This is a genomic window from Sphingobium terrigena (assembly GCF_003591655.1).
Taxonomy (GTDB): Bacteria; Pseudomonadota; Alphaproteobacteria; order Sphingomonadales; family Sphingomonadaceae; genus Sphingobium; species Sphingobium terrigena.
In genome coordinates this window covers 1-57,671 of sequence record NZ_QVRA01000007.1, presented here as the reverse complement: position 1 = coordinate 57,671, position 57,671 = coordinate 1, and the positions used below count along the sequence as shown (strand labels likewise).

Sequence of the window (57,671 nt, the reverse complement as noted above, 5' to 3'; positions counted from 1 at the left end):
GTGGGCACGCCCGCTGCGCGTGCCACCTCTGCGCAGGTTTCGCCTGATACCAGCGCATTGAAGCGGCGCGACAATTTGCCTTCGGGTTCGCCAGAAAAGCGCTCGAACACCCATTCGGATACCAGCAGCCCCAGCACCCGGTCGCCCAGAAATTCCAGCCGCTCATAGTTTAACGGATTGGCGCTGCCATGGGTCAGCGCCTGCTGAAACGGCGCAGGGTCGTGCGGCGGGCGACCGATCAGCGCCGTCAGCCAGCCATCGGTGTCCGGCCGGGGTGCCTTATGGTTCAAAAGCCTTCCCCGATCCGGTTCCAGCGCGCGGCCGACACCCAGGTCCAGGGCAGCAGCCAGTTGGCGCTGCCATCGGTCGAAAATACCGAGATCATCGCCTTGCCGACCAGATTTTCTTCGGGGACGAGGCCGATGCCGCCCCCCTCGACCGCCGGGAAACGGCTGTCGGCGCTGCGATCGCGATTGTCGCCCATCATGAACAGATGCCCTTGCGGCACAAGCACGGTGTCGCGGTCATCGGCTGCGCCGTCCGGCACCAGGTCCAGCACATTATAGCTTTTCGCGGGGACGTCCTTGGTCGCGGGCAGGGTTTCGCGATATTGCGGATATCGGCACTGCTTGCCGCCGCCGGGGGCCGCTTCCTCAAAATCGGGGCGATAGCAGGGGGACTCCGCGCCTTCCTTCGCCGCCGCGTCGAGCATGTTCTGCGTCACCGGAATGACGAGATCGGCGACCTTCTGCTTCGGGATGGCCGCGCCGTTGAGGTAAACGGTGCCACCGCGCACGGCGATCATGTCGCCGGGCAGGCCGATCACCCGCTTGATATAGTCGTTCCTCTGGCTCGGCGGTGCCTTGAACACCACCACGTCGCCGCGATGGGGGGTGGACGCGAAAATGCGACCGGGGATCAGTGGCAAACTGAACGGCAGCGAATAGCGCGAATAACCATAGGGCCATTTGGCGACCAGCAGATAATCGCCGATCAGCAGGCGTGGCTGCATCGATTCCGACGGGATGTTGAACGGCGAAATGATGAAACTGCGCAGCACAAAGACGAACAGGCCCAGCCTGGCGAGGAACCAGATAAAGTCCCGCGTTTCCGATTTTGCAGTCATGGGTGGTCGTTCAATCCCTGTGAAATCGCCGATAAGGCGGCCGTCGCGGCTTTTGAGGCTTGCGCCCTGACACGTCAAGCGCGTCCTGACCGATGCAATTGGTCGAAACATTGGCTAAACAGGCCGAGAATCGGCAGGTGCAGCGCCGGTTTCGATTCCATCGAAGAGGATATTTCATGCCCAGTCCTGCACTGGCGGCGCTTTCTGCCCTGCCACAAGCCGACCTCAAGTCGATCTTTACCACCGATCCCGATCGCCTGTCCAAGCTGGTGCTGACCCAGGGACCGATCCGGTTCGACTGGTCCAAGACCCATTTGACCGACGATCTGATGGCAGGCTTTCTGGCGCTGGCCGACGAGCAGGGCTTTGCCCGGCGGCGCGACGCGCTGTTTGCGGGCGAGGCGGTGAACAACACCGAAGGCCGCGCCGCCGAACATCCCGCCGAGCGTGGCGAGGGGAACCCCGACAGCGTTGCCCATGCCAAAATGCTGCACAACCGGATGCGCGGCCTGATCGACGCGATCGAGGCCGGGGCGCTGGGCGAGATTCGCCATATCCTGCATATCGGCATTGGTGGATCGGCGCTTGGTCCCGACCTGATTGTCGATGCGCTGGACGGTGACGGGGTGCGTTATGACGTGGCCATCGTGTCCAATGTCGATGGCACGGCGCTGGAGCGGGCGATCGAGGGGTTCGATCCCCATGCGACGCTGATCGCCATCGCCTCCAAGACCTTCACCACCAGCGAGACCATGCTGAACGCAGCAAGCGCGATCAACTGGATGGTCGAGGGCGGGGTGGACGATCCCTATGGCCGCGTCGTCGCGCTGACCGCCGCGCCTGACCGGGCGATGGAATGGGGTGTCGATGAAACCCGCATCCTGCCCTTTGCCGAGTCCGTGGGCGGGCGTTATTCGCTCTGGTCCTCGATCGGCTTTCCCGCTGCACTGGCGCTGGGCTGGGATGCGTTTGAAAGCCTGCTGGAGGGCGCAGCCGAGATGGACCGCCATTTCCGCCTGTCCGATCCGGCGCAGAATATCCCGCTGATCGCGGCCTTTGCCGACCAATATTATGCGCGTGTGCTGGGCTGCCAGACCCGCGCCGTGTTCGCCTATGACGAGCGGCTGGCGCTGCTGCCATCCTATCTCCAGCAGCTGGAGATGGAGAGCAATGGCAAGGCGGTGAAGCTGGACGGATCGCCGGTCGATGGCCCGACCGCACCGATCACCTGGGGCGGGGTGGGGACCGACGCGCAACATGCCGTGTTCCAGCTGCTGCATCAGGGGACGATCATCACGCCGGTCGAGTTTATCGCCTCGATCGAGCCGGGCCATGCGCTGGACCCGGCGCATCATCGCGCGCTGCTGGTCAACTGCTTTGCGCAGGGGGCCGCGCTGATGCGCGGCAAGGATAATGCCGCCGACCCGGCACGCGCCTATCCCGGCAACCGGCCGTCCACCACCATCCTGATGGACGATGTGACCCCGCACGCGCTGGGCGCGCTGATCGCCTTTTACGAGCATCGCACCTTTGCGAATGCAGTGCTGATGGGGATCAACCCGTTCGACCAGTTCGGCGTGGAGCTGGGCAAAGAGATTGCCAAGTCGATAGAGACCGACGGGGCGGTAGGCTTTGATCCATCGACCATGGCGCTGATCGAGATTGCGCTGGGGGCGGAGTAAGCCGACCGTTCGCCCTGAGCGAAGTCGAAGGGTTCGCCCGACCGAAGGGAGGGCACTTCGCTTCGCTCAGCGGGGGGCTTCGACTTCGCTCAGCCCGAACGGATTGGGTTTGAAAATCCCGTTTGTAACTCCCGCGCCCAACCGCCATATCCCCCGCACCCAATCGGAGGCCAGGCATGAGCGAGTTTGATTTCGACCTTTTCGTCATCGGTGCAGGATCGGGCGGCGTGCGCGCGTCGCGCGTGGCGGCGGCGCATGGGGCGAAGGTTGCGGTGGCCGAGGAATTTCGCGTCGGCGGCACCTGCGTCATTCGCGGTTGTGTGCCAAAAAAGCTGCTCATCTACGGCGCGCATTTCGCCGAGGATCTGAAGGATGCGCGCCGGTTCGGCTGGAATGTCCCCGACTGCGGCTTTGAATGGACCACGCTGCGCGACAATGTGCTGGGCGAGGTCGACCGGCTGGAGGGTCTCTACAGGAATACGCTCGACAGCCATAAAGTCGAGATGATCCCCGAACGGGCGGTGGTGACCGGGCCGCACAGCGTGAAGCTGGCCAGCGGGCGGGAAGTCACCGCCAAATATATCCTGGTCGCGACCGGCGCCTGGCCGATCATGCCGGAGATTGAGGGCGCGGAACATGGCATCACCTCCAACGAGGTGTTCCATCTGGAACAATGCCCCAAGCGCATCGTCATCGTCGGTGGCGGCTATATCGCCAATGAATTTGCCGGCATCTTCCACCAGTTCGGCAGCCATGTGACCATCGTCAACCGGTCCGGCACTTTGCTGCGCGGCTATGACGAGCAGATACGCGACCGGCTGCTCCAGATTTCGATGAGCAAGGGCATCAACTTCCGCTTCAACGCGCAGATGGAGCGGATCGAAAAGACCGACGACGGCACGCTGTGCGTCCACTTCCAGTCGGGCGACCCGGTTGCCGCCGACGTCATCCTGTTTGCGACCGGGCGCAAGCCCAATGTGGACGGGCTGGGGCTGGACAGCGCAGGCGTCGATCTGGACGACAAGGGCGCGATCAAGGTCGATGACTATAACAAGACGAGTTGCGAGAGCATCTATGCCGTGGGTGACGTCACCGACCGGTTGCAACTGACCCCGGTGGCGATCCGTGAGGGTCACGCCTTTGCCGACACGGTGTTCGGCAACAACCCGCGCACGGTCGATTATGACTGCGTGCCATCCGCCGTGTTCAGCCACCCGCCGCTTGCCGGTGTCGGCATGACCGAGGCGCAGGCGAAGAACAAGCTGGGGACGGTGAAGGTCTACACGTCCGACTTCCGCCCGATGAAATATGTGCTGGCGGGGCGCGAGGAGCGGGCGCTCTACAAGATGATTGTGGACGCGACGACCGACCGGGTGGTGGGCCTGCACATGATCGGTCCCGACGCGCCGGAGATATTGCAGGCCGCCGCCATTGCGGTGAAGGCGGGGCTGACCAAGCAGGATTTCGACGACACGGTGGCGTTGCATCCGAGCATGGCGGAGGAATTAGTGCTGTTGAAATAGGAATAAACCCCTCCCCTTGCAGGGGAGGGGGATTGCATATGACTTTTCGTTATCCCTCCAACGTCATGCTGAACTCGTTTCAGCATCCATCATGCCCCAAAAGCCGCGGTTTGAGACGAGAAATGGATCCTGAAATAAATTCAGGATGACGATGAGGGAGGGGACAGTTTCATATGCGATAGCCCTGCCTTCAGGGGAGGGGTGATTATGGTGGGGCCACAAACGTGACAACCAGCGCATCGCGCCAGGCTGGTTGGGCGGCGTCCACCGCGTGGATTTCCGTCACGCCGTGCAATATCCGCCGATCGTCGATCAGCATCGCGTCGCCCGCTTCCGCCAGCATGAATTCGCCCAGCGCCGTGCCGTTGGGTGCGCCGATGCGGGTTACGCCCTCGCGCACATTGCGTCGTTCGATCAGCATCACGAACACATGGTCGACTCCGTCGCGGTGCAACCCCTCCGGCGTCGGGCGACCGACTTCGCCGGGTTTGGCTTCGATACGGAATTGATGCATTTCGACATGGGCCGGACCAGTCATCGGAAAATGCGCCGCGCAAAAGGCGAAGATGGCGCGGCAGACCGGATTGTCGACCGTGGCCTGCTCGACCGGATCGAACCAGCGCTGCACATCGCCATTGAGCCTATTATAGTCGCGGCTCTGATAATGGGGCTGGTGCGGCTGGCGGGTGAAGCCACCATCCTGACAGCGAAAGGTCGCGTGGCGGCGGCGGCGATAGCGTCCGCCGTCGGCCATATAGAGGTCCGGCCCCAGATCGTTCCAGCTATCGGCAAAATTGCGCCAGTCAGCCGCATCGACGCCGAGTTGCGCAAAGGTCTGACTGCCCGACAGGCGTGCATAGCCAATCGTCGCGAGGGCGTCAGTTACGGGGTCGATCAGCGCGCTATCGGTCATCATACCTCCCTAATCCCCATCCGAAACGAGCGACAGGGCCGCTTTCCGCAGGCTGGCTTCACCCGATCCAGTAGGGGACGATCTGGCGATTGTCCGGGTCGACATGGATCGGCCGGTCGGCGGGCGGGAAGGCGCGCTGGTCGCAGCTTTGGCGCGAACAGAGGCGGCAGGTGATGCCGATGGGCGTTGCCGCGCCCTCGTCCTCCAGCCGCAGCCCGTCGGCATAGACGAAGTTGGCGGCATGGGCGGTCTCGCACCCCAGCACCACGGCAAAGCGGCGCGGCGTGCGGATGTAGCTGCCCGATGGTTTCACCAGCCCCTTGGCCATCGACACATAGCGCACGCCATCGGGCGTTTCGCCCAGTTGCACGTTGATCCGGTCGGGGATGGCGACGGCTTCGTGGACATTCCACAGCGGGCAGGCGCCGCCGAAACGCGCGAATTGCAGGCGCGTGGCGCTGTGGCGCTTGGTGATGTTGCCCGCCATATCGACGCGACAGAAGAAGAAGGGGATGCCGCGCAGGCCTGGCCGTTGCAGCGTAGAGAGGCGATGGCAGGCTTGCTCGAAACTGACGCCGAATGTGCGCGCCAGCCGGTCGATATCATGGCGCATGACCCGCGCTGCTTCCCGAAACGGGGCATAGGGCATCAGCAGCGCGCCAGCGGCATAATTGCCAAGGCCGATCGCCAGCAGCCGGTCCGCGCCGGGGACGGGCAGGGCGGCTTTGGTCACCACGTCGGCAATCACCGCCTGCCCCTCCAGCATCATCAGTTGGTGGGCGAGCATGAATTTGCGGCTTTCGACGGGGAGCGCCGCGTTGACGAACAGCTTGCGCGTGACACTGCTATAGGATCGCAGCGCGCTGTCGGGCGTGTCGGCGATCAGCGTTTCGATACCGTGCCGCCGCGCCAGCGCCTCGACCAGCATCCCTTCGTCCAGCGCCTGACCGGCAGTGAAGCTGGCCGCCATATCCTCCGCTAGGCAGTCGATCGAATGGACATAATTGCCCGCCTCATGAAACCAGTCGCGCGCGGCCTCCCACGGCAGGCGGGCCTGCACCGTGCTGTCGTTGGCGATCGCTTCCTCGATCATGTTGATGCGTTCGTTCGCCCGGATATGGGCGTTGTATAGGTCGAGATAGCGGGCCGCGAACTCAGGGAATTGCAGGTGCAATTTCTCAATCCGCTCCGGCTCCAGCGCGACGCCGGGCAGTTCGGGATGGCTGAGCGCAAAGGTGAAGGCACCCAGCATCTGCTCATCCTCGCGCGCGTCGAAACTGGCCCAGTCGGTCGGGAAGGCATTGGCGAGCGCCGCCTTGACCTTGGCGGTCAGGGGACGATCGTCATTTTCCATCTGGGACAGGTAGGACACGGATATGCTCAGCGCCTGCGCCATCGTCGCCTGGTCCATGCGATGGTCGAGGCGCAACTGGCGCAGCCTTGGTCCTGCAAAGATGCGATTGCCGCGTGCCATGATGGTTGCCTGTCCTTTGTCTAACCCAACCGCCGTTCGTTTCGAGCGAAGTCGAGAAACCGGTGCGCGACGTTTCTCGACTTCGCTCGAAACGAACGGAGGGAAGCGTGGGCGACCCTAATTTGCGAAGTGGTGATTTGCAAATTAGCAAATTTACATTTGCGAAAAATCGCAAAGACGGGAACAGGGCGTCATAACAGGTCCGCGTCCTGACCGGAGAGATATGCCTATGTCGAAGCTCGCCATTATCGAACAGCTGGAAGCCAAGCGCGAAGGTGCGCGTATGGGGGGGGGGCAACGCCGCATCGACGCGCAGCATGGCAAGGGCAAGCTGACCGCGCGCGAGCGGATCGAGGTGTTGCTGGATGAGGGCAGCTTTGAAGAGCTGGACATGTATGTCGAGCATAATTGCACTGATTTCGGCATGGATGAGGCGCATATTCCCGGCGATGGCGTCGTCACCGGTTCCGGCACGATCAACGGTCGGCTGGTGTTCCTGTTCAGCCAGGATTTCACGGTGTATGGCGGCGCAGTGTCGGAACGGCACGCGATGAAAATCTGCAAGATCATGGACATGGCGCTGAAAGTCGGCGCGCCCGTGATCGGCCTGAATGACAGCGGCGGCGCGCGGATTCAGGAGGGTGTGGCGTCGCTTGCGGGCTATGCCGAGATTTTCCAGCGCAATGTGCTGGCGTCGGGCGTCGTGCCGCAGATCAGCGTGATCATGGGGCCATGCGCGGGCGGCGCGGTCTATTCGCCCGCGATGACCGACTTCATCTTCATGGTGAAGGATAGCAGCTTCATGTTCGTGACCGGCCCCGACGTGGTCAAGACGGTGACGAACGAGGTCGTGACGCAGGAAGAACTGGGTGGTGCGGTGACGCACACGACCAAGTCGGGCGTGGCGGACGTGGCGTTCGAAAATGATATCGAGGCGCTGCTGGCGGTGCGCGATTTCGTCGACTTCCTGCCCGCGTCGAACAAGGAACCGGTGCCGGAACGGCCGAGCGCGGACCCTTGGGATCGTATCGAACCCAGCCTCGACACGCTAATCCCCGCCAATGCGAACCAGCCCTACGACATGCACGAGCTGATCAGGAAGATCGTGGATGAGGGCGATTTCTTTGAGGTGCAGCCCGCGCACGCCGGCAACATCATCTGCGGCTTTGGCCGGGTCGAAGGGCGGACTGTCGGCATCGTCGCCAACCAGCCTTTCGTGCTGGCGGGCGTGCTGGACATCAACTCGTCCAAGAAAGCGGGGCGTTTCGTGCGCTTCTGCGATGCCTTCGAAATTCCGATCGTGACGTTGGTGGACGTGCCGGGCTTCCTGCCGGGCACCGCGCAGGAACATAATGGCATCATCAAGCATGGCGCCAAACTGCTGTTTGCCTATGCCGAAGCGACCGTGCCCAAGATCACCATCATCACCCGCAAAGCCTATGGCGGCGCCTATGACGTGATGGCGTCCAAGCATCTGCGCGGTGATTTGAACTATGCCTGGCCGACCGCCGAAATCGCGGTGATGGGAGCCAAGGGCGCGGTCGAGATCATCTTCCGCGGCAAGACGGCGGACGAGATTGCCGAACGCACCGCAGAATATGAAGCGCGCTTCGCCAACCCGTTCGTGGCCGCGTCAAAAGGCTTTATCGACGAGGTGATCCAGCCCCACTCGACCCGGCGGCGGATTGCGCTGGGGCTGCGGAAGCTGCGCAACAAGGCGCTGGAGAATCCGTGGAAGAAGCATGACAATATTCCGCTTTAACTAAGGCCCGTCATCCCCGCGAAGGCGGGGATCCATCTCCGGGCCTCGCGCCTTGGGATGGGGTGGGAGATGGATTCCCGCCTGCGCGGGAATGACGAAGTTTAGGAACGCTAGATGAAACTCGGCCGTCTCAACCATATCGGCGTTGCAACGCCCTCACTCGAAAAGAGCATCGCTTATTATCGCGATGTCATGGGCGCGACGAAGATCCACGAACCCTTCGACCTGCCTGCGCAGGGGGTGAAGGTGTGTTTTGTCGATACGCCGGGCGAAAACGGCACGGCGGGGACGCAGATCGAATTGATCGAGCCGTTCGATGAAAGCTCGCCGATCACCGCCTTCATCGCCAAGAACCCGGCCGGTGGGCAGCATCATATGTGCTACGAAGTGCCGGACATTCTTGAGGCCAAGGCCTGGTTCGAGGCGAAGGGTGCGCGGGTGCTGGGCGAGCCGCGGATCGGGGCGCATGGCACGCCGATCTTCTTCGTGCATCCCAAGGATATGAACGGGGTGCTGACCGAGATCATGGAGACGCCCAAGGAGGCGCATTGACGGTTTAACCCTCCCCCCGCCGGGGGGAGGCGCGAGACTTGGGGGCTGCGTAGCAGACCCTTAGTCGCAGCGGAGAGGGGGCGGGACGCCCGATGGGTCGGTCACCCTCTCCAACTTCGGCTAGGCAGGCAAGCTGCCAAGCCTGCGTATCCTCTCCCCACCGGGGAGAGGGAGTAAGGGTAGAATATGACCGAGAAGCCGACGCTGGACCAATGGGCTGCCGCTGCCGCCAAGGAAGTGAAGGGCAAGGATTTGACCTGGGCGACCCCGGAAGGGATCGCGGTCAAGCCGCTCTACACGGCCGACGACGTGACCGTCGATCCCGGCCTGCCCGGTTTCGCGCCGTTCACGCGCGGCGTGCGCGCGTCTATGTATGCCGGGCGGCCCTGGACCATCCGCCAATATGCAGGCTTTTCGACCGCGGAGGAATCCAACGCCTTCTATCGCCGCAACCTCGCGGCCGGGCAGAAAGGCCTCAGCGTCGCGTTCGACCTCGCGACCCATCGCGGCTATGACAGCGACCATCCCCGCGTCACCGGCGACGTCGGCAAGGCGGGCGTGGCGATCGACACGATCGAGGATATGAAGATCCTGTTCGACGGGATTCCGCTCGACCAGATGTCGGTCAGCATGACGATGAACGGCGCGGTGATCCCGATCCTGGCCTTCTTCATCGTCGCGGGCGAGGAACAGGGGGTCGATCGCAAATTGCTCGACGGGACCATCCAGAACGACATCCTCAAGGAGTTCATGGTCCGCAACACCTATATCTACCCGCCCGAACCATCGATGCGGATCATCAGCGACATTTTCGGCTATACCAGCCGCGAGATGCCCAAGTTCAACAGCATCTCCATTTCCGGCTATCATATGCAGGAAGCGGGCGCGACGCAGGTGCAGGAATTGGCCTTCACCATCGCCGACGGCATGGAATATGTGAAATATGGCGTGGCCAGCGGCCTCGACATCGACAAGTTCGCAGGTCGCCTGAGCTTCTTCTTCGCGATCGGCATGAACTTCTTCATGGAGATCGCCAAGCTGCGCGCCGCGCGCGTTTTGTGGCACCGGGCCATGACGCAACTGGGCGCGAAGGACGAGCGCAGCAAGATGCTGCGCACCCATTGCCAGACGTCGGGCGTGTCGCTGACCGAGCAAGACCCCTATAACAACGTCATGCGCACCACGATCGAGGCGATGGCCGCGATGCTGGGCGGCACCCAGTCGCTCCACACCAACGCGCTGGACGAAGCCATTGCGCTGCCCACCGATTTTTCCGCCCGGATCGCGCGCAACACGCAGATCGTGATCCAGGAAGAAACCGGCATGACCAAGGTGGTCGATCCGCTGGGCGGCTCTTACTATGTCGAGGCGCTGACCCAGCAGCTGGTCGATGAAGCCTGGGCGATCATCGAGAAGGTGCAGGCCGATGGCGGCATGGCCAAGGCCGTGGCGGCAGGCTGGCCCAAGGCGATGATCGAGACGGCGGCGGCGGCGCGGCAGGCGCGGGTCGATCGCGGCGATGACGTGATTGTGGGCGTGAACAAATATCGGCTGGCGAGCGAGGACTTCCTCGAAACGCTCGACATCGACAATGCCAAGGTCCGCGAAGGCCAGATTGCCCGCATCAACCGGGTGAAGGCGGAGCGCGACAGCGCCAAGTGCGAAGCGGCGTTGCAGGCGCTGCGCGACGGCGCGGCGCAGCCGTCCAGCCTCGACAACAACCTTCTCGCCCTCGCCGTGGAGGCCGCCCGCGCCCGCGCGACGCTGGGCGAAATCTCTTCGGCGATGGAAGAAAGCTTCGATCGCTACGGAACCCAGCCGACGCCGGTGAAGGGCGTCTATAGCGCGCCCTACGAGGGCGACAGCCGCTGGCAACAGGTACTCGATGGCGTGCAGGCCGTCGAGCGGCGCCTCGGTCGCAAACCCAAACTCCTCATAGCCAAGATGGGGCAGGATGGGCATGACCGGGGCGCCAACGTCATAGCGTCCGCGTTCGGCGACATGGGCTTCGACGTCGTGTCGGGACCGCTGTTCCAGACGCCCGACGAAACCGTGGTGCTGGCGCTGGAAAGCGGCGTCGATGTCGTAGGCGCGTCGTCGCTGGCGGCGGGGCACAAGACGTTGATCCCGGACCTGATCGCCAAGCTGCGCGAAGCAGGCCGCACCGACATAAAGGTGATCGCAGGCGGCGTCATCCCGCCGCAGGATTATGACTTCCTCCGTGACGCGGGCGTCCAGGGCATTTATGGACCAGGCTCCAATGTCGTGGAATGCGCCGCCGACGTGCTGCGCCTCCTCGGCCACAACATGCCCCCCGCCGGGCTGGAGGACGCCGCATAATGATGATCTTAAATCCGTTCGCCCTGAGCCTGTCGAAGGGCCGGCCTGAGCCTGTCGAAGGCTTTGCGCTTCGCTTCGCTCAGCAGACGGCTTCGACTTCGCTCAGCCCGAACGGAGGTGGGGAATGAACGCCATGACCACCGCCCGCACCGACTGGACCCGCGAAGAAATCGCCGCGCTGTTCAACCTGCCCTTTAACGACCTGATGTCCGAGGCGCAGTCGATCCACCGCGCGAATTTCCCGCGTAATGAGGTGCAGCTTTCCACCCTGCTGTCGATCAAGACCGGCGGCTGCCCGGAGGATTGCGGCTATTGCAACCAGTCGGCGTCGGCGGAAAGCGGCCTCAAGGCCGAGAAACTGATGAGCGTGCAAGCGGTGATGCAGGCGGCGGCGCAGGCCAAGGATGCAGGCAGTTCACGCTTCTGCATGGGCGCGGCCTGGCGCAACCCCAAGGAGCGCGACATGCCCGCCATCGTCCAGATGGTGAAGGGCGTACGCCAGATGGGGATGGAAACCTGCATGACGCTGGGGATGCTGAGCGAGGGCCAAGCCAAGGTGCTGGCCGACGCGGGCCTCGATTATTACAACCACAACATCGACACATCGCCGGAACATTATGAGAAGGTGATCACCACCCGGACGTTCGACGACCGGCTGGAAACGCTGGAAAATGTCCGCAATTCCGGGATCAACGTCTGTTCCGGCGGGATCGTGGGCATGGGCGAGACGCGCGAGGATCGCGTCGGCTTCCTGCACGCGCTGGCCGTGCTGCCGACCCATCCGCAGAGTGTGCCGATCAACGCGCTGGTGCCGGTCAAGGGCACCGTGCTGGGCAATATGCTGGCCGACACGCCGCTGGCCAAGATCGACGAGATCGAGTTCGTGCGGACGGTTGCGGTCGCGCGGATCGTGATGCCGGAGAGCATGGTGCGGCTGTCGGCGGGGCGGGAAAGCATGTCTGATGCGTGCCAGGCGCTGTGCTTCATGGCGGGGGCGAACAGCATATTCACTGGCGACAAGCTGCTGACCACCGCCAATGCCGGCGACAACGCGGATGCAGCGCTGTTCGCCAAGCTGGGCGTGGTGCCGATGCAGGCCGAGGTGAAGGTTGCGATGGAGGCGGCGGAGTGAGTTTTACTCTCTCCACACGTCATGCTGAACTTGTTTCAGCATCCATTGTGCAATCGGGAGCGACGGTGCGTGAGGAGGAATGGACCCTGAAACAAGTTCAGGGTGACGCTTCCGACCGGGAGATGATGGCGTGAAGGCCTGGCCAATGGTCGTGCTTTTGCTGCTGATCATGATCGGGTTCGGTTGGATAATGCTGCAGTCGGGCATGTTCATGCACGGCGATTGAAATACTCCCGTTCGGGCTGAGCGAAGTCGAAGGGCTCCACTGAACGGAGTGAAGTGCCTTCGCTCCGCTCAGGAGAAGGCTTCGACTTCGCTCAGCCCGAACGGAATTAGAAATTTGGACTGGGACAGGGAATAACATGGCAATCACCAAGATCCTGATCGCGAACCGTGGCGAAATTGCGTGTCGTGTTATGCGCACGGCCAAGAAGATGGGTATCAAGACCGTCGCGGTCTATTCCGATGCCGATGCGCGCGCGCCGCATGTGTTGATGGCCGACGAAGCCGTGCATATCGGCCCGTCGCCCGCGGCCCAATCCTATCTGATCGCCGACAAGATCATCGCGGCGTGCAAGCAGACCGGCGCGGACGCGGTGCATCCGGGCTATGGTTTCCTGTCCGAGCGCGAGAGCTTCCGCAAGGCGCTGGACGCGGAAGGCATCATCTTCGTCGGCCCGCCTGCCAATGCCATCGCCGCCATGGGCGACAAGATCGAGTCCAAGAAGCTGGCGCTGGAAGCGGGCGTCAATGTCGTGCCCGGTTTCGTCGGCGTCATTGACGACACCGAACATGCCGTCAAAATCTCCAACGAGATTGGCTATCCGGTGATGATGAAGGCGTCGGCCGGCGGCGGCGGCAAGGGGATGCGGCTCGCCTACTCCGAACAGGACGTCCGCGAAGGCTTTGAGGCGACCAAGCGTGAGGGGCTGAACAGCTTTGGCGATGACCGCGTGTTCATCGAGAAGTTCATCGAAAGCCCGCGCCATATCGAAATTCAGGTGCTGGGCGACCAGCATGGCAATATCGTCTACCTGAACGAACGCGAATGTTCGATCCAGCGTCGCCACCAGAAGGTGGTCGAGGAAGCGCCGTCGCCCTTCGTTTCGCCGGAAATGCGCAAGAAGATGGGCGAGCAATGCGTCGCCCTGGCCCGCGCCGTCGGCTATTTCAGCGCAGGGACCGTCGAACTGATCGTGTCGGGCGAGGACAAGACCGGCGACGGCTTCTACTTCCTGGAAATGAACACCCGGCTTCAGGTCGAACATCCCGTCACCGAGGAAATCACCGGCGTCGATCTGGTCGAACAGATGATCCGCGTCGCCAATGGCGAGAGGCTGTCTTTCACGCAGGATGATGTGAAGATCAACGGCTGGTCGATCGAAAACCGCGTCTATGCCGAAGATCCCTATCGCGGCTTCCTGCCCTCGACCGGTCGCCTGATCCGCTACAACCCGCCCGAAACCGGCGCGGATGAGAGCGGCGCGCTGATCCGCGTCGATGACGGCGTGGAGGAGGGCGGCGAAGTCTCCATGTTCTACGACCCGATGATCGCCAAGCTGATCACCTGGGCGCCCACGCGCCTGGAGGCGATCGACAAGCAGATCGAGGCGCTCGACAAGTTCGAGATTGAAGGGCCGGGGCATAATATCGATTTCGTCTCCGCGCTGATGCAGCATGAGCGGTTCCGGTCGGGCAACATCACCACCGGCTTCATTGCCGAGGAGTATCCTGACGGCTTTCAGGGTGCGCCGGCCTCACCCGAACTGCTGGTGCGCCTGTCGGCGATCGGCGCGTTTGCGGCGATGGCGCAGGCCGACCGCGCACGGCGGATCGACGGGCAACTGGGCAAGCGCCTCGCCCCGCCGACCGGCTGGCAGGTCAAGATTGATGACGCTGTTCATGACGTCGAAATCGATGGCGATGATGTGACCGTCGATGGGCAGCCCCTCGACATGGCGTTGGAATATACGCCGGGCGATCGCCTGATCGAGGCGGAATTTGGCGACGAGCAACTCGCCGTCCGCATCGCGCCGGTGCGGTCGGGTTTCGTCCTGACCTGCCACGGGGCCAGCCACAAGCTGCGTATCCTGCCCGCCCATGCTGCACCCTATGCGGCGCACATGATCGAAAAAATCCCGCCAGACCTGTCGCGCTTCCTGATTTGCCCGATGCCCGGCCTGCTGGTCGCGCTGCATGTGGGGGAAGGCGACAAGGTGGAGGCCGGACAGCCGCTTGCCGTGATTGAAGCGATGAAGATGGAGAATATCCTGCGCGCGCAAAAGGCAGGCGTCGTGAAGAGCGTATCAGCGGCGCAGGGCGACAGCCTGGCCGTGGATGCGGTCATCCTCGAAATGGAATAGGCGCGCGCTGCGTTGATCTGATCTGTAGAACCCCTCCCCCTTGAGGGGGAGGTTGGGTGGGGGTGTACCGACGCTAGCGTGGACGCTCGGCTTCGCCTCGCTCCCCCTCCCCTTGATTGGAGGCACGCGACTCCAATCAACCCTCCCCGCCGGGGAGGGGGCAGAAAGGGCGGCCCTTTGTTATTTAATGTTTCGCTCGGCTGTCGCGCCTTGCCCCGGTCCCGGCCTTTCCCCTAGCAGCCGCCGCATGAATAGCTTGCGACAGACGGTCCTTCGCCTTTCCACCCTCTTCACGGCCATGGCCGCGCTGCCGGCGCACGGTGCCGAAGATGAGCAGTTGTGGCTCCAGACCATCGCGCAGGGGCCGATCTCCGGCGACATCGTCTATTTCGCCGAGGTGCAGTCGCGCTTTGGCAGGGACATGGACGGTCTGGACCAGATGCTGCTGAGGCCCGCGATCGGCGTCAAACTGTCCGACCGGCTGACCGTCTTTCAGGGCTATGCCTATGTCCGCACGCCCCGTTCCGGCGGCGGGGATACGCGCGAACATCGCAGCTTCCAGCAGATCAACTGGTCGCTCGGCAAGGTTGCGGGCGGGCCGCTCTCCTCCCGCACGCGGATCGAGCAACGCTGGGTGTCGAGCGGTGATGATATGGGCTGGCGGCTTCGGCAATGGCTGCGGCTGGCGGTACCGCTGACCGGCAAGCCGGGCGGCGTGTCAGCGCTGACCTATGCGGAAGGGCTTGTGGCGCTGAACGATACCGACTGGGGGGCGCGCAAGGGGTTCGACCGGCTGCGCAGCTTTGCGGGATTGGAACTTCCATTCGCGGGCAAATCGACGGTAGAGGTCGGCTATCTCAACCAATATGTCAAAAATCGCGGACGGGCCGATGATGTCGATCATGTCCTGCTGGTGACGTTGCAACTGCGCCGCTGAGGCACTTTTTGGGCCTGTCCTATTACCCCCGCTTCATGCGATATCGGCCCCTTCTTCGCGCGCCGACAGTGGCGGTTGCGCAGGGCGGTGTTGGAAATTTAATTACCCCATGCGGTAACGCAATTTTACAATTACCGGGAAAAGTGCGAAGTTAAGAGGGGCAGGGGATGAGCGGAGCGGTCGGCAGCGACTATGTGATGGACGTCAAGCGCGACCGGCTGGTCATCACCGCCTCGGCGCTCGGCACCGTGTTCGAATGGTATGATTTCTATATCTATGGCGTCCTCGCGCCGATCATCGGGCGGACCTTCTTCCCGACCGATAACCCCACTGTCGAACTGCTCTACACGCTGGCGGGTTTCGCGATCGGCTTTGCCTTCCGCCCGATCGGCGCGGCATTGTTTGGCTATCTGGGCGACCGGCTGGGTCGCAAATATACGTTCCTGGCCACGATCATCCTGATGGGCGTTGCCACGGCAGGGGTGGGGCTTACCCCGTCGGCCGCCAGCATCGGTATAGCCGCGCCCATCATCCTGATCACGCTGCGGATCGCGCAGGGGCTGGCGCTGGGCGGGGAATATGGCGGCGCGGCCATCTATGTCGCCGAACATGCGCCGCCCGGACGACGCGGTTTTTATACCAGCTTCATTCAGGCCGGGGTGATCGGCGGCTTCATCCTCTCGCTGATCGTCGTGGTCGGCACGCAATGGCTGGTCGGGCCGGAAATCTGGGCCGATTGGGGCTGGCGGCTGCCCTTCCTCTTCTCGCTCGCCCTGCTCGGCATATCGCTGTGGATGCGGCTGATGCTGCGCGAAAGCCCGGTATTCACCGCGATGAAGAAGGCAGGCACCCAGTCGAAAAATCCGATCAAGGAAGCCTTCACCTATCCGGGCAACAAAAAGCGGATGCTGGTCGCGATGATCGGCATCGCGGCGGGCTTTACCGTCATCGCCTATACGGTGATGTTCCAGGCGCTCTATTTCCTCCAGAACGGCCTGCATGTGTCGCCCGGTATCGCGCAATTGCTGGTGGGCGGCAGTGCCTTTGCCGGGATGGGGGCGTTCGTCTATTTCGGCCATCTGTCCGACCGGGTCGGGCGCAAAAAGCCGATCGTCATCGGCTATGCACTGGTGCTGATCCTGCTGGTGCCGCTCTACCAGTTTATGGGCGCGACCGCGAACCCGGCGCTGGTCGAGGCGGCAGAGCGCGCGCCGGTCGTGGTGCGCGGACCCGATTGCGTGTTCGATCCCTTCGCCAAGGTCCAGCCGACCGCCTGCGGCAAATTGCTCGACCATTTTTCCAAGCGTGGCATTCCCTATGACAAGCAGGCAGCGGCCACGCCCGCGGTGCAGATCGGCGATCTGCTTGTCACCGACCTGAGCGCCGATGGCCTTGACGCCGCGTTGAAAGCGGGGGGCTATCCGACCGGCAGCGTGACGCCGGACTGGCCGCGCGCGATGATGCTGTTCGGCGCACTCTTGCTGCTATGGACCCTTTCGGGGGCGACCTATGGGCCGGTGGCGGCGCTCTTGTCGGAATATTTCCCGGCGCGCATCCGCTATTCGTCGCTGTCGATTCCCTATCATATTGGCACCGGCTATTTCGGCGGCTTCCTGCCACTGGTCAGTCAATATATCGTCGCGCGAACCGGTGATCCCTATGCCGGGCTTTGGTACACATTGGCCGTCGTGGCGCTGGCGCTTATCACCTGTCTGGTCGCGCTGCCGGAAACCAGGGATCGGCCGCTCGACGCATAGGGGGATGTGACCATATGCCACACGGCGTTGCCAAGCGCGATCTGCCGACCAAGACCTGCCCGGTCTGTCAGCGCCCCTTTGCCTGGCGCAAGAAGTGGGAACGCGACTGGGACACTGTCGTCTATTGTTCCGACCGTTGCCGCAGCGCCCCGCGCCAAGCCTGACATCTAAAAAAGGCCGCCGCTCCATGTGGAGCGACGGCCATTTTCAGACGCTCAGGCAATCAGCGTTCGATGCACATCGCCACGCCCATGCCGCCGCCGATGCACAGGGTCGCCAGACCCTTTTTCGCGTCGCGCTTGGCCATTTCATAGAGCAGGGTGGTCAGCACCCGCGCGCCCGACGCGCCGATCGGATGGCCGATGGCGATCGCGCCGCCATTGACGTTGACCTTGGACGCATCCCAGCCAAGCTCCTGGCCGACCGACAGCGCCTGCGCGGCGAAGGCTTCATTGGCTTCGATCAGGTCGAGGTCAGCGATCGACCAGCCCGCTTTCTCCAGCGCCTTGCGGCTGGCCGGGGCCGGGCCGATGCCCATGATCGAGGGATCGACGCCGCAGGTCGCAAAACCGGCGATCCGGCCCAATATGGTCGCGCCGCGCTTGGCAGCGGCGTCGGCGGTCATCAGCACCAGCGCGGCGGCACCATCGTTCAGGCCGCTGGCATTGGCGGCAGTGACGGTGCCGTCCTTCTTGAAGGCTGGCTTCAGCTTCTCCATCGCTTCGATGGTGGCACCGGCGCGGATATATTCATCCTGATCGACGATGGTATCGCCCTTGCGGCCCCTGATCGTGACCGGCGCGATTTCATCGACGAAGCGGCCCGAAGCGCGTGCGGCTTCGGCCTTGTTCTGGCTGGCGACGGCAAAGATGTCCTGCGCTTCGCGGCTGATCTGATATTTCTCCGCCAGATTTTCGGCGGTGATGCCCATATGATAATTGTTGAAGGCGTCGGTCAGCCCGTCATGAATCATCGTGTCGAGCAGGCTGACATTACCCATCTTGCTGCCGCCGCGCAGATATTGCGCATGGGGGGCAAGCGACATGCTTTCTTGCCCACCAGCCACCATGATGTTCGCGTCCCCGGCGCGGATCGCCTGCGCCGCAAGCGCGACGGCGCGCAGGCCGGAGCCGCACAGCTGGTTGAGGCCGATCGCGGTGCGCTCGACAGGGATGCCCGCATTGACGGCGGCCTGACGCGCCGGGTTCTGGCCCTGACCGGCGCTCAGCACCTGGCCCAAAATCACCTCGTCCACTTCGTCAGGCGCGACGCCGGCCTGCGCCAGCGCGGCGATGATCGCCTGGCGGCCCAGTTCATGCGCCGGAGTCGATCCGAACGCGCCCATGAAGCTGCCGACGGCAGTGCGCTTGGCGGCGGTAATGACGATATCTGACAAAGGCTCGATCCTCTATTATCGGGGTGTCTTTTCGCAGGCGCACATAGCATCATCCTCCATGGCTGGAAAGCCATTGGGACAGAGGAAACCACAGCGTTTCGCGTGCCTGACCGCCCACGACCATGCCGACATGACCCAGTTTGAATTGCCAGTCTGTAGCCAATTGGGTCGACGCGGCGGCAGGGACGATGCGATCCGTCGTCGAGCGGATCGACAGGGTCGGGCAGGCAAGCGCGTGCGGATCGACTGTCCGGCCACCGACGGTCCAGCGTCGCTCTCCACTGGCGTTACCGGCATAGAGGTCATCGAACAGATCGCGTCCCGCGGCATAGGTTAGTGGTGGCCCGCCATTGGCCCAATCCTCCACGGCCATGAAGGCACGCTCCCCGTCCGATCCCGCCGCAATATCGGCAAAAGCGGCGAATTTGCGGATCGTGCGCGCGGGGTCCATCGCCCAGAAACCCGATTGTAGCACCTCCATCGGTACATAGCCCAGCCGATCGCACATGGGCTTGGCCCCGCGCCACAGAGCGCTGATGTCCTGCCGGTCGGCATCGCTGAAACCTTCGAATTGCCAGGGCGAAGCGATGGTCGCCACGGCCTGCATCGGGTGCAGCATAGCCGCGCCCAGCGCCAGCGTGCCGCCCAGGCAATAGCCCACAATGATCGGCGGGCGCGGCAGCGACGCGATGAGGGGTAGGAGCCTGTCGGTGACATGGCCATCCAGCCCGATCGCCGCCGCCTGCACCGACGGACTGCCCCAGTCGATCAGCCAGGCGTCATGTCCTGCTGCAGCCATGTGGCGCAACAAAGAGCGGCGTTCAGACAGGTCCAGCACCTGCGGCGGATTGATGAGCGAGGGCACGAAAACCACCGGTGCGCGGCCATTATCAACACCATAGCGCAGCAGCCGGGCGCTGCCGACCTGCGCCATGGTGGCGGGGGCAGGCGGGGGGGGCGGGCGCTGCGCCTGTTGATAGCGGCGCAGGCCGATGAAGGCGCGTTTGCGCAGCTCTGGATCGCCCTCTGTTTCGCGCCATAAAATGTTGAGAAAAAGGGGTAAAGGCCTAGGGCCATGTTGCGGTGCGGCAACGCCCTGTGCTAATGAGGAGTGTGCAGGTGCGGGAGAGGTGTCCATGGCCAAATCTAAAGCGGCTAATGAATCAGAGCCGGTGGTTATCAAGAAATATGCTAACCGGCGGCTTTATAACACCGAAACGTCCAGTTACATCACCCTTGATCTGTTGTCGCAGATGACGCGCGAGGGCCGCGAGTTCACGGTGGTTGATGCCAAGAGTGGCGAGGACATTACCCATAATGTCCTGACCCAGATCATCATGGAAGAAGAACAGCGCGGCGAAAATATGCTGCCGGTCAATTTCCTGCGTCAGCTGATCTCCATGTATGGCGATTCGATGCAGTCGATGGTGCCGCAATATCTCGAAGCGTCGATGGATGCGTTCCGCAAAAACCAGTTGCAGTTTCAGGAAGCGATGCAGGGTGCGTTCGGCGGCGGTCCACTGGCCGAGATCGCCAAGCGCAACATGCAGATGTTCGAGGCGGCAACCAGCGCATTCAAGGGCGCAGGCGGGCTGATGCCGGGCGTCCCCGGTATGCCGGGTGTTGCGACCCCGGCCGAAGCCGAGAAGGACGATGAGATTGCGGTGCTGAAGGCGCAGCTTGCTGCGCTCAATGCCAAGATCGACAAGCTGGGCTGATCCCCAATGGCGAAGGCTGACCGGCTCGAACGACTGGACGTGCGGCGGGCCGAGCTGGAAGCCGACTATGACGCAGCGCTGATCGCGGCGCTTCAGGTCACGGCAGGCGGGGTTTGGGGACTGTTCGACCACAAGCCTGACCGGCAGGCGCGCGCCAAGGCCGCGCCGGTCATCGCGGCGCTGGATGAACTGGCTGCCGACATCGACAGTCTGCGCGATCAATTGGGGTTGGAGCCGTTCGCGCTCCACCAGTCCTTCCTCGCCGCACGCGGCCCGGTGGCGTCGGACGCGCCGGGCGAGCCGAAACAGGCGCGGGCCTGGCTCGAAAAACTGGGTGTCGTCGTCAGCTGAACGCTAATGTGCGTCGGGGGTGGACGGGGACGGCGCGCATGGCCTATTGCGCGCCGATTCATTCCTTACAGCAGGCAAGCCATTCCCGTGAAACATGCCCTTTCCGTCACCCGCGAACAGGATTTCTCCGCCTGGTATCAGGCCGTCATTTCGGAGGCTGACCTGGCCGAAGAAAGCGGCGTGCGCGGCTGCATGGTCATCCGGCCATGGGGCTATGGCATCTGGGAACGCATCCAGACATTGCTCGATGCGCGGATCAAGGCGACGGGGCATGAAAATTGCTATTTCCCGCTGTTCATCCCCTTAAGTTATTTCGAGAAAGAAGCCGAGCATGTCGACGGCTTTGCCAAGGAAATGGCGGTCGTCACCCATCACCGGCTGATCCAGAAGGATGGCAAGCTAGTCCCCGATCCCGAAGCGAAGCTGGAGGAGCCGCTGGTCGTGCGCCCCACGTCCGAAACGGTGATCGGCGCAGCGTTCAGCCGCTGGGTCCAGTCGTGGCGCGACCTGCCCGTGCTGATCAACCAGTGGGCCAATGTCGTCCGTTGGGAAATGCGCACCCGCATGTTCCTGCGCACCACGGAATTTCTCTGGCAGGAAGGCCACACCGCCCACGCCACCGTCGATGAGGCGATGGAAGAGACGATGAAGATGCTGGAAGTCTATCGCAGCTTTGCGGAGGATTGCGTAGCGATGCCGGTCGTCGCGGGCGAAAAGCCGGAAAATGAGCGCTTCCCCGGAGCGGTCGCCACTTACTCGATTGAAGCGATTATGCAGGACGGCAAGGCTTTGCAGGCTGGCACGTCGCATTTTCTGGGCACGACCTTCTCCGCCGCGCAGAATATCAAGTTCCAGAATAGCGAAGGCGCACAGGAACTGGCGCAGACGACCAGCTGGGGCATGTCCACCCGGATGATCGGCGGCCTGATCATGGTCCATGGCGACGACGACGGGCTGCGCGTGCCGCCGCGCGTTGCGCCCTATCAGATCGTCGTGGTGCCGATGCTGCGCGACACGGACCAGGACGCTGCGATCGTCGATTATTGCGCCGATCTGGTGAACCAGCTGAACGCGCTGGACGTGTTCCGTGAGCCGGTGCGCGCGCTGCTCGATCGTCGCCCGGCCAAGGCGGCGACCAAGCGCTGGGGCTGGGTGAAGAAGGGCGCGCCGATCGTGATCGAGGTTGGCGGTCGCGATGTTGCGGGCGGCAATGTGTCGGTCATCCGCCGCGACAGGCTCTACCGTGCCGACGGCAAGCTGGACAGTCAGATCGTTGCCAAGGGTGACTTCGTCGCGGGCGCGGTGGCGATGCTGGAGGATGTGCAGGCGTCGCTGTTTGCCGACGCCAAGGCGCGACTGGACGGCAGCATCGACAAATCGATCACCGACATCAATGCGCTCAAGGCCTATTTCAATGCCAGCACCAAGCCCGGCTGGGCGCTGGTGCAATGGGCCAAGCCGACCGGCGAGGCGCTGGAGAAGGTGGTGCAGTGGCTCAAGGGCGAGAAGCTGACGCTGCGCAATGTGCCCAATGATGCGGAGGCCGCTGACGGGGTGTGCGTGTTTACCGGCGAGACGGCGGTCGAACGGGTGCTGGTCGGGCGGAGTTATTGAGCCGAAAAATTAGGTGCTCCCGCGCAGGCGGGAGCCCAGTTCCAACGGTAGCGTATGATAACGAGGGCGGGACTGGGTTCCCGCCTGCGCGGGAACACATTTATCTTTGTCTACAGCACATATTTACTCAAATCGGTGTCGTGCGCGATCGCGCTCAACTGTTTCTCCACATAGGCAGCGTCGATCACCAGCGTTTCGCCGCGGCGGTCCTCGGCTTCGAAGCTGACATCCTCCAGCAGCTTTTCCATCACCGTCTGGAGCCGGCGGGCGCCGATATTTTCGACTTCGCCATTCACCTCGGCTGCGATGCGGGCGACCGCGCGGATGCCGTCCGGGGTCAGGTCGATCGTCACCTCCTCGGTGGCCAGCAGCGCGCGATATTGCGCGACCAGGCTCGCCTTGGTGTCGGAGAGGATCGCGACGAAATCCTCCTCGGTCAGCGCCTTTAGCTCGACGCGGATCGGCAGGCGACCTTGCAGTTCGGGCAACAGGTCGCTGGGCTTGGCAACGTGGAACGCGCCGGACGCGATGAAGAGAATATGGTCGGTCTTGAGCGGGCCATATTTGGTCGAGACGGTGGTGCCTTCGATCAGCGGGAGCAGGTCGCGCTGCACGCCCTCGCGGCTGACGGAGCCGCCGCGCACATCGCTGACCGCGATCTTGTCGATCTCGTCGAGGAACACGATGCCATTTTGTTCGGCGCTGGTGATGGCGACGCGGGCGACGTCATCCTGATCTAGCCTTTTGTCCTGCTCTTCCTCGACCAGCTTGTCCCACGCATCGGCGACGCGCATCTTGCGGCGCTTTTTCTGCTGCTGGCCGAACGCCTTGGACATCATGTCGGACAGGTTGATCATGCCGACCTGACCACCCATGCCGGGGATTTCCATCGGCATGGAGGGGCTGTCGGCGACTTCCACCTCGACCTCGACATCGTTCATCTGATGCTGTTCGATCTTCTGGCGGAAGGAGAGGCGGGTGGCCTCGCTGGCTTCCTTGCCGGTCAATGCGTCGAGCAGGCGGGCCATCGCGGCTTCGGATGCAGCTTCGCGCACGGCTTCGCGGCGGCGGTCCTTTTCCAGCCGCACGGCTTCCTCGACCAGATCGCGGACGATCTGTTCGACGTCGCGGCCGACATAGCCGACCTCGGTGAACTTGGTCGCTTCGACCTTGACGAAGGGAGCGTCGGCCAATTTTGCAAGGCGACGGCTGATCTCGGTCTTGCCGCAGCCGGTCGGCCCGATCATCAGGATATTCTTGGGCGTCACCTCGTCACGCAGGTCGTCGGGCAGATGCTGACGCCGCCAGCGGTTGCGCAGCGCGACGGCAACGGCGCGCTTGGCGTCATGCTGGCCGATGATATGCGCGTCGAGCGCGGCGACGATGGCTTTGGGGGTCAGATTATCGTTCATTTCGGTCCTTCTCCCCTCCCTTCAGGGAGGGGTCGGGGGAGGGCATGTCGAGGAACGCCGTTACAGGCCCTCCCCTAACCCCTCCCACAAGCGGGAGGGGGATTTAAGAGGCGCTGTCCAGCGTTTCGATGGTCAGCTGATCATTGGTATAGACGCAGATGTCCGCCGCCACGGCCATGGCCTTGCGCGCCAGCGTCTCCGCGTCAGCCTCATAATCCACCAGCGCGCGGGCGGCGGCGAGGGCGAAGTTGCCGCCGGAACCGATTGCTGCGACACCGTTCACCGGCTCCAGCACATCGCCATTGCCGGTCAGGATCAGCGTCACATCCTTGTCCGCGACGATCATCATCGCTTCCAGATTGCGCAGATATTTGTCGGTGCGCCAGTCCTTGGCCAGTTCGACGGCGGATCGCATCAGCTGGCCATTATGGCGCTCCAGCTTGGCTTCCAGCCGCTCGAACAGGGTGAAGGCGTCGGCAGTCGCCCCGGCAAAGCCACCGATGACGCTGCCGTCATGCAGGCGGCGCACCTTGCGGGCGTTGGGTTTCATCACCGTCTGGCCCATGGAAACTTGGCCGTCGCCGGCGACGACAACCTTTCCATTCTTGCGCACGGACATGATGGTGGTGCCATGCCAGACCGGCATGGCGCTGCTGTTATGGTCGTTCATGGAGCGGCATATGGGACGCTGTGCCGCGTGGTGCAAGTCACCTCAGTAGCGGCGACGAAGCGTTGCATTTTGGCGACAATATTCTGCCAATTCGTTCAGGAACAAATGTCGATCAATTGACATTGTGCATCGCAACATCGATCATCAGCATCCGCATTTACGGGGGGGACTCGCATGACTCTCAAGGCCAGGGCACAGGAAAAGGTCGAGCGCGCGGGCATTTCCAACTATAGTTTCGATCATGACGTATTGGTCATGTGTGGCGTGCGCTACACAATCGAAGCGTGCAACTGTGGCGAACCGGGTTGCGACGGCGTTCGTCTGCGGAAAAATGCGACAGCCATCGGGCGCGTGTTGCAATAATTCACCGACTATCGGTCAGCGCATTGCGTCTTTCCCGGCGCGACCGACGGATTCAATATCGCGACCCACACCCTGCACCGTGTTGCACGCGGCCAGCGTGGCCAAGATCATCAGAAACAGCGCTTTACGCATCAATCCGTCACTCCACATTTGCGGTGTGACCGTTTTAGGGCGTGCGCGACGCAGTGCAAAGGTGCAATTTGCGGGACGGAATGCCCCCGCGCTTGACAGGGCGCGCCAGCGATGCCAATGGCCGCCTCCTCCCAACAGGGGGCGCGTAGCTCAGTGGTAGAGCACACCCTTCACACGGGTGGGGTCGCAGGTTCAATCCCTGCCGCGCCCACCATGGCAAAACGCCATGGTCGGGACAGATTATTTCCCTCCATTGATCTTTTCAGTCTCATCAGGCTAATCATTGCCCCTGATCCGGCGTCCCGTGCGGTCGCCGACCTGAAAGGATGTCGATGCCGCCCTATTGGAAATCCGGCGCAGCCCTTGGCGCGCTGCTTGCGCTGTCCACCGCCCCTGTCATGGCGCAGGAGCAGGAGACGCTGACGCTCGAACGGGTTTTTGCCAGCCCTGACCTTGCTGGCCCACAGCCGCGCGCGCTCAAATTATCGCCGGACGGGTCGCTCGTCACCCTGCTCAAACCGCGCGCGGATGAGAAAGAGCGGCTCGACCTCTGGGCGATCGACACGCGCACGGGCAAGCAGCGGATGCTGGTCGATTCGCGCAAGACCGGCAGCGGCGCAGCCCTGTCCGAAGCGGAAAAGATGCAGCGCGAACGCGACCGCTCAGTCGCGGGCAGCAGCGGCATTACCAGCTATGACTGGTCGCCTGATGGCAAGTCCATCCTGGTGCCGGTCGATGGCGATCTCTACCTGGCTGCACTGGACGGCAAAGTGCAGCGACTGACCGACACGCCCGATGGCGAGTTGAACGGCGTGGTCAGCCCCAAGGGCGGCTTCGTGTCGTTCGTGCGCGGCGGAAATTTGTTCGTGCAGCCCATCGGCGGGACGGAACGGCAGGTGACGCAGGGCGCCAGCGATACGATCAGTTGGGGTGTCGCCGAATTTGTCGCGCAAGAGGAAATGGACCGGCGGACCGGCTATTGGTGGTCGCCCGACGATGCCCTGATTGCGGTCGCGCGGGTGGATGAAAGGCCGGTTGGCATCGTCACCCGCACAGCGATCGGCGGGGAGGGGACGAAGGTTTATCAGCAGCGCTATCCCGCTGCCGGGACACCCAACGCCATCGTCGATCTCTATGTCATGAAGCCGGACGGGTCGGGGCAGGTGAAGGTCGATCTGGGGCCGGATCGCGACATTTATCTGGCGCGAGTCGACTGGGCGAAGGATGGCCGCACCCTTTATGTCCAGCGCGAGACGCGCGACCAGAAGCGGCTTGACCTGCTGGCGGTCGATCCGGCCACCGGCAAGGCGAAGGTCGTTCTCTCTGAAACCGCCAAAAGCTGGATCAACCTCAGTGACAATTTCCATCCGCTGTCAGGCGGCGATTTCCTCTGGTGGTCGGAAAAGAGCGGCCATGGCCATCTCTACCGGGTGCATGATGGCAAATGGACGGCGCTGACCAGCGGCGACTGGGAGGTCAAGACGCTGGTGGCGGTCGATGAGAAAGCGGGGCTGGTCTATTTCACCGGCAATCGCGAAACGCCGCTGGAGCAGCAATTGTATAGCGCGCCGATCACGCGCCCTGCAGCGGCGCGTCAGATCACCACGAGTGGCTGGTGGAATGATGCGGTGATGGACGGCGCGGCCAGCCGGGTCGTCATCACCCGCCAGAATAGCGACCAGCCCAAGCAGGTCTATCTGGCCGACAGCGCGGGCAAGCAACTCCAATGGTTGTCCGAAAATGCGCTGAAGGGCGATCATCCCTATGCGCCCTTTCTGGCGAGCCATGTCAAAACCCGGTTCGGCACGATCCGGGCCAAGGACGGCACGACACTCTATACCAAGATCATGACCCCGACTATCGAGCCGGGGAAACGCTATCCCGTGTTCATGATCCACTATGGCGGGCCGGGCGGCGGGCGGCAGGCGACCAACACATGGTCCGGTGCGCTCAACCAATATCTGGTCGACCGGGGCTGGATCGTCTTTGCGGTCGATAATCGCGGCACGCCCGATCGTGGCAAGGCGTTCGAGGATCATCTCTACCGCGCCATGGGGACGGTCGAGGTGGATGACCAATTGGCGGGCGTGGATTGGCTGAAAGCCCAGCCGTTCGTCGATCCCAAGCGGATTGCGACCTATGGCTGGTCTTACGGTGGCTATATGTCGCTGAAGCTGTTGGAGAAGGCACCGGGCATATTCGCTGCGGCGGTGGCGGGCGCGCCGGTGACGAAGTGGGAACTGTACGACACCCATTATACCGAACGCTATCTGGGGATGCCGCAGGACAAGGTCAGCGCCTATCCGGCGTCCGGTGCGATCGAGGAGGCAGTGAAGATCAGCGACCCACTGTTGCTGATCCACGGCATGTCCGACGATAATGTGGTGTTCGACAATGCCACCGCGCTGATGGCGAAGATGCAGGGCGCTGCGGTGCCGTTCGAGATGATGGCCTATCCGGGCCAGACCCACCGCGTTGGCGGGCCGGGGATCAGCGTCCATCTGTGGCGCACGATCGAGGACTTTCTGGCGCGGCGCGGCATGTCGCCTGAAGCGCCCAAGCCATAGGTGGCAAGGACGTTGCCGCATCCCGGCAACGTCCAGCGTCAAAAGCTGGCCTTTTGCGCAACAAAGGGCTTGCCACTGGACAAATGGCGCAACGCCGCTATGGCGCGCACTCCGTTATATCTGCATCGGAGTGGAGTGTTCAGTCATGGGTTACAGGGTCGTCGTCGTAGGTGCCACCGGGAATGTGGGCCGCGAAATGCTGACCATTCTCGCCGAGCGCGAGTTCCCGATTGACGAGATCGCTGCGGTCGCATCGTCGCGGTCGCAGGGGCTGACCGTCGATTTCGGTGACAGCGGCAAGACGATCAAATGCCAGAATATCGAGCATTTCGACTTTACCGGCTGGGACATCGCCCTGTTCGCCGCGGGCAGCGGCCCGACCGCTGAATATGCGCCCAAGGCGGCGGCGGCCGGCTGTGTCGTGATCGACAATAGCTCGCTCTACCGCATGGACCCGGACGTGCCGCTGATCGTGCCCGAAGTGAACCCGGACGCGATCGACGGTTACAAGAAGAAGAATATCATCGCCAACCCCAACTGCTCGACCGCGCAGATGGTGGTGGCTTTGAAGCCGTTGCATGATGCCGCGATCATCAAGCGCGTTGTCGTGTCGACCTATCAGTCGGTGTCCGGCGCGGGCAAGGCTGGCATGGACGAGCTGTTCGAACAGTCGCGCAATATCTTCGTAGGCGACCCGGCCGAAGCCAAGAAGTTCACCAAGCAGATAGCCTTCAACGTGATCCCGCATATCGACGTTTTCCTGGACGATGGGTCGACCAAGGAAGAATGGAAGATGGTCGCGGAAACCAAGAAGATCCTTGATCCCAAGATCAAGCTGACCGCCACCTGCGTGCGCGTGCCGGTGTTCGTGGGACACTCCGAAGCGATCAACATCGAGTTCGAGAAGGAAATCAGCGCCAAGGAAGCGCAGGATATCCTGCGTGAAGCCCCTGGCATCATGCTGGTCGATAAGCGCGAGGATGGTGGCTACATCACCCCGATCGAATGCGTCGGCGATTTCGCGACCTTCATCAGCCGCGTGCGTGAGGACCCGACCGTGGACAGCGGCATTTCGCTCTGGTGCGTCAGCGATAATCTGCGCAAGGGCGCGGCGCTGAACGCGGTGCAGATCGCCGAACTGCTGGGCCGTCGCCACCTCAAGAAGGGCTGATTCTGACTCCTTGCGGTCATGCTATCATAATGATAGCATGACCGTATGGGCCAGGTTCTTATCCGTAATCTCGATGACAGTCTGATCGCGGCCTATCGCGAACTGGCGGCGCGTAACCAGCGTTCACTGGAAGCGGAACTGCGTGAAGCGCTGACGCGTGGGCGACCGATGACAGGTGAGCGCCTGCGCGCGACGCTAACGCGCCTCGAAGCCATCAGGGCAATGACGCCGCAACATGTCCGGCAGACACCTGCCGAAGATTTGCTCCAGGATGATGATCGCCCCTGATGCTGGTGGTGGATACCAGCGTGTCGGCCCGCTGGGTCGTCGGCAGTGACGATCCGGCGATGTCTGCTGAAACGACCGTGGCGCTTACGCTGCTGCCGCATCGGCTGATCGCGCCAGACTTGCTGACCGCTGAATTCGCCAATGTGATGTGGAAGAAAGTGCGCGCGCAGGAAATTGATGCAGCACAGGCGCGCGAAGCCGTGGCGATCCTGCCCGATCTTGTCGATCTGATCCCGACCGGACAACTGGCCGATCGGGCGATGGCGATCAGTCTGGCGCTGGATCATCCCGCCTATGACTGCTTCTTCCTCGCCACCGCCGAGATGCTGGAAACGGTTGTGGTCACCGCTGATCGCAGGCTAGTCCGGCGCTGTGCTGACACGTCTTTTGCAGCGCTGGTTTCGGGGTTGATGGATCGCTCTTCCTGGGCGGACTGACAGGACAGCGCTCTTGCGCCGCCGCGCCTGACGCCATATCGGCAAGCCGCTCTTGCTGCGTAAGGATTTGCCCCGATGACCGACCTGCCGATCGAACGCCATGAGATCAAAGGCTTCGATGGCCTGCCGATTGCGGTGCATATGGTGGGTGAGGGGCGGGATATGGTGCTGATCCACGGCTATTTTTCCAACGCCTTCACCAACTGGATTCGCTACGGCCATGCCGCCAAACTGGTTGAAGCGGGTTTTCGCCTGATCATGCCTGACTTGCGCGGTCATGGGGAGAGCGGGAAGCCGCACGACATTGCCGCTTATCCGCCCGATGCGCTGACCGATGACGGGCTGGCTTTGGTCGAGCAGCTTGGGCTGACCGACTATGATCTGGGTGGCTATTCGCTGGGTGCGCGCACGACCGTGCGGATGCTGGCGCGCGGGGCTGCGCCGCGCCGCGTGATCCTGGCGGGCATGGGACTGCGCGGGCTGGTGCAGACACTCGACAATGGCGGCTATTACAAGAATGTCCTGACGAACCTTGGCACGTTCGAGCGTGGCACGTCGGAATGGATGACGGAGGCCTTCCTCAAAACCACCAAGGGTGATCCGGTGGCGATGCTCCATATCCTGAACACTTTTGTCGATACGCCGCGTGAGGCGATCGCTGCCATTCAGCAGCCGACCGAAGTCATCTGCGGCGCGGATGACCGGGACAATGGCGTGGCGCACGAACTGGCCGACCTGCTGCCCAATGGTCGCTATGTCGAGATACCGGGCAATCATATGAACGCCGTCACCCGCAAGGAACTGGGGCAGGCGATGGTCGATTTCCTGACCGCTTGACTGTATCGCCCGGCCAAGTCACCTTCCCCTCATAAGCCTATGAGGGGAATTCCCATGAAAATCGCCATCTCGCTTGCCGCACTGGCGGCCGCGCTTACTGCATCGCCCGTCCTTGCACAGCAGGCTCCTGTGCCGACCGCAGTGGAGGCCGAAGCCTTCCTCGCCAAGGCGGAAAAGGCGATGTTCGATCATTCGCTGATCTCCAGCCGGGCCGACTGGGTCAATTCCACCTATCTAAGCGATGACAGCGACGCGGTCGCCGCCTATTTCGGCGCGATCCGCACATCGATGAATGTTGATTATGCGCTGGAAGCCGCCAAATATGCGACTGTGCCGGGCCTCTCGGTCGAAACCAGGCGCCGCCTCGACCTGCTGCGCACCGCACTGACTTTGCCCGCGCCGACCGCGCCGGGGGCGGCGCAGGAGTTGAACGATCTCGCGACCCGGCTCCAGTCCGCCTATGGCAAGGGCAAGGGGACGCTGAAAGGGCAGCCGATCAACGGCAGCGACATTGAAGAGCAGATGGGGAACAACCGTAACCCCGAAGAGCTGAAGGAAATGTGGGTCAGCTGGCATGACAATGTCGGCGCGCCGATGCGCGGCGATTATGCCAAGCTGGTGGATATCGCCAATGCCGGGGCCAAGGAACTGGGCTTTGCCGATACCGGTGCGATGTGGCGGTCCAAATATGACATGCCTGCCGATGATTTCACCAAGCTGACCGACAAGATCTGGGCGGAGGTCAAGCCGCTCTATGACCAGCTGCATTGCTACACCCGCACCAAGCTGAACGAGAAATATGGCGATACGGTGCAGCCCGCCACGGGGCCGATCCGCGCCGATTTGCTGGGCAATATGTGGGCGCAATCCTGGGGCAATATCTATGATGTCGTGGCCCCCAAGGGGGCTGGCGATCTGGGTTATGATGTGGGCGAATTGCTGAAGGCCAAGGGCTATGTCGAAACCCGCCCCGGTCAGGTCGATACGCCCGACACACCCGAACAGCAGCGGCGCGGCTATTGGGAAAAGCAGATGTTCAAGATTGGCGAGGGTTTCTATTCCTCGCTGGGCTTTGCGCCGCTGCCCGCGACCTTTTGGGATCGTACCCAGTTCATCAAGCCGCTGGACCGCGAAGTCGTCTGCCATGCGTCGGCCTGGGATCTCGACAATAAGGACGACATACGGGTCAAGATGTGCACGAAGGTCAATAGTGACGACTTCGTGACCATCCATCATGAGCTGGGTCACAATTATTACCAGCGCGCCTATCAAAAGCAGAAGCCGCTCTATCTGGACGGCGCCAATGACGGCTTTCATGAAGCGATCGGCGATTTTGTCGCCCTGTCTATCACGCCTGACTATCTGGTGAAGATCGGCCTGCTGGACCCCGCCAAGGTGCCGGGACCGGACAAGGATATTGGCCTGCTGCTGCGGCAGGCGATGGACAAGGTCGCTTTTCTGCCGTTCGGTCTGCTGGTCGACAAGTGGCGCTGGGGTGTATTCAACGGCACAATCCCGCAGAGCCAGTATGAAAAGGGCTGGACGGACCTGCGCCGCCAATATCAGGGCATCGTCCCGCCCGTGTCCCGCGATGAAACGAAGTTCGATGCGGGGGCCAAATTCCATATTCCGGGTAACACGCCCTACACCCGCTATTTCCTGGCGGGCATTTTGCAGCAGCAATTTTACGAAGCGGCCTGCAAACAGGCGGGCTGGAAGGGGCCACTGCACCGCTGTTCCTTCTATGGAAACAAGGATGTAGGAGCCAAACTCAATGCGATGCTGGAAATGGGGGCATCCAAGCCCTGGCCCGATGCGTTGCAGGCCTTCACCGGCACACGGGAGATTTCGGGCAAGGCGATGACCGCCTATTTCGCGCCGTTGCAGAAATGGCTGGTCCAGCAGAATAAGGGCAAGTCATGCGGCTGGTAATCGCCAAGTAAAGTCAGTAAAGGGCCGGCCCGTGGACCCGGCGATCATCATCATTGCTTTGCTCTTCTTCACCAGCGTCATCATGGCGCTGGCGATGGGGGTGGCGTGGCTCCATTTTGGGCGGCAGCGTCATGTGTTGAGCTGGGCGCTCTCCTATGGCGCAGCGATGGTCCAGTGGATCGCCAACGCGGGCGGCATTGCCCTGAAAAGCGGGCCGTTCATGGCGCTGGCGGCGGTGTGCATCATCGTCAGCGGCACGCTGGTCGTGGTGGGGGTGCGCCAGCGGTCGGGGCAGAACGTGCCATGGCGGTTGATGGTCGGCGCGGGATCGGTCGTCGCGGTCGGCGGCATCTATGCGGCGATGATACATGATCGATCGCTCCAGGGCATGATCGTGCCGGGCTATGTCGGCCTATTGATGCTCTGTTCGGCCGCCGCACTCTGGCCGCGCGAACGCCGTTTCAACGCGCCGGAAATGGCGTTTTTCACCATGTTCCTGCTATTCGCGCTGTTTGAAGCGGCTTTGGCGGTCAGCGCCGCCAGTGGCTGGGGGAAACCTCCGGCGACGGGACTGGCAACCTATCGCGCGATATTGGGTCTTGGCCTGCCGTCGCTCTATGTCGGCATGGGCGTCGCGGCGGTGATGGTCGTGGCTGGCGATCTGGCGCACCAGTTGCGGCGCCAGATGCGGCATGATCCGCTGACCAACGTTCTCAACCGGCGCGGGCTGGATGAGGCTGCGACGCGCGCCATCGCCAATGCCCGCCGTTACAACCGGCCATTGGCGCTGGTGGTGTGCGATCTTGACGGGTTCAAGGCGCTGAACGACGGCCATGGCCATATCGCAGGGGACGCCGCCCTGCGCGGTTTTGCCCAGTTACTGACCAGCGCGGTGCGGCGCGGCGACATTGTTGCGCGCATGGGCGGCGATGAATTCGGCCTGCTGCTGGTGGAAACCGAGGCGGCGGCGGCGGCTGATGTCATGGAGCGGGTGCGCGCGGAAATTGCTTGTCTGGTCCTGCCCAACGCTCCGCGCGCACAATTGCGCGCCAGTTTCGGCGTGGCGGAATTGCAGGCGGGCGACGAGCAACTCGATGATCTGGTCGCCCGCGCCGACGCTGCGCTCTACGACGCCAAGCGCAATGGCAAGGATCGTGTCGCTATCTGGCGCAACGCGGCCTGAGCCTTTTCTTGCCGGGATTTCCGAGCCGTGAAATGGTCCATTTCACTCGCAATCCCTCTTATCTGAATGGCGGTTCGTTGAACGCGCGCAGCTTGCGGCTGTGAAGCTTCGCGCCGCCTTCACGCAGCAATTCGCAGGTCATGAGGCCGACGCGCAAATGGCTGGCGATCGCCTCCTCATAGAAGCGATTGGCCTGCCCCGGCAGCTTGAGTTCGCCGTGGATCGGCTTGTCGGACACGCACAGCAATGTGCCGTAAGGCACCCGGAACCGATAGCCCTGCGCTGCGATGGTGGCTGATTCCATGTCGATGCCCACAGCTCGCGACAGGCTGAAGCGCAGCGCGGAACTGGAATAGCGCAATTCCCAGTTGCGATCGTCGGTGGTGACAACGGTGCCGGTGCGCAGGCGACGCTTGAAATCCTCCGGGTCGCGGCCGCCCAACACGGCTTCTGCCGCCTGCGCCATCGCCACCTGCACTTCGGCGATGGCCGGGACCGGGATTTCAGGCGGCAGCATGGCGTCCAGCACCTTGTCATCGCGCAGATAGGCGTGCGCCAGCACATAGTCGCCGATCCGCTGGCTGGGCCTCAGGCCACCGCAATGGCCGATCATCAGCCAGGCTTCGGGCCGAAGGACGGCGAGATGATCGCAGATCGTCTTGGCATTGGAGGGACCGACGCCGATATTGACCAAAGTGATGCCGCTGCCGTCGGGCGCGATCAGATGATAGGCAGGCATCTGATGCTTGCGCCAGGCGCTGTCGGCGATCATCTGCGCCGGATCGGCCGTTTCGGGGGTCACATAAACGCCGCCAGCGCCCGACAGTGCGGTGAAACGGCTCCCCTCCCGCTGCAACTCTGCGCAGGCCCAGGCGACAAATTCATCCACATAGCGGTGATAGTTGGTGAACAGGATGTAGCTTTGCACATGATCGGCGGGCGTGCCGGTATAATGTTTGAGGCGCGCGAGCGAAAAGTCTGTGCGCAATCCATCGAACAGCGCCAGTGGCCGCTCCCCGTCCGCATCAGGCATGAAGAGGCCATCGGCAATCTCGTCGCCAATCTCGGCCAGTTCGGTCGTGGGGAAGTAGCGCGCCAGTTCAGTCGGCGGCGTGCCGTCGAGCGCCCCCATGTCCAGCCCGTCCAGCACATAGGGGAAGGGGATTTGCTGGTGGCTCAGCCCGGTTTCAATCTCTACCCCATAGTCGCGGACGAGCAGGTCAATCTGTTCGGCCAGATAATCGGCGAACATCGCGGGACGGGTTACGGTGGTGACGTATCTACCGGGTTTGGACAGGCGGGCGAAGGATCGGCCCGGCGGCGGCGCGTCACTGTCGCCATGATAGGTGATCCGCAGTTCGGGATAGCAGAAACGCTGGTCCTGTCGCGCCTGGGGCGGTGGTATGCTGCCGTCGCGGCCATAAGCGCGCATGGCGTCGCGCAATGTGTCGATCGATGTCTGGTAGAGGCGGTCCAGTTGCGTGACCGTTGCGCTGCCGATGCTTTGTGTCATCGCCCCTTGCTAACGCAGTTGCATGACGGAGGAAAGTCGGCGCGCGATCAAAAAAAACGCGCGCCGATACCCGAAATCAGAGCTGACCCAGCATATGCTCAGCCGACGACAGCTTGAAGTCGCCGGGCGCTTCGACATTGAGTTCGGCGACGACGCCGTCCTTGACGATCATCGAAAAACGCTGGCCGCGCTGGCCCAGGCCGAATTTGCTGCCGTCCATGGTCAGGCCCACGGCCTGCGCGAAATCGCCATTGCCATCGGCCAGCATCGTCACCTTGCCATCGGCACCGGCAGACTTGCCCCACGCGCCCATGACGAATGCGTCGTTGACGGCGGTGCAGGCGATTTCATCGACGCCCTTTTCCTTGAGCGCGTCGGCCTTTTCGATGAAGCCGGGCAGATGCTTGGCCGAACAGGTCGGTGTGTAGGCACCCGGGACGGAAAAAAGCGCCACAGTCCGGCCCGCGAAATAGTCCTCCGACGCGACGGCCTCCGGGCCATTCTCGGTCATTTTCGTGAAGGTCGTGTTGGGGAGGCGGTCGCCCTTTGTAATGGTCATGCATCTTCTCCTGAAACTCACGATGGCGCAGGTCGTTGCTGGCGGGCGCACTGTCAAGAGCCGGCACGGAATATGCCGCCTGATCCTTGGCATCACCCTGTCTTTGTCTATATTCCGATCATGGACCAGACGACTTTCTTCGGCGGGCATTTTCTGCTCGCGCTTCCCGGCATGGCCGACATGCGCTTCGATCATAGCGTGGTTGCGCTGTGCGTGCATGACGCCGACGGCGCGATGGGCATTGCGGTCGGGGAGGAGATGGAAGGGGTGAGCCTGCATGGCCTGCTCGACAGTTTCGATATCGATGGCAGCGCCATTGCCGACAGGCCGGTGCTGCGCGGTGGACCGGTCGAGCCGCGGCGCGGCTTCGTGCTTCATTCGCTCGACTGGTCGGGTCAGGACATGGTGCAGGTCGGCGGACAATGGGGCCTGTCCGGTTCACTCGACATATTGAAGGCGATTGCACAGGGCAGGGGGCCAAGCCGCTATCTCGTTGCGCTAGGCTATGCCGGCTGGGGGCCGGGACAGCTGGAGCGCGAGATGACGGGCGACAGCTGGTTCCTGGCACCGGGCAATGCTGATCTGCTGTTCGATGTGCCGGCACAACGCAAATGGGCCGCGTCCTATGCATCAGCCGGCGTTGATGCGTCGCATTTGGTCCGGGGCGCTGGGTCCGCCTGACGCTGGTTTCGATCGCTCATCAGGTTAGCACATAAAGAAATCTTTATATTGAGTTGCCACGAGCGGCGGCGGTTGGTAAAGCGCTTGCCATCGCCGCCGCCCGGACTTTTTTCCAGCGGTACAGGCATCATTTCAAGTTTACGGAGACACGACCGTGGCCACCGCTTCCGCCACCCTGGCGCAGGATTATGTGATCGCCGATATCGCCCTGGCCGATTTCGGCCGCAAGGAAATGGATATCGCCGAAACCGAAATGCCGGGCCTGATGGCCCTGCGCGCGGAATTCGGCCCGTCGCAGCCGCTGAAGGGCGCGCGCATCACCGGATCGCTGCACATGACGATCCAGACCGCCGTGCTGATCGAAACGCTGACCGCGCTGGGTGCGCAGGTCCGCTGGGCGACGTGCAACATCTATTCGACGCAGGACCATGCCGCCGCCGCGATCGCCGCGTCGGGCGTGCCGGTGTTCGCCATCAAGGGCGAAACGCTGCAGGAATATTGGGACTATGTCGAACGCATCTTCGACTGGCACAATGATCCGTCGGGTGTGTGCAACATGATCCTGGACGATGGCGGGGACGCCACCATGTTCGCGCTGTGGGGCGCGCGGGTCGAGGCCGGCGAAGAGCTGTTCACCCCGTCGAACGAGGAAGAGGAAATCTTCTGTTCGGTGCTGAAGCGCGTTCTGGCCGAACGTCCCGGCTTCCTGACCAAGACGGTCGCCGCCATCAAGGGCGTGTCGGAAGAAACCACCACCGGCGTCCATCGCCTTTATGAGCTGGCCAAGAAGGGCAAGCTGCCTTTCCCCGCCATCAATGTGAATGACAGCGTCACCAAGTCGAAGTTCGACAATCTCTATGGTTGCAAGGAATCGCTGGTCGACGCGATCCGTCGCGGCACCGATGTGATGCTGGCCGGCAAGGTCGCTTGCGTCGCTGGCTTCGGCGACGTCGGCAAGGGGTCGGCCGCGTCGCTCCGCAACGGCGGCGCGCGCGTGCTGGTGACCGAAGTCGATCCGATCTGCGCGTTGCAGGCGGCGATGGAAGGCTATGAAGTCGTGACGATGGAAGAGGCCGCCCCACGCGCCGATATTTTCGTCACCGCGACCGGCAATGAAGGCGTCCTGACCGTCGATCATATGCGCGCGATGAAGAATATGGCGATCGTGTCCAACATCGGCCATTTCGACAGCGAGATCGAGATTGCGGGCCTCCAGAATTTCAAATGGACCGAGATCAAGCCGCAGGTGGACGAAGTTGAGTTCCCCGATGGCAAGAAGATCATCGTCCTGTCGAAGGGCCGTCTGGTCAATCTGGGCAATGCCACCGGCCACCCCAGCTTCGTCATGTCGGCCAGCTTCACCAACCAGACGCTGGCGCAGATCGAACTGTGGACCAAGAGTGAGCAGTATAAGAATGAGGTCTATGTCCTGCCCAAGCATCTGGACGAGAAGGTTGCCGAACTGCATCTGGAAAAGCTGGGCGTGAAGCTTACCAAGCTGAGCCAGAAGCAGGCCGACTATATCGGCGTGCCGGTCGAAGGGCCGTTCAAGCCCGACCATTACCGCTATTGATCAGGCAAATGGGGGGACGGCGATGCCTTCCCCCTTTTTCATTGCCCTTGGTCAATAGGGCAATTCTTTGCATCGCCTTCTTCCCGCTGCGCCCGACTTGCGTTAGTCCCGGTGCGATTATGGACAGCGACAGGCAGGTTCGGCCGAAATGGGAGCAGAGGGCGCAATGACGCTGACCCCCATGGCCGCTATCATTTTGGGTATTGTGCTGGCCCTGTGGCTGGGTGGTGCCGTGTGGGCGCTTGCTACTGGCCAACGGATGCGGCGCGAGGGGATGCAGGCGCAGGGCAAGCTTGATCGGCTTGCGATGCTGCTTGCCTCCGCACCTGCTGCGCCTGTCGTTATCCATCCCGACGGCAGGCTGGAAGCTGCCGATCGCCTCGCCAAATGGCTGGGCAAGCCCCGCGTTCCGACATTCGCCTCTGAACTGACTGCCGCTGATGGGGGGCTGGAACCCGACGATGCCGCGGCGCTGGCTCGCGAGATTGCGTCGGCGCAAAAGGCTGGCAAGAGCTTTGCCCTGCCGGTGCGGGGCGTTGGGTCGTCCCGGCTGTTGCTGGTGCGCGGCGCGCCTGCTGCGCCGGGCCTTGCGTCCAATGGCGGCGTTGTGCTGTGGATATTCGACGCGACCGACAGCCAGTCTGAAATTCAGACGCTCAAAGGTCAGGTCGATCAGTTGCGTGACGCGCTGGAGGCGCTGGCGGGTCTGGTCGAAGCCGCGCCCTTCCCGATGTGGCACCGTTCGCCCGATCTGCGCCTCAGCCTGGTCAACAGCGCCTATGTCCGTGCGGTGGACGGTGCTGACGCGCGCGAAGTGATCGGTAGCGGCGTCGAACTGGTCGAGGCGGTGAGCGGCCTGACCCCGCAAGCCGCCGCCGCCGATGCACTGGCACGCGGCGAGCCGGTCGAGCGCATGGTTCCCGCCACGATCGACGGTGAACGGCGCACCATGCGCGTGGTCGATGTGCCGCTGGGCGAGGCCGGTGTGGCGGGCTATGCGGTCGATCAACATGAGCTGGAACAGGCGCGGGTCGAGCATCGCCGTCTGGAGGCGGCGCAGCGCGACTTGCTGGATCGGCTTTCAGCGGGCGTCGCGCGCTTTGGTCCCGACCGGGCGCTACGTTTCTGGAACCAGCCCTTCATCAGCCTGTTCGGCCTGCATCAGGAGCAATTGGCCGACGCGCCCTTGTTCGAGCGGGTGCTGGACCAGATGCGCGACGCCCGCCGCCTGCCCGAACATCGCGACTTTCCCGCCTGGCGCGGGGAACGGCGCGACTGGTTCCTCTCGCCCGATCCGGTCGAGGAAAACTGGCTGTTGCAGGACGGCACCCATTTGCGCGTCTATGCCCAGCCGCTGCCCGACGGCGGCCTGCTGCTGATCTTCGAGGATCGCACCGAGCAGGTGCAGCTGTCGAGCGCACGCGACACGCTGCTGCGGGTGCGGACGGCGACGTTCGACAATCTGTTCGAATCGATCGGCGTCTTTTCGTCCGACGGCCGCCTCCAGATGTGGAACAGCCGATTCCGCACCGTCTGGGGTGCGGAGGAGGACATGCTGGCGACCCATCCACGTATCGATGATCTGATGCGCGCGGTGCAGGAACGTCTGGCCAAGCCGCAACAGTCCAATCTGGTGCGCGAACTGGTCCGCGCCGCGACGGTCGAGCGCAAGCAGCGGATCGGCCATGTGGGTTTTGCGGACGGGCGCATCTTTGAATTTGCCGCCATCCCGTTGCCCGATGGCAATGCGCTTTTTACCATGCTCGACGTGACCGACAGCCGCCGTGTCGAACAGGTGCTGCGCGACCGCAATGTGGCGCTGGAGCAGGCCGATGAGGTCAAGACCGCTTTCGTCACGAATATGAGCTATGAATTGCGCACGCCCCTGACCACCATCGCTGGGTTCGCCGAGATGATGAGCGCGGGCTATGCCGGGGAACTCAGCGCATCGGCCAAGGACTATGTCGACGGCATCCTGCAAAGCACGGGCCGGCTGTCGATGCTGATCGACAATGTGCTGGACCTGACGCAGGGCGAGGCCGGGACGTTGCCGATCGACCGCGCGCCAGTCGATCTGGCGGCAGTCGCGCGCGCCAGCGCCGATCGCGTCCGCGCCGATGCGAACGCTAAGGGGATTGATCTGGCGGTGACGATAGAGGCCAGCCTGGGTCAGGTGCAGGGGGACGCCCGCAGGATCGGGCAGGCAATCGACCATCTGCTCGAAAACGCCGTGCGCTATTGCGGCAAGAGCGCGCGCGTTTTGTTGCATGGCGATGGCGGAACGGATCGTGCGCGGATCGTCATTTCCGACAATGGGCCGGGCATTTCCGCCGAGCAGCAAAAGCTGCTGTTCGATCCAGCCGCCCGCGCAGGCCAAGCGCGCACCGGGGGCAAGGCCGGGATCGGTCTGCCCCTCGCCCGCCAACTGGCGCAGGCGCATGGCGGGACGCTGGAACTGGTATCGCAGGCCGGGCAGGGGACGATGGTGGTGATCGAGCTGCCCCGTGGCTGAAGATGTGCTGCATCTGGCCGATGAAGCGGCAATGCTGGAGCTTGGCCATCGCATCGCCACCCATGTGCGAATCGGCGATGTCATCGCGCTGGAAGGCGGGCTTGGCGCAGGCAAGACGACGCTGGCGCGGGGCATATTGGAGGCATTGGGATTGGCGGGTGAAGCGCCCAGTCCCAGCTTCGCGATCGTCCAGCCCTATGACGTGCCAGAAGTCAGGCTGCCGGTCGCGCATGTCGATCTCTATCGGCTCGACACGCCGGAGGAGACGGAGGAACTGGCGCTGGGCGACTATCTGATGGACAGCCTTCTCATCATCGAATGGCCCGACCGGCTGGGGTCGCGACTCTGGTCCCATGCGTTGCGTTTGACCATCACGATTGAGGCGGATGGCGCTCGGCGCTTGACAGCGGACGTGCCCGACGCTTGGACGGACCGATGGTCACAGATATGATCCCCCCCGCCGCCGCGCCCGCTTTCCTTGGCCAGGCCGGATGGGGCGATGCCGCCATCGTGCCGCTGGCCGGGGACGCCTCCTTCCGCCGCTATTTCCGCGTCATCGACGGCGGACGCCGTGCGGTGCTGATGGATGCGCCGCCCCCACATGAAGATCCGCGCCCCTTTATCGCCATTGCCGAACATCTGCTGGAAGATGGCTTTGCCGCGCCACGGATATTGGCACGCGATCTGGAGCTGGGGCTGGTGCTGATCGAGGATTTCGGCGACTTGCGGGTCAAGGAACATGTGGATGATCAGCCGGAGGCGGAGTTGGCGGTCTATGGCCGCGCCATCGATCTGCTGGCCGACCTCCACCGCCTGCCCGCTGCGCCAGTGCCGCCTTATGACCGGGCGGTCTATCAGCGGGAAGTCGGGCTGCTCACTGAATGGTATTGCCCCGCCATCGGCCTGTCGGTCGATCAGGACGCCTATGCCGCGGCGTGGGACGCGGTGCTGCCGGTCGTCGAACAGTCGGCCAGCCCGACCGTTACCGTGCTGCGCGACTATCATGCGGAAAATATCATGCTGATCGACCGGGCGACCTCCCATGGGCTTGGCCTACTCGATTTTCAGGACGCGCTGGCCGGGCATCCGGCCTATGATCTGGTGTCGCTGTTGCAGGATGCGCGGCGCGACGTGCCGCCGCAGGTCGAGGCGGCGATGCTGGCGCGCTACAAGGCGATTGCTGCGCCGCCCGATGATTTCGACGCAGCCTATGCGGTGCTGGGGGCGCAGCGGAACGCCAAGATCATCGGCATCTTCACCCGCCTGTGGCAGCGCGATGGCAAGCCGCGTTATTTGAGCTTCCTGCCGCGCATGTGGGGATTGCTGGAGCGCGACCTGGCCCATCCCGCGCTGGCCCCGGTGGCGCAGTGGTTCGCCGCCAACATACCGGCTGATCAGCGCCATGATGCGCTGGCGGAGTTTGCGCCCGCATGATCGACACGGCGATGTTGATGGCGGCGGGCCTTGGCAAGCGGATGCGTCCGCTCACCGCGACCCGGCCCAAGCCGCTGGTCAAGGTGGCGGGCAAGCCGTTGATGGACCATGCGCTCGACCGGCTGGAGGCGGGCGGCATCCGCAAGGTGGTGGTCAACGTCCATTATCTCGCCGACACGGTCGAGGCGCATTTGCTCACGCGCAAGGGCGGCATGGAGTTCGTCATATCCGACGAGCGCGCCAAATTGCTGGAGACTGGCGGCGGGCTGATCCACGCCGCGCCGCTGCTGGGCGACAAGCCCTTCTTTTGCGCCAATAGCGACAATCTGTGGATTGACGGGCCGCAGGAAACTTTGGGCATGATGCAGCGCATCTGGAACCCGGACAGGATGGATGCGCTACTGCTGCTGGTGCCGCTGGCGCGCGCGCATTGCCACAGTGGGCCGGGCGATTTCCATATGGATGCCGGGGGCCGCCTGAGCCGGCGCAAGACCGCCCATGTCGCGCCCTTCGTTTTTACCGGGGTGCAGATATTGTCGCCCTCCCTGTTGCGCGATCCCCCCGCTGACATGTTTTCGACCAACATATTCTGGAACCGGGCGATCGAGGCGGGGCGGCTCTACGGCGTTTCGCATCAGGGGCTGTGGTTCGATGTCGGCACGCCCAAGGCCATCCCCGTCGTGGAATCCATGATCACTCATGGGTGATCGCGGGCGCCCCGCGCTATATTCCATTCCGGCGCATCGCGCCTTTTCCGATGCGCTGGTTGCTGGCCTGCTGGCGCGCCATGGTGGCGATCCGATGGCGCTGGCGCAGGGCATGATCCTGTTGCCGAGCAACCGAGCGGTGCGGGCGGTCAGCGATGCCTTCGTGCGCGCGTCGGGTGGCGGGCTGTTGCTGCCCCGGCTGGTGGCGATCGGAGACCCGGACATTGGCGAGCAGGTCGGCAGCGCGCTTGATCCGTTGGGGGAAGGAGAGGCGCTGCCCCCGGCGATTGCGCCGATGCGCCGCCAGATGATCCTGGCGCGGATGGTGCAGCAGGTGAAGGGCGATATTGACGCGGGGCAAGCGCTGCAACTGGGGCAGGCGTTGGGCGCTGTGCTGGACCAGATGCAGGTGGAGCGGGTGCCGGTGACGGCCCTACGCGACCTTACTTTGTCGGATGAATTGTCGCGGCACTGGCAGACGTCGCTGCATCTGTTTGAGATCGTCATCGCCCGCTGGCCGGATGAGTTGGCGCGGCTGGGCTGCATGGACCTGACCGAGCGGCGCAACCGGCTGTTCGACCGGCTGGCGGCGCGCTGGCGCGAGCATCCGCCGACCGGTTTTGTCGTCGCGGCGGGCATTTCCACCACTGCGCCAGCGGTCGCGGGACTGCTGCGGCGGATCGGCGAGATGCAAGGCGGCATGGTGGTGTTTGCCGGGCTGGACCAGCATATGGACGATGAGGCGTGGGAGGCGATCGGTCCATTCGATCCCGATCCGGTCACCGGCCATGCCCCCGCCGGCCATGAGAGCCATCCGCAATATGCGCTGAAGCGCCTGCTGCACGCCATGAGCGCGACCCGCGACGATGTCGCGCAATGGCGCTGGGGCAGTGAGCATGATGCGCGGGCGGTGCGCGGGCGCAACATTTCCAACGCGATGTTGCCGCCTAAACTCACCAGCCGCTGGCGCGACCTCAAGACAGCCGACCGGTCGCTGGCGGGCGTTGCCGCGCTGGAAGTGGCGACGCCGGGCGAGGAAGCCCAGGCCATCGCGATTGCGCTGCGCGAGGCGCTGGAGACGGAGAAGCGCACCGCTGCGCTGGTGACGCCGGACCGGCAGCTTGCGACGCGGGTGTCAGCGCATCTGAAACGCTGGGGGATTGAAGCGGACGATTCGGCGGGCCTGCCGCTGTCGCGCCTGCCGCCCGGCACTTTGCTGATCGCGATGGCGCAGGCAGTGGCGGAACGGTTCGCGCCGGTGCCGCTGCTGACATTGCTGAAACATCCGCTGGTGATGCGCGGTGAGGGGCGGCTGGCGTGGCTGGACGGGGTGCGGGCGCTTGACCTGCTGTTGCGGGGACCAAGGCCGCAAGCGGGGCTAGTGGGCATTGATATGCTTATGGTTGCGCGGGAGGATGACCGGCAGCGTGTCCTGCGCGATCAGGTGCGCGACTGGTGGCCGGCCGCGCGCGCTTTGCTTGAGCCGCTGGAGAAGGCCTTTGGCGTTGCGACCGATCTGGCCGGGCAACTGGCTGCGATCCGCGAGCAGGCGGGTGTGCTGACGGGCGATGCCGTCTGGGCGGGACATCAGGGCCATGCCGCCGCTGATCTGTTCGCCGAAATGGAGGCCGCCGCCGACGAAGGGCCGCGTCAGGCGGATATTCGCGCGCTGCCGGTGCTGCTCGACCATATGCTGGGCGGGGTGTCGGTGCGTCCGCCGCAGGGAGGGCATCCGCGCATCGCGATATTGGGTCTGATCGAGGCGCGGCTGGTGCAGGCGGACCTGATGATATTGGGCGGCCTCAACGAAGGCACATGGCCAGGCCTGCCTGCGCCCGATCCATGGCTGGCGCCGCGTATCCGGCGCGAATTGGGCTTGCCGGGGGTGGAGACGCGCATTGGCCTGGCCGCGCATGATTTCGCCAGTGCGCTGGGCGCGCCGCATGTTTTGATCACCCGTGCGCGGCGAGGCAGCGGTGGGCCTGCGGTTGCGTCTCGGCTGTGGCTGCGCCTGAAAGCGATGGCGGGGCCGCAATGGAAGGTGGCGGATCGCTATGCCGCACTGGCGCGGGGGCTGGACACGCCTGCAACGCATAGTCCGGTTGGCCGTCCCGCGCCTGCGCCACCGGTGTCGGTCCGTCCGACCGTCATTCCCGTCACGGATGTGGACCGGTTGAAGGCTGATCCATACGCTTTCTATGCCCGGCGCGTGCTGCGGCTGGCCCGGCTGGACCCCGTCGATGCGGATGCCGGGCCAGCCTGGCGCGGGACGGCGGTGCATGACATCCTCCAGCATTGGGCGGAAGCGGGAACGCTGGACCCCGCCGATCTGGAAGCGCGCGCCCGCGCCATGTTCGACCGACCCGAAGTTCATCCGCTGCTGCGCGCGTTGTGGCAACCGCGTCTGATCGAGGCGATCCGCTGGATCGCGGCGGAGGTTGTGCGCGACAGGGCGGAGGGCCGCACCATATTGGCGGTCGAGAAGGAAGGGCGCGCGGATATTGCCGACGTCACGCTGATGGGCAAGGCCGACCGGATCGACCGGCTGCCCGACGGCACTTTGGGCATCATCGATTACAAGACCGGCAAGCCCCCCAGTGCGCGGCAGGTCAAGGCGGGCTTCGCGCTGCAACTGGGCTTGCTGGGTGTGATTGCGGAGCATGGCGGTTTTGAGGGCGTCGCGGGTGACAAGACCGCTGGCGGCTTTGAATATTGGTCGCTGGCCAAGAAAGGCGACCAGTTTGGCTATCGCGAAAGCCCGGTCGACCCGCTGGGCAAGCGCGAAAAGATCGTCACGGCAGACTTCACCATGGACGTCTATGCGCAGTTCGAGGAACTGGCGCAGGCCTTCCTGCTGGGCACCACGCCCTTCCGCGCGGAGATCAACCCCGAAGTCGCCAATTATGGCGATTATGACCAGCTGATGCGGCTGGAGGAATGGTATGGCCGCGACGATGGCTAAGGGGCTGCAACCCTTGCTGGGCAATCAGGCCCGCGCCGCCGCGCCCGACGCGCATGTCTGGCTGTCGGCATCGGCGGGGACGGGCAAGACCCATGTGCTGACCGCGCGCGTGTTCCGCTTGCTACTGCAAGGGGTGCGGCCGGAGAATATATTGTGTCTGACCTTTACCAAGGCGGGCGCGGCGGAAATGGCCGATCGCATCCATGACCGGCTCGCTGCCTGGGTGCAGATGGATGGCCCATCGCTTGCTGCCGACCTGAAAGCCTTGGGGGAAGATTTTGGTCCAGATGCTCTGGACTTTGCCCGTCGCCTGTTCGCCGAAGTGCTGGAATCCACCGGCGGCGGGCTACGCATCCAGACGATCCATGGCTTTTGCCAGCAATTGCTGACCGCCTTCCCGCTGGAGGCGGACCTGACGCCCGGTTTCAGCCCGCTTGACCAGCGGGAGCAGACAAACCTGGCCCGGCAGACGCTCGCCGACATGGTGGTGCGGGCGCATGAGACCGGCGACGAAGCCCTGTTCGCGGCGTTGCAGGCGATCAGCCTGCGGCTGGGCGAGGGCGGGGCGGAGAATTATCTGTTGCGCTGCGCGGCCAGGGTTGAGGCGCTGGACGCCTTGCCGGATGCGATTACGCCCTGGGTCATGGCGGAGCTTGGCTTGCCGGAGGGCGATATCGACCAATGGCTGGCGGACCAGTGTAGCGACGCTGTCTTCGACATGCGGACGCTGGACCGGATCGTGCAAGCTAATGTGCAGTGGGGCAAGGGTCGCGGGCTGGAGCGCTGCGACCGGATAGCCGCATGGCGCGCACTCGATCCCGCCGGGCGCGCCGCTACATTGACCGACCTGCATCGCGCCTGGGCCAAGGCGGATGGCGACATCATGCTGACCAAGGGCTATGTTCCGTCGGTCGATGGCTATGCCGAGATGGCGACCCGGCTGTACGACTGCACGGGCGAACTGATCGCAATGAAGCTGCGCGCTGATTATGCCGCGTTGCTGGGGAAGGCGCTCCATGCCGGGCGGGCCTATGCGCGCGCCTATGCGCAGGCCAAGCGGCTGGCGGGCGCTGTCGATTTCGACGATCTGATCGCCCGCGCCGCCGCGCTGCTGGAGCAGGACGGGATCGCCGAATGGATCCGTTACAAGCTGGACCAGCGGATCGACCATATATTGGTGGATGAGGCACAGGATACAAACGCGGCGCAATGGCGGATCGTGCGCACGCTGGCGGAGGAGTTTTTCGCGACCGAGTGGCAACCGGGCGACAAGGTGCGTACCATCTTCACCGTCGGCGATTTCAAGCAGGCGATCTTTGGTTTTCAGGGGACCAGCCCCGCCAATTTCGCCGCCGCGCAAATATTGTTCCAGCGGGACGCGGACAATAGCGGGCATGATTTCCATGACCTGTCGCTCGACCGTAGTTTCCGCTCGACCCCGGCGGTATTGGACGTGGTGGATCGCACGATTTCCACCCTGCGCGCCGAGCGGCTGGGGCTTGAGGCGGGCGATGTCCACCATATCAGCGCCAACCGGCATCCGGGCGAAGTCATGTTGTGGAAGCCGGTCGTGGCCAACCTGTCCGAGGATGCCGAGGGTGAGGAGGATTGGGCCGCCGATCAGGAGCGGGTGCTGGCGCAGAAGATCGCGCAGCAGATCAAGCAGTGGATCGATGACGGCGTGATGCTGGACAGCCGGGGGCGTCCGGTGCGGGCGGGGGACATCATGATCCTGGTCCGGCGGCGCAGCGAACTGGCGCGGTTGATCGTCGCGCGGCTCTATGAGGAGAAAGTGGCGGTTGCCGGGATCGACCGGCTGCGGCTCAATGCGCCACTGGCGGTGCGCGATCTGCTCGCGGCGCTGCGCTTTGCGGTGCAACCCGACGATGAGTTGAACATGGCGTCGCTGCTCGTGTCGCCGCTGCTCGGCTGGACCCAGGACGAGTTGATGCACCGGCTGATCGGGCGCAAGACCGGGCTGTGGCGGCACCTCAACCAGACGCTGGACGATGCGACGCTCAAGCCCCTGCGCGATCTGCTGGCGGTGGCGGATTTCACCACGCCCTATCGCTATCTGGAAGCGATCCTGTCCGGGCCGATGGATGGCCGCCGCCGCCTGATCGAGCGGCTGGGGGCGGAGGCGGTCGATCCGATCGAAGAATTGCTCAATGCCGCGCTGGCGTTCGAGAGTGACGATCATCCCTCGCTCCAGCGCTTCATCGACTGGTTCGACCGGGGCGAAGTCGACATAGTGCGCGATGCGGCGGCGCAGGGCGACATGCTGCGCCTGCTGACGGTGCATGGGGCCAAAGGGTTGCAGGCGCCGATCGTCATATTGGCCGATGCCTGCCTGGATCCCGACGCGGGCAATCGCGCGGATTCGCTGCTGTGGAACGGACTGCCGATACTGCCCCCGCGCAAGCCGGAGCGGCAGGGACCGATTGGCGAGATCGCGGAGCAGGCGGCAGCGGTCGAGCGGGAGGAGCATTGGCGGCTGCTCTATGTCGCACTTACGCGCGCGGAGGAGAAGTTGATCGTCGCCGGATCGCTGGGGCCGCGGGCGAAGGGCGAGGTGAAGCCTGAAAGCTGGTTCGCGGCGGTCGAGGGGGCGATGGTGTCGCTCGGCGCCGAGTGGGAGGCTGATCCGCTCTGGGGCGCGACGCGGCGCTGGCGCGGGACCGAGGATTTGCCGTCGAAAAAGGCGGAGCCGGAGACCGCAGAGGAACGGACGGCGGCGGACATGCCCGACTGGCTGCGCCAGCCCGCCCCGGTCGAGGCGCGCCCACCGCGTCCGCTGGCCCCTTCTGCGCCGGTCGAGGATGATGTGCCTTACCCGCCGCCAACCCCGGCGATGCGGGCGGCGGCAGAGCGGGGGCGGTGGCTCCACGCCCTGTTCGAGCGACTGCCCGGCGTAGAGCCTGAGCGCCGTCGCGACGCTGCGGATCGCTGGCTGGTCCAGCAGGGGGCGGATGATGCCACCGTCCGGCAGGATGTCATCGCGCAGGCGCTTCGCGTCATCGAAGCACCCGACTTCGCTGACCTTTTCGGCCCTGACGCATTGGCCGAAGCGCCGATCGCGGCGGTCGTGGGCGAAGCGGTGATCGCGGGTACGGTCGATCGGCTGTGCGTCGGGCCAGACCGCATCCAGCTGGTCGATTTCAAGACGGGCCGGGTTGCGCCGCTGGGCGTCGATGACGTGCCGACCGCGCATGTCCGGCAGATGGCCGCTTATGCCGCTGCGCTGGCGGTGATCTTCCCCGACCGGACGATCGAGGCGGGACTGCTCTACACCAGCGCGCCGCGCCTCATCATCCTGCCGCCCGCGCTGCTGGCGGCGCACAAGCCGGGCTTTGTCCCTGCGCAGGAGAATTTGCCGCTCTCACCCATTGAGCGCGATGCGACGACCCCCTAGATAGCGCCTCAAGACAAGGAGACTTCAACATGGCCACCAAGGTAGTTACCGACAGCAGCTTCAAGGCTGACGTGATCGATTCCGACAAGCCGGTGCTCGTCGATTTCTGGGCCGAATGGTGCGGCCCGTGCAAGATGATCGGCCCGGCGCTGGAGGAAATCTCCGACGAACTGGGCGAGAAGATCACGATCGCCAAGGTCAATATCGATGAAAATCCCGACGCGCCCGGTCAATATGGCGTGCGTGGCATCCCGACGATGATCCTGTTCAAAAATGGCGAACCGGCGGCCACCAAGGTCGGCGCTGCGCCCAAGAGCGCGCTCAAGAGCTGGATCGAGAGCGTTCTCTGATTTGATAGTCCGGGCTTTGTTATAGAGACGAGGCCCGGATAATCAGCGGAATAATATCTCCGCCGCCCTGTCCCACAGGCGCGGCGAGGATGCGCCGAGCAGGCCGCGGCGCGTGTCACCCACGACATAGGGCGTGCCGTCGAGCCGCTGGCAGCAGCCGCCCGCTTCGTTCAGGAATAATGTGCCTGCCGCATGATCCCAGGGCAGGGTCCGCGCGAATACCGACACGTCATTCTGGCCCAGTACCAGCCGGGGATATTGTTCGGCGGCGCAGCGGGGAATATCGACCAGCGCGAACCTGTCCTGCGAGCGGCGGGTGATGTCGGCGCGTTCTTGCGCGCTCATGAAATAGACCGCCAGCGCCGCGATCGGCAGATCACCGCCACTTTCGCGCGCCTCCACCCGTTCGTCATTGATGTGACTGCCGCCGCCCAGCATCGCGTGGCAGATCCGCCCGCTGATCGGATCGAGGATCCAGCCCGCCAGCGTCGTCCCGGCGTCGGCCAGTGCGATCATGATGCCGAAGGGCGGCCTGCCAGCAGCGAAATTGCCAGTGCCGTCGATCGGGTCGATGATCCAGTTGAGGCCGTCGCCCGCGCGATCCAGTATCGACGGATCGGCGGCGCAGGCTTCCTCGCCGATGATGCCGGCTTCGGGCAGGATCGCGGCGAGTCCTTCGGCCAGCCGGATTTCGCTTTCCTTGTCGGCGATGGTGACCAGATCGTCGGCGTCCGCCTTGGCACTGATCTCGCTGCTGGCCAGATTCTGGTAGCGGGGCATCACAATGTCACGGGCGACGTCCCGCATCAGCGTGACGACCGGGGCGTGCAGGTCCAGCATCAGCTGCGATAGTCCGCGTTGATCGAGATATAGCCATGGGTCAGGTCGCAGGTCCACACCGTCGCGCGGCCCTCGCCCAGGCCCAGATCGACGCCGATGACGATGTCCTGGCCTTTCAGATGCGCGGTGACGGGGGCTTCGTCATAACCTTCGACCGCCAGGCCACCGGTCGCGACCTGGGTTGCGCCAAAGCGGATCGAGAGCAGGTCGCGATCAGCCGGTTCACCTGCCTTCCCGATCGCCATGACGACCCGGCCCCAATTGGCGTCCTCACCAGCGATCGCGGTCTTGACCAGGGGGGAATTGGCGATCGACAGGGCGATGCGATGCGCGCTCTCGTCGCTGGTCGCGCCTTCGACGCTGATCTCCACGAACTTGGTCGCGCCCTCGCCATCGCGCACGACCAGATGGGCGAGTTGACGGCAGAGGTCTGTCAGCGCAGCGGCAAAGGCATCCGCGCCGGCATCGTCCATGCTGGTCAGCGGCGCATTGCCCGCCTTGCCGGTCGCGAAGGCCAGCACCGTGTCGCTGGTGGAGGTGTCGCTATCGACCGTGATGCAGGAGAAAGTCCGCTTGTTCGCCGCAGACAGCATGGATTGCAGCAGCACAGGGTCGATCGCGGCGTCGGTGAAGATATAGCCCAGCATCGTCGCCATATCCGGGGCAATCATGCCCGATCCCTTGATGATGCCGACCAGATCGACCCGCGTCTCCCCGACCATGGCGGAGACATGCGCGCCCTTGGCGAAAGTGTCGGTGGTGCCGATGCTATTGGCGGCATCCTCCCAACTACAGGGAGCGGCGGCGAAGGCGGCTTCCAGCCCTGCCTCTGCCTTGTCGATAGGCAGCGGCACACCGATCACCCCGGTCGAGGAGATGAAAATGTCCGACGGCAGGCAGGAAAGGTGATTGGCGACCTTGGCCGCGATCGCCTCCACCGCTGCGCGGCCGCGATGACCGGTAAAGGCGTTGGCATTGCCCGCATTGACCACCAGCGCGCGCGCAGACCCCAGGGGAATGGCGTCGCGGCACCATTCGACTTCGGGGGAGGGGCATTTGCTCTGCGTCGTCACACCGGCGACCGCTGTGCCGGCATCCAGTTCGACATAGGTAAGGTCGCACCGCTCCCACGCCTTATATCCGGCGCGAGCGCGGCGGAGGGTCACGCCGGCAATCGAGGGCAGGACCGGGAAGGCGGCGGGGGCGAGGGGGGAGCGATCAGTCATGGCCGTCGCTTAGCGCAATCGTGCCGGTCGTCAAACCGGAGCGAGCGGATTCGCGGTCAAATTTGTTCGCGAGCGTCGCACGCGCCTATCGGCGATTTGATTGACTATCGGTTGAGCGCTCCCTAAATCGCCGCGCATGTCTGCGCGTGGTCCCTTGTCCGGGCGCGCTTCCCTATTGTGTCAGGAAATTGCATGTTCGGCGCCCTCGCCAAGTCCATTTTCGGATCGTCCAACGAACGCTATGTGAAATCGCTGGGCAAGATCGTCGACAAGATCGCCTCGTTCGAGCCGGCGGTTCAGGCGTTGAGCGACGAGGAACTGGCGGCGCAGACGGTGCGATTCCGCGAACGGCTGGCCGCTGGCGAGACGCTGGACGACCTGCTGCCCGAAGCCTTTGCCACGGTGCGCGAAGCCGCTGTGCGGGTGCTGGGGATGCGCCATTTCGACGTGCAGATGGTGGGCGGCATCGTCCTGCATCGCGGCGAAATCGCCGAGATGCGCACGGGTGAGGGCAAGACCCTGGTGGCGACGCTGGCGACCTATCTGAACGCGCTGGAGGGTAAGGGCGTCCATGTCGTCACCGTGAACGACTATCTGGCCAGCCGCGACTGCGAATGGATGGGGCAGGTCTATCGCTTCCTTGGGCTGACAACCGGGGTTATCGTCCCCAACATCAGCGAGGACCAGCGCCGCGCCGCCTATGCCGCCGACATCACCTATGCGACCAATAACGAGCTGGGTTTCGACTATCTGCGCGACAATATGAAATATGACCGCGCGTCGATGGTCCAGCGCCCTTTCAACTATGCTATCGTCGATGAGGTGGACTCGATCCTGATCGATGAAGCGCGCACGCCGCTGATCATTTCCGGGCCGACCGACGACAAGTCCGAACTCTATGTCTCGGTCAACGCGATCGTGAAGCAAATCACCGAAAGTGATTATGAGAAGGATGAAAAGCAACGCTCCGTCACCCTGACCGAGGATGGCACCGAGAAGATCGAGCGGCTGCTGGAGGATGCGGGGCTGCTCCAGGGCAGCAACCTCTATGATTTCGAGAATACGCAGGTCGTCCATCATGTGAACCAGGCGCTGCGCGCGGTCGTGATGTTCCGCCGCGACATCGATTATATCGTCAAGGACGGCAAGGTCGTCATCATCGACGAATTTACCGGCCGCATGATGGACGGACGCCGCTGGTCGGACGGCCTGCACCAGGCGGTGGAAGCCAAGGAAGGCGTCCAGATCGAGCCGGAGAACCAAACCCTCGCTTCGGTCACCTTCCAGAATTATTTTCGCATGTATCCCAAGATTTCGGGCATGACCGGCACCGCTTCGACCGAAGCGACCGAATTTTACGAAATCTACAAGATGAACGTCGTCACCATCCCCACCAACAAGCCGGTGCAGCGGATCGACGAGCAGGACAGTTTCTACAAGAATATCGAGGACAAGTTTCGCGGCATTGCCCGCACGATCAAGGAACATGCCGAAAAGGGCCAGCCGGTGCTGGTCGGTACGGTGTCGATCGAAAAGTCCGAAATGCTGTCCGAATTCCTCAATCAGGAAGGCGTGCCGCACGCGGTGCTGAACGCGCGCTTCCATGAGAGCGAGGCGCATATCGTCGCGCAGGCCGGGCGCAAGGGCGTGGTGACGATCGCCACCAACATGGCCGGGCGCGGCACCGACATTCAGCTGGGCGGCAATCTGGAACTGCGGGTCGAGGACGAATTGCGCGATATGCCCGAAGGGCCGGAGCGTGACGCGGCGATCGAAGCGATCAAGGCGGAAATCGCAGCCGAAAAGGCCGAAGTGCTGGCGGCGGGCGGCCTGTTCGTGCTGGCGACCGAGCGGCATGAAAGCCGCCGTATCGACAATCAGCTGCGCGGCCGTTCGGGCCGTCAGGGCGATCCGGGCCTGTCGCGCTTCTACCTCAGCCTGGACGATGACCTGATGCGCATCTTTGGCCCGGACACGATGTTCGCCAAGATGATCCGATCCAACCTGGAAGATGGCGAGGCGCTGCCCCCGTCCAAATGGTTGAGCAAGGCGATCGAGACCGCGCAGAAGAAGGTCGAGGCGCGCAACTACGACATTCGCAAGCAGGTCGTCGAATATGATGACGTGATGAACGATCAGCGCAAGGTGATCTACGAGCAGCGGTCGGACATCATGGATGCGGACACGGTGGACGACGTGGTCACCGACATGCGCCATGAAACAGTCAACGACATCGTCGGCAGCGCCTGCCCGCCCGGCACCTATCCCGAACAATGGGATATCGCCAAGCTGAAGGCGCGGACGTCCGAGATATTGGGGCTTGAACCCGATTTCGACGCCTGGCTGACCGAAGATGCGGTCGATCCTGAGATGATCGAGGAGCGGTTGACCGCGCTGGCCAATGCAGCGGTCGAGGAGAAGGTCAAGGAGGTCGATGCGGCCGACTGGCACATGATCGAAAAGTCGATCCTGCTCCAGAGCCTGGACCATCACTGGAAGGAGCATCTTTCGACGCTCGACGCCCTGCGGCAGGTCGTACATCTGCGCGCCTATGCGCAAAAGACGCCGATCAACGAATATAAGCAGGAAGCCTTCGCCCTGTTCGAGCGGATGCTGGAAAATATCCGTGAGGATGTGACCGGATCGATCGCGCGGGTGCAATTCCGCATGGACGCGCCGATGCCGGAATTCGATCTGCCGGTGCTGCCCGATTTCATCACGACCCATATCGACCCGTTTTCGGGCGACGATAACAGCGCCGATTTCGACGCCGGGACTTTCGGCGGAATTACGACGACGATCCCGCGTGCGCCGCTGGCGCCTGCTGGCGAGTTCGCCAATCTCGACATCAGCCGCAATGCGCTCTGCCCCTGCGGATCGGGGCAGAAATACAAGCATTGCCACGGCGCGCTGGCCTGATCACCGGACGGGGCGGGCGAGCCGTTTCTTGCCTGCCCCCCGATTAACCAGCCCGCTTATCGCTTCTGCAAGGTTGCTGCGACACAATTGCATCTGATCCTGGGGGGAAGCCGGGAGACAGAGATGAACAGCGTCCATTATCGACCCCAGGTCGAGCGCCGCCGCGAAAGCCGCTTCGTGGCCAATGCCCGCGCGACTTTGCTGTGGGATGGCGTGACCGAGCCGATTACCATCCAGAATATTTCCGCTTATGGCGCATTGGTCACCGGCTTCTACTTGCCGCCGATTGGCGCACGCGTCACGGTAATCGCCGACTATCTGGAAGTATGCGGCACGGTGATCTGGCGCGGCGAGGAACGATGCGGCCTGTTGCTGAGCCGCCAGGTCGATCCGCTGGCGGTGATCGCGGAACCATCCGTGCGGACAGTGGAGCCAACCCGGCAGCGCGAGATCAGTTTGCGGCGGCTATCGCCGGGAATTTATGGGTAAGCGAATGGCGGAAGGGGTGACTGCCGGGATTCGAACTAAGCGCGTCTAACCGCATCTAAATGCGGACGCTTTTCAGCCGATTTGAATAGAACAGTTGTAGAACGATGTCGAATAGTGTCTAACCACAGCTAGTCCCCTGAGTGGGGAACATGGTGGTGGAGACAAACATGGCCGAACCGAGAAAACGCAGGGCAAAGCCCGCCACGGTTACCGAAGTCAATTCAATGGCGCGCGCGCCGGGTCGCCATTCGGTGGGCGAAAGCTTGATCCTCTGTGTCAGTCCATCGGGTGCGCGCAGTTGGATTGCCCGCGTGCGGGATGGGGAAGGCAAGCGCCGTGACATGGGCCTTGGCCCCTTCGCTGACCTGACACTTGCTGAGGCGCGCGAAAAAGCGCGCGCGCTACGCAAGGCTGGTCGCGACGGGATGCCCATCCTTACACGTGCGGAGCGCCGCCGCGCTATACGCAAGGTGCCCACCTTCAAAGAAGCTGCTGAGATCGTTCACGCGGAACGCAAAGTGGTCTGGAGCAATGGCAAGCATGTCGATCAGTGGAAGAACACGCTGGAGACATATGCCTATCCCAAGTTGGGGCATTTGCCCGTCGATAAGATCGGCGTGAATCAGGTTGTAGAGGCTGTCGCAGATGTTTGGCAGAAACGCCCTGAAACCGCGCGCCGCGTGCGCCAGCGCATCATGGCGATCCTCGATTGGGCACATGCGAGGGAATACCGCGATACTCAGGTATCGAATGGCGCGGTAGGGCTTGGCTTGGGGCCGCAGCGCGGCAGCAAGGGGAACTTCGCAGCCCTACCGTACATCGAAGTTGCCAATCTGGTGGGCCGGATACGGAGCAATGAAACCATCGGCAATCTAGCGCTCGAATTTGCAATCCTGACTGCGGCGCGATCGGGCGAAGTCAGAGGCGCGACCTGGGATGAGATCGACCTGACCGCGAGGCTGTGGATCATTCCGGCCGATCGCATGAAGGCTGGCAAAGAGCATGTTGTCCCCCTCAGCGATCGTTCTTTGGCAATCGTGCAGCGGGCAAAAGAATTGCGCACAAGTGACATTGTGTTCCCTGGACGCAAGGGCGATGCGATGAGCGATGCGACCATGGCAAAGGCCCTGCGCGATGCTGGAATCTCGCGCGAGAGCGGGACTGTCCATGGTATGCGTTCGGCATTCCGCGATTGGGTTTCGGAAGAGACCAGCTTTCCGAGCGATGTCGCTGAGGCAGCCTTGGCGCACGTGATCAAGAATAAGGTTGAGGCAGCATATCGGCGCGGATCGCTGCTAGCGAAGCGGCGCGAAATGATGGCCGCATGGGCGAATTATTGTGAAGGCGGCAGCAATGTCGTGCGCATGGTGGCAGGATGAATGATGTAGATGATGGCGGCACGTTTCCGCCAACAGATAATCCCGAAACATTAAATTGGCGCGCGCTTGACGCGCTAAATGGTTCCGCCTTTCAAGATGGCGGCCAATTCGTAGATACGATTTGCGCCCTACTTCTTTCGGATGCCGACATTGCTCGAGAAGTTCGAACCGAATTAGCTAAGGCCATGGAGCGGGGCAGGTCAGGATACCGGGTTAACGAGAGCAATTCCGAAGGTGTTCCGAAGCCCCGACTGGTAGCTGAGGGGTTTCCTGCTGCCAAAATGAAACGGGCCGTGAATGACAGATTTAAGTGGTTCGACGCGGGAGAGGCCGTTTTTGATGCGCGAGAAGCTGGAATGGGTGGCGACGAAGCGATACTTTTCGCCGGGAAAAGGTTTAGGCTCGGATTCGAGGCTATGCGAAAATATGCGATACCTTTTTATCGCGATTTTCGTATCCAATTAGAGAAAAAAGACGGATGGCTTTCAATCGATAGCGCGGTGAAGCCTATAATGCCCGAACTTATTAGTGACCTTGAAAGCGAAGATGAGTTTACGCGGGATTATGCTTTAGGCGAAATAAGCGACCTGCTTAAAGTACACTATATTTGGGCTACCGCAGACATGGCCGTTCATGGCCTTAATCATCCTCGCGAAAGCGAACAATGGCCGTGGTAGTCGGTCCGGGAGCGATGCCGGATTGGTTACGGGTGAAATGCCGGACGCGGGCCAAACCGGCTACCCTCAACGGCGCAAAATGATCCAGCCATGTCTCTATTCGTCAAACGACGGAGAACGACATGGAACCCCTCTGCTGCTCTGTACTGGACGCTGCGAAATCAATCGGTGTTTCGCGCGCCACTATCTACAATTGGATGAAGGAAGGCCGGATCGAGACTAGCCGTGTAGGCGGTCGCCGACTGGTTAAGATCGCCAGCATTCGCCGCCTTGCGGAGGCCGCGTGATCAGCCATGGCATATACGAGAAACGCCCCCGCCCATAAGGGCGAAGGCGCTGCTGTCTCCGGGAAGAGCAGCAACGCATATAGCACGGCTCACGCCCGCATCCAATATCTGGCTGCACGGCATGGTCTGACTTTTCATCATGCAGCGATGATCGCCCCTCTTGCTTTTGGGGTGGCTGGCAATGCCTAACCAGATTGAAATCCACGCCTGCGTTTTCGGTGGACGCTTCATTGTGTCGTTCGAGCCGCGTAGCATCGCATGGCCTAGTCTGGAGTTCCGGACCCACGCGGAAGCGCTCTCCTGCGCCAACGCCCGCCACAAGGCTCATGGCTGGCCTGTCATCGACAAGACAGGAGGCGAACGTGGGTAAGGTCATCACGTTCCCGATCGAACGCCGTGACCTGCCCCCCGAGAGTTCCCTCATTCTAATGTAGAGTCTGCCGACAGAGGAGCAGACGTATGAGGAAGAGCCGTTTTACCGAAGCGCAGATTATCGGGATGATCAAGGAACAGGAGGCC

Annotated in this window: 48 protein-coding genes and 1 tRNA gene (1 of these 49 running past the window's edge); 36 read left to right on the top strand and 13 right to left on the bottom strand. The window is 63.1% G+C overall.

Features of this window, described 5'->3' with window-relative positions; genetic code table 11:
• On the bottom strand, positions 1-290 hold the start of the coding sequence (gene rnc / locus D0Z70_RS09765) for a ribonuclease III (RefSeq protein ID WP_119745834.1). It extends 394 nt beyond the left edge of the window; 290 of the gene's 684 nt are visible here — the first part of the coding sequence; the start codon lies at positions 288-290; its stop codon lies beyond the left edge, outside the window.
• Positions 287-1,126, bottom strand: coding sequence for a signal peptidase I (lepB, locus tag D0Z70_RS09760; protein ID WP_119745832.1), 840 nt, complete (start codon positions 1,124-1,126; stop codon positions 287-289). The genes rnc and lepB overlap by 4 nt, the downstream gene beginning before the upstream one ends.
• A gap of 176 nt (positions 1,127-1,302) precedes the next feature.
• Here lepB and pgi point away from each other — a divergent pair, with 176 nt between their 5' ends.
• On the top strand, positions 1,303-2,808 hold the full coding sequence (gene pgi / locus D0Z70_RS09755) for a glucose-6-phosphate isomerase (protein WP_119745830.1): 1,506 nt from the start codon (positions 1,303-1,305) through the stop codon (positions 2,806-2,808).
• 176 nt (positions 2,809-2,984) lie between these two features.
• Positions 2,985-4,331, top strand: coding sequence for a glutathione-disulfide reductase (gene gor, locus D0Z70_RS09750; protein WP_119745828.1), 1,347 nt, complete (start codon positions 2,985-2,987; stop codon positions 4,329-4,331).
• Positions 4,332-4,536: 205 nt separating this feature from the next.
• On the opposite strand, the gene D0Z70_RS09745 is transcribed toward gor, so the two are convergent.
• On the bottom strand, positions 4,537-5,247 hold the full coding sequence (locus D0Z70_RS09745; RefSeq protein ID WP_119745826.1) for a 2OG-Fe dioxygenase family protein: 711 nt from the start codon (positions 5,245-5,247) through the stop codon (positions 4,537-4,539).
• 55 nt (positions 5,248-5,302) lie between these two features.
• On the bottom strand, positions 5,303-6,718 hold the full coding sequence (locus D0Z70_RS09740) for a helix-turn-helix domain-containing protein (protein ID WP_119745823.1): 1,416 nt from the start codon (positions 6,716-6,718) through the stop codon (positions 5,303-5,305).
• Between the two features lie 229 nt (positions 6,719-6,947).
• Here D0Z70_RS09740 and D0Z70_RS09735 point away from each other — a divergent pair, with 229 nt between their 5' ends.
• The 8 genes from D0Z70_RS09735 to D0Z70_RS09700 all read left to right on the top strand — a co-directional run bounded on the left by D0Z70_RS09735 (position 6,948) and on the right by D0Z70_RS09700 (position 17,725).
• Positions 6,948-8,480, top strand: a complete 1,533-nt coding sequence (locus D0Z70_RS09735) for an acyl-CoA carboxylase subunit beta (RefSeq protein WP_119745821.1) — start codon at positions 6,948-6,950, stop codon at positions 8,478-8,480.
• A 114-nt stretch (positions 8,481-8,594) separates the two neighbouring features.
• Positions 8,595-9,032 (top strand): methylmalonyl-CoA epimerase, encoded by a 438-nt coding sequence (gene mce, locus D0Z70_RS09730; RefSeq protein WP_119745819.1) that lies wholly within the window; start codon positions 8,595-8,597, stop codon positions 9,030-9,032.
• A 186-nt stretch (positions 9,033-9,218) separates the two neighbouring features.
• On the top strand, positions 9,219-11,372 hold the full coding sequence (gene scpA, locus D0Z70_RS09725) for a methylmalonyl-CoA mutase (protein WP_119745817.1): 2,154 nt from the start codon (positions 9,219-9,221) through the stop codon (positions 11,370-11,372).
• 124 nt (positions 11,373-11,496) lie between these two features.
• Positions 11,497-12,504, top strand: a complete 1,008-nt coding sequence (gene bioB / locus D0Z70_RS09720) for a biotin synthase BioB (RefSeq protein ID WP_119745815.1) — start codon at positions 11,497-11,499, stop codon at positions 12,502-12,504.
• Positions 12,505-12,866: 362 nt separating this feature from the next.
• Positions 12,867-14,867: an acetyl-CoA carboxylase biotin carboxylase subunit gene (locus tag D0Z70_RS09715; protein ID WP_119745813.1), complete on the top strand. Its 2,001-nt coding sequence runs from the start codon at positions 12,867-12,869 to the stop codon at positions 14,865-14,867.
• Positions 14,868-15,114: 247 nt separating this feature from the next.
• Positions 15,115-15,804, top strand: a complete 690-nt coding sequence (locus D0Z70_RS09710) for a DUF2490 domain-containing protein (protein ID WP_119745811.1) — start codon at positions 15,115-15,117, stop codon at positions 15,802-15,804.
• A 167-nt stretch (positions 15,805-15,971) separates the two neighbouring features.
• Positions 15,972-17,561, top strand: coding sequence for an MFS transporter (locus D0Z70_RS09705; RefSeq protein ID WP_119745809.1), 1,590 nt, complete (start codon positions 15,972-15,974; stop codon positions 17,559-17,561).
• A gap of 14 nt (positions 17,562-17,575) precedes the next feature.
• Entirely contained in the window at positions 17,576-17,725 is a 150-nt protein-coding gene (locus D0Z70_RS09700) for a DUF2256 domain-containing protein (protein ID WP_119745807.1), read from the top strand.
• 59 nt (positions 17,726-17,784) lie between these two features.
• On the opposite strand, the gene D0Z70_RS09695 is transcribed toward D0Z70_RS09700, so the two are convergent.
• Both D0Z70_RS09695 and D0Z70_RS09690 read right to left on the bottom strand, forming a co-directional pair.
• Complete coding sequence (locus D0Z70_RS09695) at positions 17,785-18,957, bottom strand: acetyl-CoA C-acetyltransferase (protein WP_119745805.1); 1,173 nt, start codon at positions 18,955-18,957, stop codon at positions 17,785-17,787.
• A gap of 49 nt (positions 18,958-19,006) precedes the next feature.
• Complete coding sequence (locus D0Z70_RS09690) at positions 19,007-20,095, bottom strand: alpha/beta hydrolase (protein WP_239018869.1); 1,089 nt, start codon at positions 20,093-20,095, stop codon at positions 19,007-19,009.
• Here D0Z70_RS09690 and phaR point away from each other — a divergent pair.
• The 3 genes from phaR to proS all read left to right on the top strand — a co-directional run bounded on the left by phaR (position 20,094) and on the right by proS (position 22,640).
• Positions 20,094-20,675, top strand: a complete 582-nt coding sequence (phaR, locus tag D0Z70_RS09685) for a polyhydroxyalkanoate synthesis repressor PhaR (RefSeq protein ID WP_119745803.1) — start codon at positions 20,094-20,096, stop codon at positions 20,673-20,675. The two genes, D0Z70_RS09690 and phaR, sit on opposite strands and share 2 nt — an antisense overlap.
• Before the next feature lie 6 nt (positions 20,676-20,681).
• Entirely contained in the window at positions 20,682-21,026 is a 345-nt protein-coding gene (locus D0Z70_RS09680) for a hypothetical protein (RefSeq protein ID WP_119745801.1), read from the top strand.
• 87 nt (positions 21,027-21,113) lie between these two features.
• Entirely contained in the window at positions 21,114-22,640 is a 1,527-nt protein-coding gene (gene proS / locus D0Z70_RS09675) for a proline--tRNA ligase (RefSeq protein ID WP_119745799.1), read from the top strand.
• A 110-nt stretch (positions 22,641-22,750) separates the two neighbouring features.
• Here the strand turns inward: proS and hslU are convergent, their stop codons facing one another.
• Both hslU and hslV read right to left on the bottom strand, forming a co-directional pair.
• Positions 22,751-24,052 carry an ATP-dependent protease ATPase subunit HslU gene (gene hslU, locus D0Z70_RS09670; protein WP_119745797.1) on the bottom strand — a complete coding sequence of 434 codons (1,302 nt, stop codon included), beginning with the start codon at positions 24,050-24,052 and terminating at the stop codon, positions 22,751-22,753.
• A 103-nt stretch (positions 24,053-24,155) separates the two neighbouring features.
• The gene (gene hslV / locus D0Z70_RS09665) at positions 24,156-24,722 is read right to left on the bottom strand and encodes an ATP-dependent protease subunit HslV (RefSeq protein ID WP_119745795.1); all 567 of its coding nucleotides are present in this window, start codon (positions 24,720-24,722) and stop codon (positions 24,156-24,158) included.
• A gap of 174 nt (positions 24,723-24,896) precedes the next feature.
• Between hslV and D0Z70_RS09660 the strand changes: the two genes are divergently transcribed.
• On the top strand, positions 24,897-25,085 hold the full coding sequence (locus D0Z70_RS09660) for a hypothetical protein (RefSeq protein WP_119745793.1): 189 nt from the start codon (positions 24,897-24,899) through the stop codon (positions 25,083-25,085).
• 15 nt (positions 25,086-25,100) lie between these two features.
• Here the strand turns inward: D0Z70_RS09660 and D0Z70_RS09655 are convergent, their stop codons facing one another.
• Positions 25,101-25,217 carry an entericidin A/B family lipoprotein gene (locus tag D0Z70_RS09655; protein ID WP_006965112.1) on the bottom strand — a complete coding sequence of 39 codons (117 nt, stop codon included), beginning with the start codon at positions 25,215-25,217 and terminating at the stop codon, positions 25,101-25,103.
• Between the two features lie 139 nt (positions 25,218-25,356).
• Here D0Z70_RS09655 and D0Z70_RS09650 point away from each other — a divergent pair.
• The 8 genes from D0Z70_RS09650 to D0Z70_RS09615 all read left to right on the top strand — a co-directional run bounded on the left by D0Z70_RS09650 (position 25,357) and on the right by D0Z70_RS09615 (position 33,632).
• Positions 25,357-25,431: transfer RNA gene (locus D0Z70_RS09650), tRNA-Val, on the top strand.
• 118 nt (positions 25,432-25,549) lie between these two features.
• A complete protein-coding gene (locus D0Z70_RS09645) occupies positions 25,550-27,784 on the top strand; it encodes a S9 family peptidase (protein ID WP_119746060.1) in 2,235 nt (744 codons plus the stop codon).
• 145 nt (positions 27,785-27,929) lie between these two features.
• Positions 27,930-28,955: an aspartate-semialdehyde dehydrogenase gene (locus D0Z70_RS09640; RefSeq protein WP_119745791.1), complete on the top strand. Its 1,026-nt coding sequence runs from the start codon at positions 27,930-27,932 to the stop codon at positions 28,953-28,955.
• 45 nt (positions 28,956-29,000) lie between these two features.
• On the top strand, positions 29,001-29,243 hold the full coding sequence (locus D0Z70_RS09635; RefSeq protein WP_119745789.1) for a FitA-like ribbon-helix-helix domain-containing protein: 243 nt from the start codon (positions 29,001-29,003) through the stop codon (positions 29,241-29,243).
• Complete coding sequence (locus tag D0Z70_RS09630) at positions 29,243-29,680, top strand: type II toxin-antitoxin system VapC family toxin (RefSeq protein WP_119745787.1); 438 nt, start codon at positions 29,243-29,245, stop codon at positions 29,678-29,680. Before D0Z70_RS09635 ends, D0Z70_RS09630 begins: the two co-directional genes overlap by 1 nt.
• A gap of 75 nt (positions 29,681-29,755) precedes the next feature.
• A complete protein-coding gene (locus tag D0Z70_RS09625; RefSeq protein ID WP_119745785.1) occupies positions 29,756-30,517 on the top strand; it encodes an alpha/beta fold hydrolase in 762 nt (253 codons plus the stop codon).
• A gap of 54 nt (positions 30,518-30,571) precedes the next feature.
• On the top strand, positions 30,572-32,449 hold the full coding sequence (locus D0Z70_RS09620) for a M2 family metallopeptidase (protein ID WP_119745783.1): 1,878 nt from the start codon (positions 30,572-30,574) through the stop codon (positions 32,447-32,449).
• Positions 32,450-32,480: 31 nt separating this feature from the next.
• On the top strand, positions 32,481-33,632 hold the full coding sequence (locus D0Z70_RS09615) for a GGDEF domain-containing protein (RefSeq protein WP_119745781.1): 1,152 nt from the start codon (positions 32,481-32,483) through the stop codon (positions 33,630-33,632).
• Between the two features lie 58 nt (positions 33,633-33,690).
• Here the strand turns inward: D0Z70_RS09615 and D0Z70_RS09610 are convergent, their stop codons facing one another.
• Positions 33,691-35,145, bottom strand: coding sequence for an AMP nucleosidase (locus D0Z70_RS09610; protein ID WP_119745779.1), 1,455 nt, complete (start codon positions 35,143-35,145; stop codon positions 33,691-33,693).
• Between the two features lie 76 nt (positions 35,146-35,221).
• Complete coding sequence (locus D0Z70_RS09605; protein ID WP_119745777.1) at positions 35,222-35,704, bottom strand: peroxiredoxin; 483 nt, start codon at positions 35,702-35,704, stop codon at positions 35,222-35,224.
• 120 nt (positions 35,705-35,824) lie between these two features.
• Between D0Z70_RS09605 and D0Z70_RS09600 the strand changes: the two genes are divergently transcribed.
• From D0Z70_RS09600 to trxA, 9 genes are all read left to right on the top strand, one after another.
• On the top strand, positions 35,825-36,385 hold the full coding sequence (locus tag D0Z70_RS09600; protein WP_119746058.1) for a YqgE/AlgH family protein: 561 nt from the start codon (positions 35,825-35,827) through the stop codon (positions 36,383-36,385).
• A gap of 154 nt (positions 36,386-36,539) precedes the next feature.
• Positions 36,540-37,958, top strand: coding sequence for an adenosylhomocysteinase (gene ahcY, locus D0Z70_RS09595; protein ID WP_119745775.1), 1,419 nt, complete (start codon positions 36,540-36,542; stop codon positions 37,956-37,958).
• Between the two features lie 166 nt (positions 37,959-38,124).
• A complete protein-coding gene (locus D0Z70_RS09590) occupies positions 38,125-40,470 on the top strand; it encodes a sensor histidine kinase (protein WP_119745773.1) in 2,346 nt (781 codons plus the stop codon).
• The gene (gene tsaE / locus D0Z70_RS09585; protein ID WP_119745771.1) at positions 40,463-40,921 is read left to right on the top strand and encodes a tRNA (adenosine(37)-N6)-threonylcarbamoyltransferase complex ATPase subunit type 1 TsaE; all 459 of its coding nucleotides are present in this window, start codon (positions 40,463-40,465) and stop codon (positions 40,919-40,921) included. The genes D0Z70_RS09590 and tsaE overlap by 8 nt, the downstream gene beginning before the upstream one ends.
• On the top strand, positions 40,918-41,904 hold the full coding sequence (locus D0Z70_RS09580; protein WP_119745769.1) for an aminoglycoside phosphotransferase family protein: 987 nt from the start codon (positions 40,918-40,920) through the stop codon (positions 41,902-41,904). The genes tsaE and D0Z70_RS09580 overlap by 4 nt, the downstream gene beginning before the upstream one ends.
• Positions 41,901-42,611 (top strand): nucleotidyltransferase family protein, encoded by a 711-nt coding sequence (locus tag D0Z70_RS09575; RefSeq protein WP_119745767.1) that lies wholly within the window; start codon positions 41,901-41,903, stop codon positions 42,609-42,611. Before D0Z70_RS09580 ends, D0Z70_RS09575 begins: the two co-directional genes overlap by 4 nt.
• Positions 42,604-45,573 (top strand): double-strand break repair protein AddB, encoded by a 2,970-nt coding sequence (gene addB, locus D0Z70_RS09570; protein ID WP_119745765.1) that lies wholly within the window; start codon positions 42,604-42,606, stop codon positions 45,571-45,573. Before D0Z70_RS09575 ends, addB begins: the two co-directional genes overlap by 8 nt.
• On the top strand, positions 45,554-48,985 hold the full coding sequence (gene addA / locus D0Z70_RS09565; RefSeq protein ID WP_119745763.1) for a double-strand break repair helicase AddA: 3,432 nt from the start codon (positions 45,554-45,556) through the stop codon (positions 48,983-48,985). Before addB ends, addA begins: the two co-directional genes overlap by 20 nt.
• 29 nt (positions 48,986-49,014) lie before the next feature.
• The gene (trxA, locus tag D0Z70_RS09560; RefSeq protein WP_119745761.1) at positions 49,015-49,335 is read left to right on the top strand and encodes a thioredoxin TrxA; all 321 of its coding nucleotides are present in this window, start codon (positions 49,015-49,017) and stop codon (positions 49,333-49,335) included.
• A 42-nt stretch (positions 49,336-49,377) separates the two neighbouring features.
• On the opposite strand, the gene D0Z70_RS09555 is transcribed toward trxA, so the two are convergent.
• Together D0Z70_RS09555 and argJ are read right to left on the bottom strand one after the other, a co-directional pair.
• Positions 49,378-50,175, bottom strand: coding sequence for an inositol monophosphatase family protein (locus tag D0Z70_RS09555; protein ID WP_119745759.1), 798 nt, complete (start codon positions 50,173-50,175; stop codon positions 49,378-49,380).
• The gene (argJ, locus tag D0Z70_RS09550; protein WP_119745757.1) at positions 50,175-51,401 is read right to left on the bottom strand and encodes a bifunctional glutamate N-acetyltransferase/amino-acid acetyltransferase ArgJ; all 1,227 of its coding nucleotides are present in this window, start codon (positions 51,399-51,401) and stop codon (positions 50,175-50,177) included. The genes D0Z70_RS09555 and argJ overlap by 1 nt, the downstream gene beginning before the upstream one ends.
• A gap of 192 nt (positions 51,402-51,593) precedes the next feature.
• Here argJ and secA point away from each other — a divergent pair, with 192 nt between their 5' ends.
• The 5 genes from secA to D0Z70_RS25655 all read left to right on the top strand — a co-directional run bounded on the left by secA (position 51,594) and on the right by D0Z70_RS25655 (position 57,152).
• Positions 51,594-54,320 carry a preprotein translocase subunit SecA gene (secA, locus tag D0Z70_RS09545; protein ID WP_119745754.1) on the top strand — a complete coding sequence of 909 codons (2,727 nt, stop codon included), beginning with the start codon at positions 51,594-51,596 and terminating at the stop codon, positions 54,318-54,320.
• 123 nt (positions 54,321-54,443) lie between these two features.
• Positions 54,444-54,809: a PilZ domain-containing protein gene (locus tag D0Z70_RS09540; protein WP_119745752.1), complete on the top strand. Its 366-nt coding sequence runs from the start codon at positions 54,444-54,446 to the stop codon at positions 54,807-54,809.
• Between the two features lie 167 nt (positions 54,810-54,976).
• Complete coding sequence (locus tag D0Z70_RS09535; RefSeq protein ID WP_119745750.1) at positions 54,977-56,188, top strand: tyrosine-type recombinase/integrase; 1,212 nt, start codon at positions 54,977-54,979, stop codon at positions 56,186-56,188.
• Positions 56,185-56,865 (top strand): hypothetical protein, encoded by a 681-nt coding sequence (locus D0Z70_RS09530; protein ID WP_147418757.1) that lies wholly within the window; start codon positions 56,185-56,187, stop codon positions 56,863-56,865. The genes D0Z70_RS09535 and D0Z70_RS09530 overlap by 4 nt, the downstream gene beginning before the upstream one ends.
• Positions 56,866-56,987: 122 nt before the next feature.
• Positions 56,988-57,152 carry a helix-turn-helix domain-containing protein gene (locus tag D0Z70_RS25655; RefSeq protein WP_119745746.1) on the top strand — a complete coding sequence of 55 codons (165 nt, stop codon included), beginning with the start codon at positions 56,988-56,990 and terminating at the stop codon, positions 57,150-57,152.
• The last annotated feature ends 519 nt before the right edge of the window (positions 57,153-57,671 follow it).

Coding starts and splice junctions, on each gene's coding strand:
- lepB (WP_119745832.1), bottom strand. CDS start 1,126: ATGACTGCAAAATCGGAAACGCGGGACTTTATCTGGTTCCTCGCCAGG.
- pgi (WP_119745830.1), top strand. CDS start 1,303: ATGCCCAGTCCTGCACTGGCGGCGCTTTCTGCCCTGCCACAAGCCGAC.
- gor (WP_119745828.1), top strand. CDS start 2,985: ATGAGCGAGTTTGATTTCGACCTTTTCGTCATCGGTGCAGGATCGGGC.
- D0Z70_RS09745 (WP_119745826.1), bottom strand. CDS start 5,247: ATGATGACCGATAGCGCGCTGATCGACCCCGTAACTGACGCCCTCGCG.
- D0Z70_RS09740 (WP_119745823.1), bottom strand. CDS start 6,718: ATGGCACGCGGCAATCGCATCTTTGCAGGACCAAGGCTGCGCCAGTTG.
- D0Z70_RS09735 (WP_119745821.1), top strand. CDS start 6,948: ATGTCGAAGCTCGCCATTATCGAACAGCTGGAAGCCAAGCGCGAAGGT.
- mce (WP_119745819.1), top strand. CDS start 8,595: ATGAAACTCGGCCGTCTCAACCATATCGGCGTTGCAACGCCCTCACTC.
- scpA (WP_119745817.1), top strand. CDS start 9,219: ATGACCGAGAAGCCGACGCTGGACCAATGGGCTGCCGCTGCCGCCAAG.
- bioB (WP_119745815.1), top strand. CDS start 11,497: ATGAACGCCATGACCACCGCCCGCACCGACTGGACCCGCGAAGAAATC.
- D0Z70_RS09715 (WP_119745813.1), top strand. CDS start 12,867: ATGGCAATCACCAAGATCCTGATCGCGAACCGTGGCGAAATTGCGTGT.
- D0Z70_RS09710 (WP_119745811.1), top strand. CDS start 15,115: ATGAATAGCTTGCGACAGACGGTCCTTCGCCTTTCCACCCTCTTCACG.
- D0Z70_RS09705 (WP_119745809.1), top strand. CDS start 15,972: ATGAGCGGAGCGGTCGGCAGCGACTATGTGATGGACGTCAAGCGCGAC.
- D0Z70_RS09700 (WP_119745807.1), top strand. CDS start 17,576: ATGCCACACGGCGTTGCCAAGCGCGATCTGCCGACCAAGACCTGCCCG.
- phaR (WP_119745803.1), top strand. CDS start 20,094: ATGGCCAAATCTAAAGCGGCTAATGAATCAGAGCCGGTGGTTATCAAG.
- D0Z70_RS09690 (WP_239018869.1), bottom strand. CDS start 20,095: ATGGACACCTCTCCCGCACCTGCACACTCCTCATTAGCACAGGGCGTT.
- D0Z70_RS09680 (WP_119745801.1), top strand. CDS start 20,682: ATGGCGAAGGCTGACCGGCTCGAACGACTGGACGTGCGGCGGGCCGAG.
- hslU (WP_119745797.1), bottom strand. CDS start 24,052: ATGAACGATAATCTGACCCCCAAAGCCATCGTCGCCGCGCTCGACGCG.
- hslV (WP_119745795.1), bottom strand. CDS start 24,722: ATGAACGACCATAACAGCAGCGCCATGCCGGTCTGGCATGGCACCACC.
- D0Z70_RS09660 (WP_119745793.1), top strand. CDS start 24,897: ATGACTCTCAAGGCCAGGGCACAGGAAAAGGTCGAGCGCGCGGGCATT.
- D0Z70_RS09655 (WP_006965112.1), bottom strand. CDS start 25,217: ATGCGTAAAGCGCTGTTTCTGATGATCTTGGCCACGCTGGCCGCGTGC.
- D0Z70_RS09645 (WP_119746060.1), top strand. CDS start 25,550: ATGCCGCCCTATTGGAAATCCGGCGCAGCCCTTGGCGCGCTGCTTGCG.
- D0Z70_RS09640 (WP_119745791.1), top strand. CDS start 27,930: ATGGGTTACAGGGTCGTCGTCGTAGGTGCCACCGGGAATGTGGGCCGC.
- D0Z70_RS09635 (WP_119745789.1), top strand. CDS start 29,001: ATGGGCCAGGTTCTTATCCGTAATCTCGATGACAGTCTGATCGCGGCC.
- D0Z70_RS09630 (WP_119745787.1), top strand. CDS start 29,243: ATGCTGGTGGTGGATACCAGCGTGTCGGCCCGCTGGGTCGTCGGCAGT.
- D0Z70_RS09625 (WP_119745785.1), top strand. CDS start 29,756: ATGACCGACCTGCCGATCGAACGCCATGAGATCAAAGGCTTCGATGGC.
- D0Z70_RS09620 (WP_119745783.1), top strand. CDS start 30,572: ATGAAAATCGCCATCTCGCTTGCCGCACTGGCGGCCGCGCTTACTGCA.
- D0Z70_RS09610 (WP_119745779.1), bottom strand. CDS start 35,145: ATGACACAAAGCATCGGCAGCGCAACGGTCACGCAACTGGACCGCCTC.
- D0Z70_RS09605 (WP_119745777.1), bottom strand. CDS start 35,704: ATGACCATTACAAAGGGCGACCGCCTCCCCAACACGACCTTCACGAAA.
- D0Z70_RS09600 (WP_119746058.1), top strand. CDS start 35,825: ATGGACCAGACGACTTTCTTCGGCGGGCATTTTCTGCTCGCGCTTCCC.
- D0Z70_RS09590 (WP_119745773.1), top strand. CDS start 38,125: ATGACGCTGACCCCCATGGCCGCTATCATTTTGGGTATTGTGCTGGCC.
- D0Z70_RS09580 (WP_119745769.1), top strand. CDS start 40,918: ATGATCCCCCCCGCCGCCGCGCCCGCTTTCCTTGGCCAGGCCGGATGG.
- D0Z70_RS09575 (WP_119745767.1), top strand. CDS start 41,901: ATGATCGACACGGCGATGTTGATGGCGGCGGGCCTTGGCAAGCGGATG.
- addB (WP_119745765.1), top strand. CDS start 42,604: ATGGGTGATCGCGGGCGCCCCGCGCTATATTCCATTCCGGCGCATCGC.
- addA (WP_119745763.1), top strand. CDS start 45,554: ATGGCCGCGACGATGGCTAAGGGGCTGCAACCCTTGCTGGGCAATCAG.
- trxA (WP_119745761.1), top strand. CDS start 49,015: ATGGCCACCAAGGTAGTTACCGACAGCAGCTTCAAGGCTGACGTGATC.
- D0Z70_RS09555 (WP_119745759.1), bottom strand. CDS start 50,175: ATGCTGGACCTGCACGCCCCGGTCGTCACGCTGATGCGGGACGTCGCC.
- argJ (WP_119745757.1), bottom strand. CDS start 51,401: ATGACTGATCGCTCCCCCCTCGCCCCCGCCGCCTTCCCGGTCCTGCCC.
- secA (WP_119745754.1), top strand. CDS start 51,594: ATGTTCGGCGCCCTCGCCAAGTCCATTTTCGGATCGTCCAACGAACGC.
- D0Z70_RS09540 (WP_119745752.1), top strand. CDS start 54,444: ATGAACAGCGTCCATTATCGACCCCAGGTCGAGCGCCGCCGCGAAAGC.
- D0Z70_RS09535 (WP_119745750.1), top strand. CDS start 54,977: ATGGCCGAACCGAGAAAACGCAGGGCAAAGCCCGCCACGGTTACCGAA.
- D0Z70_RS09530 (WP_147418757.1), top strand. CDS start 56,185: ATGAATGATGTAGATGATGGCGGCACGTTTCCGCCAACAGATAATCCC.
- D0Z70_RS25655 (WP_119745746.1), top strand. CDS start 56,988: ATGGAACCCCTCTGCTGCTCTGTACTGGACGCTGCGAAATCAATCGGT.